This window comes from Achromobacter sp. 10T422 (assembly GCF_056394065.1).
The window spans coordinates 1-57671 of the sequence record NZ_JBFTHD010000015.1 but is presented as its reverse complement, the minus strand read 5'-3'; the positions used below and the strand labels follow the sequence as shown (position 1 = coordinate 57671).

The 57671-nt window shown below is 65.5% G+C and carries 34 protein-coding genes (1 of these 34 running past the window's edge); 17 read left to right on the top strand and 17 right to left on the bottom strand.

Going from position 1 to position 57671, the window contains the following annotated elements; genetic code table 11:
• A protein-coding gene (locus AC1DB0_RS29190) for an ABC transporter ATP-binding protein (RefSeq protein WP_082387053.1) crosses the window boundary here: on the top strand, positions 1-843 show its 3' portion. It extends 819 nt beyond the left edge of the window; the window shows 843 of its 1662 coding nt (coding positions 820-1662); the start codon falls outside the window, past its left edge; its stop codon occupies positions 841-843.
• Here AC1DB0_RS29190 and AC1DB0_RS29185 read toward each other — a convergent pair.
• Complete coding sequence (locus AC1DB0_RS29185; protein ID WP_054423349.1) at positions 840-1607, bottom strand: AraC family transcriptional regulator; 768 nt, start codon at positions 1605-1607, stop codon at positions 840-842. The genes AC1DB0_RS29190 and AC1DB0_RS29185 overlap by 4 nt on opposite strands.
• A gap of 224 nt (positions 1608-1831) precedes the next feature.
• On the opposite strand from AC1DB0_RS29185, the gene AC1DB0_RS29180 reads away from it, so the two are divergent.
• Together AC1DB0_RS29180 and AC1DB0_RS29175 are read left to right on the top strand one after the other, a co-directional pair.
• Positions 1832-2800: a Bug family tripartite tricarboxylate transporter substrate binding protein gene (locus tag AC1DB0_RS29180; protein WP_476758071.1), complete on the top strand. Its 969-nt coding sequence runs from the start codon at positions 1832-1834 to the stop codon at positions 2798-2800.
• On the top strand, positions 2793-3671 hold the full coding sequence (locus AC1DB0_RS29175; protein ID WP_476758072.1) for a PhzF family phenazine biosynthesis protein: 879 nt from the start codon (positions 2793-2795) through the stop codon (positions 3669-3671). The genes AC1DB0_RS29180 and AC1DB0_RS29175 overlap by 8 nt, the downstream gene beginning before the upstream one ends.
• A 67-nt stretch (positions 3672-3738) precedes the next feature.
• On the opposite strand, the gene AC1DB0_RS29170 is transcribed toward AC1DB0_RS29175, so the two are convergent.
• The 3 genes from AC1DB0_RS29170 to AC1DB0_RS29160 form a co-directional block, all read right to left on the bottom strand.
• Entirely contained in the window at positions 3739-5043 is a 1305-nt protein-coding gene (locus AC1DB0_RS29170) for a pyridoxal phosphate-dependent aminotransferase (RefSeq protein ID WP_054423050.1), read from the bottom strand.
• 309 nt (positions 5044-5352) lie between these two features.
• Positions 5353-8172, bottom strand: coding sequence for a hybrid sensor histidine kinase/response regulator (locus AC1DB0_RS29165; RefSeq protein ID WP_476758073.1), 2820 nt, complete (start codon positions 8170-8172; stop codon positions 5353-5355).
• Complete coding sequence (locus AC1DB0_RS29160) at positions 8165-8998, bottom strand: response regulator transcription factor (protein ID WP_054423052.1); 834 nt, start codon at positions 8996-8998, stop codon at positions 8165-8167. The genes AC1DB0_RS29165 and AC1DB0_RS29160 overlap by 8 nt, the downstream gene beginning before the upstream one ends.
• Positions 8999-9376: 378 nt before the next feature.
• Here AC1DB0_RS29160 and AC1DB0_RS29155 point away from each other — a divergent pair, with 378 nt between their 5' ends.
• From AC1DB0_RS29155 to AC1DB0_RS29145, 3 genes are read left to right on the top strand one after another with little or no spacing between them, the layout of a single operon-like run.
• Positions 9377-11110: a ShlB/FhaC/HecB family hemolysin secretion/activation protein gene (locus AC1DB0_RS29155; RefSeq protein WP_476758074.1), complete on the top strand. Its 1734-nt coding sequence runs from the start codon at positions 9377-9379 to the stop codon at positions 11108-11110.
• A gap of 24 nt (positions 11111-11134) precedes the next feature.
• Positions 11135-27949 carry a filamentous hemagglutinin N-terminal domain-containing protein gene (locus AC1DB0_RS29150; RefSeq protein ID WP_476758075.1) on the top strand — a complete coding sequence of 5605 codons (16815 nt, stop codon included), beginning with the start codon at positions 11135-11137 and terminating at the stop codon, positions 27947-27949.
• Between the two features lie 9 nt (positions 27950-27958).
• Positions 27959-28714 (top strand): SapC family protein, encoded by a 756-nt coding sequence (locus AC1DB0_RS29145; RefSeq protein WP_054423057.1) that lies wholly within the window; start codon positions 27959-27961, stop codon positions 28712-28714.
• Positions 28715-28855: 141 nt separating this feature from the next.
• Here the strand turns inward: AC1DB0_RS29145 and AC1DB0_RS29140 are convergent, their stop codons facing one another.
• From AC1DB0_RS29140 to AC1DB0_RS29110, 7 genes are all read right to left on the bottom strand, one after another.
• Positions 28856-31255 carry a TonB-dependent siderophore receptor gene (locus tag AC1DB0_RS29140; protein ID WP_476758076.1) on the bottom strand — a complete coding sequence of 800 codons (2400 nt, stop codon included), beginning with the start codon at positions 31253-31255 and terminating at the stop codon, positions 28856-28858.
• A 151-nt stretch (positions 31256-31406) separates the two neighbouring features.
• Positions 31407-32354 carry a FecR domain-containing protein gene (locus AC1DB0_RS29135; protein ID WP_447578656.1) on the bottom strand — a complete coding sequence of 316 codons (948 nt, stop codon included), beginning with the start codon at positions 32352-32354 and terminating at the stop codon, positions 31407-31409.
• The gene (locus AC1DB0_RS29130; RefSeq protein ID WP_476758077.1) at positions 32351-32860 is read right to left on the bottom strand and encodes a sigma-70 family RNA polymerase sigma factor; all 510 of its coding nucleotides are present in this window, start codon (positions 32858-32860) and stop codon (positions 32351-32353) included. Before AC1DB0_RS29130 ends, AC1DB0_RS29135 begins: the two co-directional genes overlap by 4 nt.
• A 122-nt stretch (positions 32861-32982) precedes the next feature.
• Positions 32983-34170, bottom strand: coding sequence for a PepSY-associated TM helix domain-containing protein (locus tag AC1DB0_RS29125; RefSeq protein WP_476758078.1), 1188 nt, complete (start codon positions 34168-34170; stop codon positions 32983-32985).
• A 342-nt stretch (positions 34171-34512) separates the two neighbouring features.
• Positions 34513-35142, bottom strand: a complete 630-nt coding sequence (prfH, locus tag AC1DB0_RS29120; RefSeq protein WP_476758079.1) for a peptide chain release factor H — start codon at positions 35140-35142, stop codon at positions 34513-34515.
• The gene (locus AC1DB0_RS29115; RefSeq protein WP_054423066.1) at positions 35142-36278 is read right to left on the bottom strand and encodes an RNA ligase RtcB family protein; all 1137 of its coding nucleotides are present in this window, start codon (positions 36276-36278) and stop codon (positions 35142-35144) included. Before AC1DB0_RS29115 ends, prfH begins: the two co-directional genes overlap by 1 nt.
• Positions 36279-36506: 228 nt before the next feature.
• Positions 36507-36977 (bottom strand): hypothetical protein, encoded by a 471-nt coding sequence (locus tag AC1DB0_RS29110; protein WP_476758080.1) that lies wholly within the window; start codon positions 36975-36977, stop codon positions 36507-36509.
• Positions 36978-37139: 162 nt separating this feature from the next.
• Here AC1DB0_RS29110 and AC1DB0_RS29105 point away from each other — a divergent pair, with 162 nt between their 5' ends.
• Together AC1DB0_RS29105 and AC1DB0_RS29100 are read left to right on the top strand one after the other, a co-directional pair.
• The gene (locus tag AC1DB0_RS29105; RefSeq protein ID WP_476758081.1) at positions 37140-37691 is read left to right on the top strand and encodes a cytochrome b; all 552 of its coding nucleotides are present in this window, start codon (positions 37140-37142) and stop codon (positions 37689-37691) included.
• A gap of 37 nt (positions 37692-37728) precedes the next feature.
• Entirely contained in the window at positions 37729-38439 is a 711-nt protein-coding gene (locus AC1DB0_RS29100; protein ID WP_476758082.1) for an arylsulfatase, read from the top strand.
• A gap of 55 nt (positions 38440-38494) precedes the next feature.
• Here the strand turns inward: AC1DB0_RS29100 and AC1DB0_RS29095 are convergent, their stop codons facing one another.
• From AC1DB0_RS29095 to AC1DB0_RS29075, 5 genes are all read right to left on the bottom strand, one after another.
• A complete protein-coding gene (locus tag AC1DB0_RS29095) occupies positions 38495-39475 on the bottom strand; it encodes an NAD(P)H-quinone oxidoreductase (RefSeq protein ID WP_476758083.1) in 981 nt (326 codons plus the stop codon).
• 62 nt (positions 39476-39537) lie between these two features.
• Positions 39538-40845, bottom strand: coding sequence for an Nramp family divalent metal transporter (locus AC1DB0_RS29090; RefSeq protein WP_476758084.1), 1308 nt, complete (start codon positions 40843-40845; stop codon positions 39538-39540).
• 171 nt (positions 40846-41016) lie between these two features.
• The gene (locus AC1DB0_RS29085) at positions 41017-41568 is read right to left on the bottom strand and encodes a hypothetical protein (RefSeq protein ID WP_054423075.1); all 552 of its coding nucleotides are present in this window, start codon (positions 41566-41568) and stop codon (positions 41017-41019) included.
• A 197-nt stretch (positions 41569-41765) separates the two neighbouring features.
• On the bottom strand, positions 41766-44345 hold the full coding sequence (locus AC1DB0_RS29080; RefSeq protein WP_476758809.1) for a DUF6493 family protein: 2580 nt from the start codon (positions 44343-44345) through the stop codon (positions 41766-41768).
• On the bottom strand, positions 44342-45733 hold the full coding sequence (locus tag AC1DB0_RS29075; protein WP_476758086.1) for an SWIM zinc finger family protein: 1392 nt from the start codon (positions 45731-45733) through the stop codon (positions 44342-44344). The genes AC1DB0_RS29080 and AC1DB0_RS29075 overlap by 4 nt, the downstream gene beginning before the upstream one ends.
• A gap of 271 nt (positions 45734-46004) precedes the next feature.
• Between AC1DB0_RS29075 and AC1DB0_RS29070 the strand changes: the two genes are divergently transcribed.
• From AC1DB0_RS29070 to AC1DB0_RS29045, 6 genes are all read left to right on the top strand, one after another.
• Positions 46005-46514, top strand: a complete 510-nt coding sequence (locus AC1DB0_RS29070) for a sigma-70 family RNA polymerase sigma factor (RefSeq protein WP_054423081.1) — start codon at positions 46005-46007, stop codon at positions 46512-46514.
• On the top strand, positions 46511-47446 hold the full coding sequence (locus tag AC1DB0_RS29065; protein WP_476758087.1) for a FecR domain-containing protein: 936 nt from the start codon (positions 46511-46513) through the stop codon (positions 47444-47446). The genes AC1DB0_RS29070 and AC1DB0_RS29065 overlap by 4 nt, the downstream gene beginning before the upstream one ends.
• Before the next feature lie 103 nt (positions 47447-47549).
• Positions 47550-49943 carry a TonB-dependent siderophore receptor gene (locus tag AC1DB0_RS29060; protein WP_476758088.1) on the top strand — a complete coding sequence of 798 codons (2394 nt, stop codon included), beginning with the start codon at positions 47550-47552 and terminating at the stop codon, positions 49941-49943.
• A 227-nt stretch (positions 49944-50170) separates the two neighbouring features.
• On the top strand, positions 50171-50458 hold the full coding sequence (groES, locus tag AC1DB0_RS29055) for a co-chaperone GroES (RefSeq protein WP_054423089.1): 288 nt from the start codon (positions 50171-50173) through the stop codon (positions 50456-50458).
• 37 nt (positions 50459-50495) lie between these two features.
• Positions 50496-52136 (top strand): chaperonin GroEL, encoded by a 1641-nt coding sequence (gene groL, locus AC1DB0_RS29050; protein WP_054423092.1) that lies wholly within the window; start codon positions 50496-50498, stop codon positions 52134-52136.
• 393 nt (positions 52137-52529) lie between these two features.
• Positions 52530-53579 (top strand): YihY/virulence factor BrkB family protein, encoded by a 1050-nt coding sequence (locus tag AC1DB0_RS29045; protein WP_476758089.1) that lies wholly within the window; start codon positions 52530-52532, stop codon positions 53577-53579.
• A gap of 7 nt (positions 53580-53586) precedes the next feature.
• Here the strand turns inward: AC1DB0_RS29045 and AC1DB0_RS29040 are convergent, their stop codons facing one another.
• Entirely contained in the window at positions 53587-54063 is a 477-nt protein-coding gene (locus AC1DB0_RS29040; RefSeq protein ID WP_476758090.1) for a MarR family winged helix-turn-helix transcriptional regulator, read from the bottom strand.
• A gap of 165 nt (positions 54064-54228) precedes the next feature.
• Here AC1DB0_RS29040 and AC1DB0_RS29035 point away from each other — a divergent pair, with 165 nt between their 5' ends.
• The 3 genes from AC1DB0_RS29035 to AC1DB0_RS29025 all read left to right on the top strand — a co-directional run bounded on the left by AC1DB0_RS29035 (position 54229) and on the right by AC1DB0_RS29025 (position 57274).
• Positions 54229-55686, top strand: a complete 1458-nt coding sequence (locus AC1DB0_RS29035; protein WP_175170289.1) for a 2-hydroxymuconic semialdehyde dehydrogenase — start codon at positions 54229-54231, stop codon at positions 55684-55686.
• Between the two features lie 23 nt (positions 55687-55709).
• Positions 55710-56216 carry a RidA family protein gene (locus AC1DB0_RS29030; protein ID WP_476758091.1) on the top strand — a complete coding sequence of 169 codons (507 nt, stop codon included), beginning with the start codon at positions 55710-55712 and terminating at the stop codon, positions 56214-56216.
• 101 nt (positions 56217-56317) lie between these two features.
• Entirely contained in the window at positions 56318-57274 is a 957-nt protein-coding gene (locus AC1DB0_RS29025; protein ID WP_476758092.1) for a LysR substrate-binding domain-containing protein, read from the top strand.
• Positions 57275-57671: the final 397 nt, after the last annotated feature.

The window sequence follows — 57671 nt, the reverse complement described above, 5'->3', positions numbered from 1 at the left end:
CGGGGAGATTTCCGCGCCCAGGCATTGCCCGCCTCCGACCCGCCCGTGCTGGAAGTGCGCGACCTGACGCTGCGCTTCGAAACCAAATCGATGTTCAAGTCGAAGCGCCGCCGCGTCGATGCGCTGGGCGGCGTGTCGCTGCAACTGGCGCGCGGCGAAACGTTGGGCATTGTGGGCGAATCGGGTTCCGGCAAGACCACGCTGGGCCGGTGCCTGGCCCGCTTCGCCACGCCGACCTCGGGTGAGATTTTCATTGACGGCAACGCCGTGGGAAAACTGGGCGCGCGCGAGGCGCGCAGCTATCGCAAGCGCGTGCAGATGGTGTTCCAGGACCCGTTCCGTTCTTTCAACCCGCGCCGCAAGGTGGGCCGCACGCTGGCCGAAGGCCCGCTGAATTTTGGCGCGGACCCCAGGCAGGTCCATGCCCGCATGCTCGACATGCTGGCGCTGGTCAGCATGGATGCGAGTGCGCTGGATCGCTTTCCCCACGAGTTCTCGGGCGGGCAACGGCAGCGCTTGTCGATCGCGCGGGCGCTCATGATGGAACCGGAAATTCTGATTGCCGACGAAGCGGTCTCGGCCCTGGATGTGTCGGTGCAGGCGCAGATTCTGGACTTGCTTGAATCGATTCGCGAACGGCTGGGCGTGAGCATCCTGTTCATCACGCACGACCTGCGTGTGGCGGCGCGGCTATGCCATCGCATTGCGGTGATGCAGCGGGGCAAGGTGGTAGAGATTGGGGCTGCGCGTGATGTGTTCCTGCGGCCGTCGTGCGACTACACGCGCGAGCTCGTCGCATCCATTCCGGGCCACGCGTCACCCCAGCCCGCCACGGCGGTTTAGGTTTCCACCGCGCGCAGCAGCCTGCCCAAGTGTCCGCTACTGGAAAATCCCAATTCGGCGCTGACTCTCGCAACCGGTTCGCCCATTGCGATCCGTTGCCGCGCGGCCTGCGCCAGCACCTTGCGGCGCAAGGCGATGGGGGATTGGCCATAGGCGTCCAGGCAGGCCCGCTGCAAGGTGCGAGTGGTGGCGCCAAGCGCGTTGGCGGATTCGGCGATGGCCGGCAAGGGTTGGCCCTCTTCCAGCCGGGCGCGCAGCAGCTCCATCCATTGCCGCGCCAAGGGCAACGGCGCCTGCAACGCGCGGGTTTGGGCTTGTTGGCGGTGGCTGGCGTCAAGCTGGGCGATCAAGGCTTCGACCAGCATGGGCAGCGCCGACGCCGACAACGCGGGTTTCCACAGCGCATCCAGCATGGCCTGCGCCGCGCCGTCCAGCTGCAGGACGCCCCCCGCCTGACAAGCGCGCAACAGTTCCGGAGCCAGATAAAGTTCGCCGTGCTGCTGCGCGACGCTCTCGGCGCGCGTGCTGTGTTCGACGTGAGACGGCAGCAGCAGCGCCTGGCCACGAACCAGACGGCACCGGCGGCGCGCCCCTTCTTCATCTTGCCAAGCGCTATCCAGCGCGCCTGCGCGCGGCCACAGCAGCATGGCGCAGTCGTGCTCGTGCCAGTGAAAGGCGTAGCGCGGCTGGCGGCTGGCCGCCAGGGCGAAGCCAGTCTGGGCGATCAGATCCTGTTTGGAAGAAAGCGGGACGGAACGCGTCATGAGGGGCGTGCGGGGCGTGATGTTCGCCAGCGGGATTCCCGGCGGCGGCAAGAAATAGGCGTTTGGCCAGTATCCGCGCACGGCGGCTTTGACGCAAGCCCGCCGCCCGCGCCGCGTTCGGGCTGTCGCATGCGGGATCAGCCGCTGTCGCGTGGTGGTTCGCCGCCGGGCCGGCGGCTCCCTACGATCGGGTCATTCAATCCATTACATACAAGGGGAATTTCATGAATCGCGCACTGCCGTCCGCATTGCTATCCGCCGCCCTGCTGCTCTTGCCTGCCGCCCACGCGGGGGCCGAATCCGCGTGGCCTGACAAACCGATCACCCTTATCGTGCCCTTCCCCGCGGGCGGCGGAACGGATCTGGTGGTGCGGACGTTGCAACCGGCGCTGACGCGTCAACTGCAGCAGACCGTGATCATCCAGAACGCGGGCGGCGCGGGAGGCACGGTGGGTTCGGGCCAGGCCGCCCGCGCCAAGCCCGACGGCTACACCGCGCTGGCCGTCACAACCAGCACCACGGCGCTAAGCGCCAACCTGTACAAGAACCTGCCGTACCGCCCGGAGAAGGACTTCGACTACATCGGCTTCATCGGCACGTCGCCCTATGTGCTGGCGGCGCAGCCGGCGCTGAAGGCCAGCACGCTGCCCGCGCTGATCGATGCGCTGAAGGCACGCCGCAGCGGCACGTATGCATCGGTGGGCGCGGGCACCGTGTCGCATCTGCTGGGCGAGATGTTCAAGAAAGACAAGCAGCTGGACCTGACGCATGTGCCGTATCGCGGCGCGGCGCCCGCCTATACGGATTTGATCGGCGGCCAGGTCGACATCATGTTCGACAACCCCGTGGGCCTGGCGCCCTTCGTGCAGAGCGGCAAGCTGATTGCCGTGGCCACCACCCAGGCCACCCCCATCCTGCCGAACGTGCCGACCTTCGCCGCCCAGGGCATGCCGACGTATACGCAGTCGCTCTGGTATGGCCTGGCCTTTCCCAAAGGCACGCCGCCCGCCATCGTGGAAAAAATGAATCTTGCGCTGAACACCGTGCTGCGCGATCCGGCCATCGCCGCAGACCTGGCGGCTAAGGGCGTGGATGTGCGCCCCGACACGGCCGAGGCCTTGAGCCGCACCGTCTCTCACGACCTCGCCTTCTGGGGCGAGCTCATCACCACTACCGGAGTCCAGTTTGACTGACCTTCACCCCCCTCGCCCCCCTGCCCCACCGCCTGCCGGCGAGGCGGCCTTGCTACGCGTGTTCGTTGACCCCGCCCAGGCGGCGCAAGGCGGCAACCCCGTGCCGCTGGTGCTTGACGCGGAAGGCATGGCGGCCAGCGACATGCAGGCGCTGGCGGCGCATCACGGCCATGAGTCATCGTTTGTGGTGCCGGCCGAGCGCGAAGGCCATTTGTGCCGGCTGCGCTTTTTCGTGCCGGGCCATGAAATGGAAATGTGCGGCCACGCCACCGTGGGCACGCTGTGGGCGCTGCGCCAATGGGGCTATTGGACGACGCCGTCTGCGCGCGTGCAGACGCTGAGCGGCAGCGTGGACATTGAATGGGATAGCGCCCGCGACCGCGCCTGGGTCTCGCAGCCCGCCGTCACCACGTCCGAACTGACGGCAGAGCAATACCGCGCGATTGCGGCGGTGCTGCGTATTGATCCCGATCTGCCGGGCCTGCACATGATCAACGCCAGCACCAGCCGCGTGAAGACGCTGATCCGGTTGCCCAGCGTGGCGGCGCTGAACGCCTTGGCGCCTGACTTCAGCGCGGTGCGTGAGGTATGCGAAACCATCGAATCGACCGGCCTGTATCCCTACGCGCTGAGCGACGACGGCGCCAGCGCGCGGCAATTTCCCAAGGCATCCGGCTACCCCGAAGACGCCGCCACCGGCATCGCGGCAGCAGCTTTGTGGGGCTACTTGAACAAGACCGGCAGCGTGCCAGCGAGTGAGGTCTACACAGTGCGCCAGGGCGTGGCGATGGGGTCGCCCTCTGCCATCCAGCTGCGTGCGCGCGGCGACGCGCAGGGCTGTTGGCTAAGCGGCGTCACGCAGTGGATGTGAGGTAAACAAGAAGGGCGTCGAAGGGTAACTGCTACCCCGCGACGCCCTTGCGTTGACGCAGTTTCCACTACGCCGTTTTCTTCGCCCGCTCAAGCTGCAAATCATCCGCGCTCTCGGCCGCCTCGGCCTCCACGGACGCCAGCGACTTGTTGGCGTGCTTGGCGCGGTAATCGGCCAGGAACTTGGCGATGCGGGCAACCGCCTCGCGCAAGTCCGTCTCGTGCGGCAGGAACACAATGCGGAAGTGATCCGGGCGCGACCAGTTAAAGCCCGTGCCTTGCACCAGCATCACCCGCGTCACTTCCAGCAGTTGCAGGAAGAATTGGCGGTCGTCCTCAATGGGATAGATCTCGGGGTCCAGCCGCGGGAACATGTACAGCGCGGCTTGCGGCTTGACGCAGGTCACCCCTGGAATGGCGGTGATCAGCTCGTAAGCCAGGTCGCGCTGACGGCGCAGACGGCCGCCTTCGCACACCAGGTCATTGATGCTTTGGTAGCCGCCCAGCGCGGTCTGGATGGCCCACTGCCCCGGCACGTTGGCGCACAGACGCATGTTGGCCAGCATGTCCAGGCCTTCGATGTAGTCGCGGGCGGCGCGCTTGTCGCCCGAAACCACCAGCCAGCCGGCGCGGTAGCCGCAAGCGCGATAGCTCTTGGACAGCGAGTTGAAGGTCAGCGTCAGCACGTCGGTGGACAGGCTAGCCATCGCGGTGTGCGTGGCGTCGTCGTACAGGACCTTGTCGTAGACCTCGTCCGCCAGAATCACCAGCCCGTGCTCGCGCGCGATGGCGATGATTTCTTGCAGCACGTGATCGGGGTAGATCACGCCGGTCGGGTTGTTCGGGTTGATGACCACGATGCCCTTGGTGCGCGGCGTGATCTTGGCGCGGATGTCGTTCAGATCCGGAATCCAGCCGTTGGCCTCGTCGCACAGATAGTGCACGGGCGTGCCGCCCGACAGGCTCGTCACCGCCGTCCACAGCGGGTAGTCGGGCGCGGGCAGCAGCAGCTCATCGCCATCGTCCAGCAGCGCGTTGGTGGCCATCGCGATCAGGTCGGACGCGCCGTTGCCCAAATAGATATCTTCCAGCGTCACGCCTTCCACGCCTTGCGCCTGCGTGTAGTGCATGACCGCCTTGCGCGCGGCGAAGATGCCCTTGCTGTCCGAATAACCCGCCGAGTTCGGCAAGTTGCGGATCATGTCCTGCTGGACTTCCTCGGGGGCATCGAAACCAAACACAGCCAGATTGCCGATGTTCAGCTTGATGAGCTTTTGGCCTTCGTCCTCCATTTGCTTGGCCCGATCCATGATGGGGCCGCGAATGTCGTACAGGACGTGAGCCAGCTTGCTCGATTTGCTAATGGTCTTCATGAACGGAGTTCCGTGGAATGCGCGCGTATCCAGGTCGGGCGCATTGATCAATCAGGTGCTTGGTCGCCGGATGGATGCAAATAATACGCCCTCTGGCGGGCGCTTTGCTGCGGCGCACCCTGAACTCCGTCCCCGAAACCCGTTCTGTCGCCTTTTACCTGCCCTCGGGCACCTGCACCGGCAAGCCCCAGACCAGGTCTTCCGAGCCCTGCTTGCCCAGCGTCGTGGACTTTTGTGCAGACAGACCGCAATTTATCTGTGCAGTCTGACTACGCGGGTAAATTGCAGTCTGAATGACGTCACCCTGGACTATTCCTGACCCGATGCCTCGCCCATCGTCTCGCACAGCTTGCGAATCGCGCCGATGTCGCCCTGTTTCGCCATGCGCCGCAGTTGTTCGCTGAAGTCCGTAAACGCCGGGTCGCGCGTCTGGAGCGCGCGCGCCCAGTCGATCAGGTCCGAAATAGCGCCGCTGTCCAGAAGCAATTGCACCTGCGCCAGCTCCGCGCCTGACAAATGCGGCGCTTGCAGCGAAACCGGCTCGGCGTCGTTGCCTGATGGTTTGATCGCCAGATGCAACAGCTTGGCCAACACATGGCGCAGCTCGACCAGGCTGATGGGCTTGAGCAAGCTGGCGTCGTAGTCTTCCCCGCCCAGGCCCAGCGTGTTGTGCGGCGTTGCCGACACCGCGACAACCGGCAGGTCCGGCCAGCGCGCGCGCGCGGCGGCAAGCACCGCCGAACCGTCGACGCCTTCCATGCGGTGGTCCGTCAGAATCAAGTCGGGCCGGCGGGCGTCGTCAGCCTGGATGCGCGCGACCATACCCTGGCCATCGGCCTCGCTATGCACCTGAAAACCCATGCTGGCCAGTTCTTCGACCAGGAACTCACGGATCTCTGGCGTATCTTCAGCCAGCCAAAGATGCATGCCCGCTCCATCCAGCGTCGGCAAGACATGCGGCGCGGCGGCAATGTAGTGGTGCGAGATGCCGGACTCATCCATCTTCCTGACCGGTATCGTCACGCAGACAAACGTACCCAGCCCCACGTGGCTCTCGACGCGGATATGGCCCTGCATGCGCAGCACCCATTGCTGAACGATGGGCAGCCCCAGCCCGACACCCGGCTGGTTATCCGCAGACGCCAGCCGCTGGAAGGGTTCGAAAATGCGCTGCTGGTCTTGCGGCGCTACGCCGCAGCCGGTGTCACGCACCGACAGCGCAAGCCGCCCCGAGGCCTCGCCCGCGGCGGGCGCGGTGTAGTCGGCCGTCAAGGTCAGGACGCCGCCGCGCGTGAACTTGGCGGCGTTGTCGATCAGGTTGGACAGCACCTGCCGCACGCGCTTGCCATCCATTTCCAACACGGCCGGCACCGACTCCGACACCCGCAGCACGAACTGGTTGTTTTGCCGGGCGGCGATCGGGGCGGATTCCTTGGCCACGGCATCCAGCAACGCGTGCACATATTCGGGCGACAAGCGCAGCGCCTGGCCGCCCGCGCCGGCCGCGTAGTCGATCAGATCATTGACCATGCCCAGCATGTGGTCGGCGCTGCGGCGAATGATCGCGCCGCGCGGCGCGTCATCGCGGCCGCCTGCCTGGATCAGGTCTGCGAAACCGATGATCGACGTCAGCGGCGTGCGCAGGTCATGGCTGATGCGCGCCAGGAAGTCCTGGCGCACGCGGCCGGCTTCATCGGCCTGGATAAGCGCCGCCTGCAACGCCTTCGTGCGCTCGGTAACGGCCTGGTCCAGCCGCTGGTGTTCGCGTTCGCGCGCCTCGGTCAGTTCGCGCTGCACCGCCAACTTTTCCTGGCGATGCTGGCGCGTGCGCCCATGCACCAGCACGGCCAGCATCAGCGAGACCGACAACAGATCCCAAGCCACCTCAGGCCCGCCTTCCCAGCGCCCGGGCAGCAGTCCATGGATGAAGGCCAGCCGCAGGAACAGGCAGGCGCAATACACCGCGAAGGACAGCAGGAAGATCCGCGCATTGGCATGCCCGCGCCGCCAGCCGTCGGCCATGGAAACAGGCCAGACCAAGCCCCACAGAAAAACCAGCCCGACCAACGCCTGCGCACTGACGCGGTAATTGCCCACGGCCGCCCACACGGTGCCTGCAAGGCCCATGACGATCAGCGTGCCATACACCCAGCGCCAGAGCCGCACCCGATGCAAGTCGGCAAACAGCATCACCGAGAAGCCGAACACGGTAGCGGCGAGCGTGCCCAGCACGCTGGGCGCGCGCAGCACCGCCTCGCCTCCGCCCGTGAGCACGTAGCGGTACAGCAAGCCTTGGAAAGAAATGCTGTAGAGAATTTCGGTGATGATGGCGGCGGCCAGCAACAGGAACACCAGATCACGCTGAGCCATGCCCAGCACCCCGGTGTAGATGGCCACCATCAGCAGCGCGCCGATCAACAGCGCCAGGATCAGCGTGCCGCGCTGCGCCGCCCCCACGAACGCCCCCGGCGTCCACAAGGTGGGCTCCATGCTGATGGCCGAGCGGCTTTGCACCCGCACCAGCACCGTCATCCGCTCACCCGGGGTCAGCAGCAACGACGCCACGGACACGGAGGACGGCACTTCACGCAAGGCGAGCGGCTCGCGGTTGCCGGCCAGCAAGACTTTGTACGGTTGCCGCTGACCGTCGGGATACAGATAGAACCGCACATCTTCCAGCCGGGGCACGCCGAACGACAGCCAGCGCTCCAGGAAGCCTTCGGTGGGATTCTGCACGTCCAGCTTCAGCCAGAACACCGATGCGGAAAAGCCTTGGTTCAGCCAGGCGGGGGTCACGGGTTGCCAGGGGCCGTCAAGCATCTGGCTGGCGTCCTGCTTACCGGTCTTGTCCTCGATACCCAGCAATTCATGGTTGAGGTGCAGCCTGCCGGTCACGGCGCTCAGGTCCACGGCGGGTTGGGCGGGTTGCACAGGTTGCGCGGATTGCGCGGATTGCGCGGATTGCGTGGGTTGCACGGCTTCGGCCGCCTGCGCGCGCGCGGGCAGCAGCAGGCATGACAGGGCCAACAGCAATAACGGCAACGACCACAGCAACCGCAACGGCAACCGCAACGGCAACAGCAACGAAAGCGGCAGCCAGCCCGGCAAGCCCAGGCGACGATCAGGCATGAGGATCAAATTCCTGGCGCAAGGCGGTCGGCGGCATGCCGAAGCGCTCGCGGAAAGCGGTGGAAAAATTGCCGCGGTTGCCATAGCCCACCGCTTGTGAAATGGCCTGAATATCCAGGCCCGTCTCGCACAGCAGCCGGCGCGCCTCGCGCATGCGCTCTTCCCGCAGGAACTCGAAGACGGTGGTGCCCGCGCAGCGCCGGAACGCCTGGTTCAGCCGCCGCGCGTTGGTGTTCAGCGCCTGGGCCAGCGCCATCAGTTCGGGCGTGTGGTCCAAGCGTTCGCGCAGCAGCTTGCGCGCGGCGCGAAACAGAACGCCGTCCAGCGTGGCCCCTGCCGCGGCGGCGGAGGTGCCGTCTTCGGCGCTTGTCTCGGGCGCGGCCTGAGCCGGCGAAGACGCAGGCGTCGACGCCACCCGCAGATGAATCAGCAGGCGCAGGCGCACTTCCTCGAAATCGAACGGCTTGGCCACGTAATCGACCGCGCCCGCCGACAGCCCGGCCACCCGTTCGCTGGGCAAGGCTGCCGCGGTCAGGAAGATGATGGGAATGGCGCGCGTGGCCTGGTCGGCCTTCAGCAGACGGCAGGCGGCCAAGCCGTCGCAGACCGGCATGGTCACGTCCATCAGGATGATGTCCGGCTGCACCAGCTGCGCCTTGCGATAGCCGTCGTTGCCATCCTCGGCCACATAGACCCGGCAGTCCTGACTGGTCAGGAAATCCACCAGCAGCATGCGGTCTTCGGGGCGGTCCTCGACGACCAGCACGCGTAAACCGGCGAGCTGGCCCGGAGCCATCGGAAAGAAGGCGTCGTTCATGCCGCGCATTCTTTCATGCCGGCCGACGCTCGCGTGGGCAATAGGAGACAAAACCGAGGCCGCGGTTCGAATAATTTTCCTTGCGGCAAACCTACCTGGCATTCCAGCAAACCTCAGTAATGGAATATTTGCGTACTTACGATAATGTTTGTTACAGCGCGAAACTGGTTAGGTAACCACTTTTTCCGCCCGGCTGTCGCGTTGCCGCCACAGCCTGCCGGAACCTGCAATTCCTTGAATTTCCCTCTACCTGCCCAGTGACGGCGTCATGAGCGAAGGCCTATATCCGCGCTTGGCGGTTGCAAAAATGTTGTGTACCCAAGCGTGACTTATATGTCAAATAGCATCTATCTATTCCAAATGTAACAAGCCGCCGTCCGAGCACCCATGCGCCGCCTATCCCGATTCTGCCGTCCTGCCGCCCTCTGCCTGTCCCCCATTTCCCTGCAAGTTGGCCTTGCCGCCGCAGCCCTGGCGTTTGCCGCCGGACCGGTCGCGGCGCAAAACGTGCGCCCGCAATTGCCGTCGGCCGCCGAGCCGGGCCGCACGCTGCCGCAACCGGCCATGCCGGAAAGCATGACCACCGCGCCGCAGGTGACCGTGCAGCAGGGCAGCGCGTCCGAGGCCCCCGCGGGCGCCGACAAGCTGAGCTTCACGCTGACTGACATGCGCGTGGACGGCGTTACCCACTATTCCCCCGAGAAAGTGCGCGCGCTGTATCAAGGGCTGCTGGGCAAGACGATCACCGTCGCTGACGCCTTCAAGATGGCCAATGACATCGAACTGCTCTATCGCAACGACGGCTATGTGACCACGCGCGTCATCGTGCCGGAGCAGACCGTCGATGGCGGCGTCTTCCGCATCGTGGTGGTTGAAGGCTACGTCTCGGATGTGAAGTACGAAGGCGATATCGGCCCCGCGCAAGCGGCGGTGGAAAAGCTGGTGCAGCGCCTGCGCGGCGTGCGCCCCATCAATGTGGCCGAGGTTGAACGCCAACTGCTGCTGGCCAATGACCTGAACGGCCTGGTCGTGCGCGCATCGCTTGAGGCCTCGCCCAAGGAAGTGGGCGGCTCGGTGCTGGTGGTGCAAAGCGAACGCAAGCCGGTCGACGCGCGCCTGGGCTTTGACAACCGCGGCTCGCCCTACCTGGGCTGGAGCGAAATGACCGGCCAGATCACGCTGAATTCGTTCGGCGAACGCGCCGACACGTTCACGCTGAGCGGCCGCCTGGGCTTTCCGGCGTATCGCAGCCAGGCCGTCGCCGGCAACTACGACATGCTGGTCTCTGACAGCGGCATGACCTTTGGTCTGGCCGCCAGCTACGCCAAGAGCGAGCCGGGCCGCGACCTGGCCCCGCTGAACGTCGCCAGCGACGTGCAGGCCTACACCGCCACCCTCACCTACCCGCTGATCCGTTCGCGCCTGGAAAACCTGCGCGCCTTCGGCATGTTCGACGTGCGCAATGTCTCCACCGACATCACCGACACGCCCTTCACGCGCGACCGCCTGCGCGTGCTGCGCGGCGGCTTGAGCTATGACCGCACCGACAGCTGGAACGGCATCACCGCCATCCGCGGCACGGTGCACCAGGGCTTGAACGCGATGGGCGCCACGCAAGAAGGCGCTGAGCTGGCCTCGCGCGCCAAGGGCCGCTCGGATTTCCTGAAGTTCACCGCCGAACTGACGCGTCTGCAACAGCTCACCGAACGCCTGTCGCTGGTCGCCACCTTCGCAGGGCAATACAGCGCCAGCCCGCTGCTGGCCAGCGAAGAATTCGCGCTGGGCGGCCCCAACTTCGGCCGCGGTTACGACGACGGCGAAATGTCTGCCGACTCCGGCGTGGCCGGTTCGCTGGAACTGCGCTACGCGGTGTCCACCGACCAATTCCTGCCGCACGGCGCGCACGTGTATTCGTTCATCGACGGCGGCCGCATCTGGTCGCGCAGCGAAAGCGCGCCCCTGACGCACGCCAACGTGTCCTCGTTTGGCGCGGGCATGCGCGCCAACCTGAGCAAGAACCTGTACGCCACGCTTGAAGTGGCCAAGCCCACCAGCTCGGATGTCCTGACCCAGGGCAACAAAGATCCCCGCGTGTTCTTCAGCATCTCGGCGCAGTACTAAGCAGCGAACGACAAGAGACCGACCATGAATCGCAATTCCCGCAGCCTCGCCCAATCCGCTCGCCGTTCGCGCCTGAAGAAAGAAACCGCCCTGCCCGCGCTCAGCACGCTGGCCATGGTGATCGGTTCGCTCGCCACAGGCGGCGCGCACGCCAATCCCACCGGCGGCAACGTGGTGGGTGGCGCCGCCAGCATCATCGACCGCGGCAACGGCACACTGGACATCAACCAGTCGACCGGCAAGGCCATCATCAACTGGAAAGACTTCAGCATCGGCGCCAACGAGACGGTCAACTTCCGCCAGCCCGGCGGCAAGAGCGTCACGCTGAACCGCGTGGTGGGCAATGACCCCTCGGCGATCTTCGGCAAGTTGAACGCCAACGGCACGGTGATGCTGGTCAACCCGAACGGGGTGGTGTTCGGCAAGGGTGCGCGCATCGACGTGGGCGGCCTGGTCGCCACCACGGCGAACATCAGCGACAAGGATTTCCTGGCGGGCAATTACAAGTTCAACCAGGCGTCGTCCAAAGCGAATGCCATGATCGTGAACGAAGGCACGATCAGCATCAAGGACAGCGGCCTGGCCGCACTGGTTGCGCCGTCGGTGCGCAACTCGGGCGTGATCGAAGCCAAGCTGGGCCGCGTGGCCCTGGCGGGCGCGAAGACCGTTACGGTCGACTTCCAAGGCGACGGGCTACTCAGCTTTGATGCCACCTCGACGGTTGGCGAACTGCCCAAGGACGCCAGCGGCAAGCCGGTGTCGGCCCTGGTCACCAACACTGGCGTCATCCGCGCAGACGGCGGCACGGTGCTGATGACGGCGCGCGCCGTCAAGGGCGTGATCGACAACGTCGTCAACACTGACGGCATCATCAGCGCCAAATCGGTCGGTACGCAAAACGGCAAGATCGTGCTGTCTGGCGGTGACGCCGGCACGGTCAAGATCGCTGGCACGGTGGACGCCACGGGCGCTGGCGCAGGCCAGCAAGGCGGCAAGGTCGTTGTCACCGGCGAACACGTCGATGTGACGCGCAGCGCCGCCATCGACGTCTCCGGCGCCGCAGGCGGCGGCGAGATTGCACTGGGCAGCCTGGGTGTTGCGCCGGATGATGGCTCGGCCGCATTCAGCGGCAAGTCGTCCACCGTCAAGGTGGCCGCGGGCGCCACCCTCAAGGCCGACGCCATCGTCAAGGGCAACGGCGGCAACGTCACGATGTGGTCCAACGAGGCCACGGCGTTCGCAGGCAGCCTGTCGGCGCGTGGCGGTGAACAAGGCGGTGACGGCGGCTTTGCCGAAGTCTCCAGCAAGAAGAACATCGGCCTGACCGGTTCGGTGGACATGCGCGCGCCCAAGGGCAAGACGGGCCTGCTGCTGATCGACCCGACCGACCTGCGCATCGTTGATTCCAACGCCGGCTCGGGCGCGCTGGACGGCAATGCCGGCGACGGCACCGTCAACGGCGGCGACGCCAACGCGGCCAACAACACCGTGTCGCGCGGCCTGTTGGAAAGCCTGGCCGGCACCACGAACATCAAGCTGGAAGCCACCGGCCAGATCACGATTGCGGACATGGCCGCGATCAACCTGCAAACCACCTCGGGCAACAGCTTCACGCTGCGCTCGACGCAGACGGGCGGCATCCGCTTCGAGAATTCGAATACTGAAATCAGCACCCAGGGCGGCGCGATCACGCTGGAAGCCCTGGGTGTGGGAAGCACGCTGGACAACATCGGCAAGCTGACGAGCCGTGGCGGCGCGATCACGTTGAACGCCACCGGCGACATCAACCTGGCCAACGTCATTGACGCCGGCAGCGGCGCAGCGCTGGTGCGCACCAGCGCGGGCACCATCCGCAACACGGGCGGCGCCAACCAGGTGGTGGCGGGCAACACCGTCACGCTGGACGCCAGCGGCGGCAGCATCGGCGAGATCGGCAACGCCATCAACACCCAGACCGCAAAGCTGGCGCTGGCCACCGGCGGCAACCTGGCTGTGGCCAACCGCTCGGCACTGAACACGCTGGACATCACCAGCCGCCACGCGCAACCGGGCGTCAACAATTCGTACGAACTGTCGTCCGCCGGATTGACGTTCTCGCTGACGGACAACGGCAGCTATCAGCTGAACACCGTCAGCCAGGCCGGTCTGAACTTCTCGTTCACCGGCGACCGCACGATCAACGTGGGCACCATCGCGCTGGGCGCGAGCGCCCTGTCGCTGACGTCAACGGCCGGTGACATCCTGGCCCGCAACAGCCTCAACAGCATCGGCGCCAGCACCATCGCGCTGAAGGCCGCAGGCAGCACCGGCGGCAATGGCGCCATCGGCTCCTCTGCGCTGGCGCTGAACACGCACACGACCTCGCTCACGGCCGCCAGTGGGTCGGGCGGCGTGTATGTGAACAACTCGGGCAGCATGACGCTGCGCTCCATCGACACCACGGGCGCGCTGTCCGTCTGGGCCGGCGGTCATTTGAAGGTGGGCGCCATCAAGGCCGGCAGCACCACGCTGACGTCGAATGTAGGCAGCATCTTTGACGATGGCGACGACGCCACCTCGATCAACACCAACACGCTGACTCTGTCGGCGCAGAACAGCATCATCGGCGCTGCGAACCGCAGCCTGAAGACCAACGCCAGCAGCGTGTCCGCCACCAGCGGCACGGGCGTGTATCTGGACAGCACCAGCAGCAATCTGACCATCACGCAGGCACAGGCGAACAACGCCGCCATCGTGATCACTGGCGCGGGCAGTGTGTCGGCCAACAACGTCAGCTCGTCTGGCGGCGCCGTCAACCTGACCGGCAACAGCATCTTCGCCGGCCAGGTCAATGCGGGCTCGGGCAACGTCACGCTTACCGCGCGTGCGGGCAGCATCACGGGGTCGTCGGCATCGCTGATCACCGGCAACGTCGTCACCCTGCTGGCCCCGGCGGCCAGCAGCGCCTACACGGTGGGCACCACCGGCACCTTCCTGCGCACGGCGGCGGGTGAACTGCACGCCACGGGCGGCGGCATCTACATCAACCAAGCGCAAGGCTCGGTGCTGCTGGATGACCTGAAAGCCTTCAACGGCATTTCCGTTATCGGCATCGCGGACCTGACCGCCAACAAGCTGGATGCCGGCACCGGCACCCTCTGGCTCACTGCTCAGGGCGGCGACATCCTGCGCGCCAATGCCAACAGCGAACTGGCGGGCAACAGCATCAACCTGCAAGCCCGGCGCCATATTGGCACGAGCAGCGACCGAATCAAGACCGCGACGACCAGCCTGACGCTGGGCAGTGGCGGCGACATCTACGTCGACAACCCCGGCAAGACGCTGACGTCTCTGTCGATCAGCAACACGCACATGGACCCGGCCCGGCGCAACACGCTGCTGGTGTCCGCCCCTTACCTCGCCTTCGACGTCAATGACGACGTGGGCAACGCGTACGAACTGAAACAGGTCTACAGCTCGCTGCTGAACCAGTTCATCTTCAACGGCGATCAGACCCTGAAGCTGGGCAACATCCGCGCCAGCAGCGGGATCTCTCTGACGTCCACGCAAGGCAGCATTCTGGACGATGGCAACGCCGATACGCGGGTCACGGCCAGCGCAGTCACCCTGTCCGCCAATCAAGACATCGGCACGAGCGGCAACTTTGTCTCGGTCAACGCCCCGTACCTGTCGCTGGACACGCGCGGCAATCTCTACGCGACCAGCATCGCCGACCTGTCTTCGTTGACGGTGACCGCTCGCCACAAGGGCGAAGACGACCACTATGTGCTGGACGTGCGCGCGCCGTCGCTGCTGTTCAACATCACGGACGACGTCACCGGCCACACCATTCACGAGGTGCGCGACAGCAACTCGGTGAACTTCAGCTTCATCAGCGACCGCGACGTCACCGTCGGCAGCATCGATACGGGTTACAGCGGTTCCATCACGCTGAACACGACGGGTGCGATCAGCGACGACGGCAACAAGAACACCCAGTTGCTGGCCAACTCGGTGAACCTGATCGCTGGCGGCGCCATCGGCGCCACCGGCACGGGCTATCTGGACATCCTGACCAGCAACCTGTCTGGCTCGGCCGGCAATGGCGGCTTCTATGCCCAATTGCTCAAGCCCACCGGCTCCGGCAACACCACCGGCATCATCACGCTGAACAACATCACGGCGACCGACGCGGTGCAGATCGATGCGCGCCAGGGCGACCTGGTGGTCTCCGGCACGGTTCGCAGCTGGAACGACGACGTTACGCTGAACGCGGCCAACGGCTCCATCCTGGCCAATGGCTCGGGCAACGCGTACGCCGGCGGCGGCGACATCGCGCTGACGGCAGCCGGCTCCATCGGCGGCACGTACGCGGGCGCCTTGCGCTATGTGGGCGTAGGCGGCGTGGGTCTGGTCAACGTCCAGGCCAATGCGGGCGGCGACATCTACCTGAACGGCACTACCAGCGACGTCAAGCTGGTCACGCTGACGGCGGGCGGCCAGCTCGGCTACACCCAGTCATTCGGCACCACGACGGTGGGCAGCGTGCAAGCCACTGGCCCCGCGACGCTGGCCAACACCTCGGGTTCCCTCCTTGACGACGGCGACGCCGCCACGAAGATCCAGGCCAGCAGCATTGCGTTGTCGGCGGGCGGCCAACTGGGCGCAGCAGGCGCTGCACTGACCTTGCAGGCCCCGGACGTCAGCCTGACCAGCGGCGGCAACATCACCGTTGACAACCTGACGGGTCTGACGCGCCTGGCCGTTACGCGCAATGGTTCGGCCTACGGCTCCTATGCGATCACCGCGCCCAACCTGACGGCCTTCACGCTGACGGATGACGCCAGCGGCATCCACCTGAAGGACATCGCCAGCTCGACCAATCTGGACTTCGGCTTTTCCGCCAACAGCAAGAACATCCTGGTCGGCAACATCGATGCTGGCGCGGGCGGCAAGGTCAGCCTGGTTTCGTCCAACAACATCGCCAACGACGATCTGGCCAACCCCGGCGCCATCCGCGCCGGGACGGTCGCGCTGACGGCGGGGGCTGGCGGCTCGATCGGCTCGTCGGCCACCGGCGGCACGCTGGGGTTGAACGGCACGTCGGCGTTGAGCTTGACCGCGGGCAACAGCTTCTATGTCGCCAGCGACACCGTGCTGCGCAGCCTGGCCATCAACAGCCTGCGCTCGGCGGGCGCCACCAGCACCATCGCCATTGGCGGCGGTGCCGGCCAGACCATCAAGATCAGCGATGACGGCACCACGCAGTACCTGGAACAGATCACCGGCGGGCTGACGGACTTCAGCTTCACCGGCCGCAAGAACATCCAGGTGGGCGCCATCACCGCCACCAACGCGGTCAACCTGACCACGGCGGGCGGCGGCGTCTATTCCAGCATCACCAGCGATGCTGGCGCTGGCCGCATCACGGCCGGCACGGTCAAACTGTCGGCAACCGGCAGCGACAGCTACACCGCGCGCGACGCCAATACGGGCGCCATCGGCAGCACCGGCCGCGCCCTGCGCACCACGGCCAACAATCTGGTGATCGCCAACAATGGCGACATCACCCTGAACAACGGCGGGCAGGCGCTTAGCAGCATCGACCTGAACCTGACGCGCCGCGACGCCTACAACGACACGATTGCCGATACCAACGCCTATTCCTTTGCCGGGCTGGGCGGCCAATCGCTGTCGCTCAGCGGCGGCACCGTCCTGTTTATCACGGCAGACATGAACGGCGTCGCGTTGGCCATCAGCGCCGATTCCACCATCGCGACCAATACGATCAATACGGGCGCCACGGGTTCGGTGTCGCTGACCTCGCGCTACGCGAACAGTTTGCTCAACCCCACGATCTCGCGCAATTCCGGCCAGATCACCGGCAACAGCGTCAGCCTGAATGCACTGGGCACCAACGGCAGCGTGTCGGGGTCCACCAACACCAACAACCTGTCCATCGCCTCGGCGGGCAACGTCAGCGTCTCCAACACCAAGCAGTTGTCGTCGCTGTCGCTGACGGCGAACCACAGCAACACCACCGGCGCGCAGACCAACTCGTACGCGATCTCGGCCACAGGCCTGAACTTCTCGCTCGGCGATTCGAACGGCGTCAATGGCATGACGCTCAACAACATCACGTCCAACGGCCTGGCGCTGTCCTTGTCGTCGGACCGCACGCTGACCGTCAACACCGTCAACACCGGCGCGGGCGGCTCGGTTACGCTGGCCAGCAACGGCAACATCTACGGCAACAGCTCCAGCGCCAGCAGCCCCAACATCACCACGGGCGATCTGACGTTGAATGCGGGCTCGGTCTCGGGCACGTACAACACGGTCCAACCGCTGTATGTCAGCGTCGACACGCTGTCTTCGAATGTGCGCGGCAGCCTGTGGGTGTCGAACAACAAGAACCTGACGTTGCTGAACAACAGCGCCGCCAGCTCCGCGCAGGTGAACGTCACCAACGGGTCAATCATGCAAGGCGCCGGCGGCCGCTTCGTCGCCCCCGCGCTGACGCTGACCGCCACGCAATCCATCGGCGCCGCCGGCAACGCGGTGCAAACCGATACGCGCCAGCTGATCACACAGACCGGCCGCGATCTGTACCTGAACAACGCGTCGAACCTGTTCAGCCTGAACGTCACCGCCAACCACGCGAACCAGGCTGTGGACAACGTGGTCCAGGTCGCTGCCCAGGGCCTGACGTTCAACGTCACCGATACCGGCGGCTACAACCTGTTCGACGTGCGCGACACCACCGGCCTGAACTTCTCGTTCTCTGGTGACCGCACGCTGAACATCGGCAACATCGACACGGGCCCGGCCCACACCGTCAGCCTGGCCGCCAACGGCGCCGGCAGCAACATCGTGAACCTGTCGCCGACGTCCCACGTCACGGGCGATTCGGTGTCGCTGTTCGCCACCGGCCAGATCGGCGCCAGCCCGGCCGACAAGATCCAAACGACGACCAGCGAGCTCTACCTGACGAGCGGCAGCCACGTCTATGTGAACAACGACCGCGACCTGGCCAGCCTGTCGCTCTACGCGACCGGCGTAGCGCCGTCGACTTACGACATCACGTCGGACCAACTGGTGTTCAATGTTGAACACAACGGCCGCCTGCAAGTCAACGAAGTCCGTGACGACACCGGCCTGAACCTGTCGCTGGCCAGCAGCGTGGGCCAGGACATCGGCATCATCGACACGCAAACCACCGGCACCGTCCGCCTGTCCAGCAACAGCAGCATTCTGGGCAACGCCGACGACAGCCAGCGCATCACCGCGGGCCAGGTATCGATCGTCGCCCAAGGCACGGGCGGCATTGGCGCCGTGGGCCGCGAAATCAATCTGTCCGCGCCGATTGTCAGCATCCAGAATACCGGCGACGTCTACATCGATTCCGACACGCACATCGATTCGCTGTCGCTGTACGCGATGGGCAACGCCGCGCGCACCTACAGCATCAACTCGCCGATGCGCGACGGCAACGGCAACATCGGCTTTACCGCCACCGACGGCGGCAGCGGCAGCGCGGCTGGCCTGGTGCTGGGCAACATCACGGACGCGGGCGGCTTGAATCTGTCCGTCACCAGCGACCGCACCATCACCGTCGGCACCATCAACGTCGGCTACGACAACGTATCGTTGACCTCGCGCAACGGCTCGTTGCTGGGCGATGGCGATGCCAACACCAAGATCGACGCCGCATCGCTGACGCTGAACGCCAACAACGCGATCGGCGCCGCGGGCGCTGGCAACGCCATCGACACCCGTGTCAGCACGCTGACGGGCCGCGCCGGCAATGGCGGCGCGTACATCACGGTGGAAGGCAACACCAGCCTGCCCAGCCTGACGTCAACCGGCGCAAGCTCGGTCAGCAACACCGTTGGCGACATCGAGCTTGGCACCGTCAACACCAACGGCAACGCGTTCTCGGTCAACAACACCGGCGGCTCCATCCTGAGCGGCACGATCAGCAACGCCACCACCGTCGACCTGACGGCCAACGGCTCGATTGGCAACAAGAGCGCCATCCGCACCACCAACATCAGTGGCGCTACGACGACTGTGACGTTGAGCGCGCGCAAGACGGCCACGGCGGACGGCAGCATTGCGCTGACCGAAACCTACGGCTTGCGCGTGGCATCGGCCACGGCCGACGGCAACATCACCCTGACGGCAGACACCGCCGGCAGCGGCCGCGATCTGCTGGTGGGCACCATCAGCACCACCGATGGCGCGGTGGCGTTGAAGACCGGCCAAGGCAACATCATCGGTGTGGACAACAACAACCGCATCACCGGCAAGAGCGTCACACTGACGGCCGACTATGGCTCGGCACGCAGCATCGGCACGATCACGACCCGTCTCCACCTGGACACGCCGTCGCTGACGCTGAACACCCCGGGCGCCATCTACGTTGATAACCTGGCCGACCTGACCGACCTGACGATCAACCGGAACAACGCCACGGGCAATCAGAATGGCAGCAATGGGGTCCTGGCCATCAACGCTCAGAACCTGACGTTCAGCGGCGACGACAACGGCACCAACACCGCGCTGACCGTCGTTCGTGACACCACTGGCCTGAACTTCACGTACAAGGCGATCGGTTCGATCACCCTGCACGATATCGACGTAACGTCCAACGGTTCGGTCAACCTGTCGACCAATCCGTACTACTACACCGGCGGCTCCATCCAGGGCATGAACGGCTCGTCGAAGATCACGGCGGGCGACCTGACGCTGTCCACCGCGTCGGGCAACACCACCAACTCTATCGGCTCCGCGGGCAACGCCCTGAACACCCAGGTCAACAACATCTCGGCCACGGCCTCGGGTGGCATCTGGCTGAAGCAGACCGGCTCGATCAACCTGGGCAACCTGCGCGCGGGTGAAGACCTGTCGGTGACGACTACCACGGGCGACATCCTGGTGGGCGCGGTCAGCTACGGCACCGACAAAACGCTGACCCTGAACGCCCAGAACGGCAGCATCCTGGACGGCGGCGGCGCCATCTCGGGTTCTGGCACGGGCGCCATCACGCTGACCGCGAAGAATGGCATCGGCACGAACGATGCCGCGATCAAGATCGCGGCGCCGTACAACCCCGTGTCCGCCACCGTCACCGGCGCGGGTTCCTTGTTCCTGAACAGCACCACCAACCTGCTGGGCGGCTTGACAACGTCTGTCGCGAACGGCGCAACGCGTGTCACGTCGGCGGGCAACCTGGTGCTGACCAGCATGACGTCAGGCACCGATGCAGCTGGCAACGGCATCTCGGTGAACACCACCTCGGGCAACATCACCGTCAAGAACGTGCAGGCTGGCAGCACGCAAGGCCAGATCACGCTGAACGCTGAAAACGGCTCCATCCTGGCGGATGCGGCCGGCGCGACCATCAAGGCGTACGGCGTAACGCTGAACGCCCGCAACGGCATCGGCGCCAACAGCACACTGGGCCGCATCAACGCAACCGGCCAGCGCGTGGAAGCCACCACCAACGGCGCGATGTACCTGGCGGCGGACAACAACTCCGTCTACTCGTACCTGTCGGGCAACACCATCGACATCGCCGCGGCTGGCAACCTGCAAATCGCCAACGCCATCGCCGCCAACGGCAACGGCACGATCAAGATCGTCGGCAACGGCACGAACAGCCAGCTGGTTGCGGGCAATATCGACGCGGGCGTGGGTTCGGTCAACATCGACTACAGCAAGACCGGCAGCACCATCGTTGATGACCGCGAGCAATCCACGCGCATCATCGGCAATTCGGTCACGCTGAAGGCTGGCGCGGGCATCGGCGGCGCCGAAGGCTCGCCTGACAAGCTGCAGACGACCGCCGCCATCATCACGGCGGAAGTCACCGGCAACGGCTCGATCTTCCTGGACGACAACCGCGCGGCCGGCACGACGCTGAATTCCATCATTACGCAGAACGGCGCCATCGGCATCACCACGGCTGGCCCCACGCTGGTCACCAGCGCCATCACCAAGACCAACTCGACGGCGAACGACATCTCGATCGCCACGTCCAATGGCGACTTGTGGATCAACACGATCGACGCCATGAACTCGGGCGACGTCACGCTGAAAGCGGCTGGCTCGATCCTGGGCGCACTGCAGGGCAACCTGGTCTTCGGCAACAGCCTGACGGCGGCGGCCGGCGGCAGCATCGGCACGGCCGCCAACCTGGCCAACGGCACGGGCGGCCTTGCGTTGCGCACCAACGTTGCGTCGCTGGGCGATCTGACGACGGGCGCCGATGGCGCGGTCATCGTCCTGAACAACGTGGGCACGCGCGCCCTGACGCTCAACGGCGACGTCACCCAGACGGGCGACAACAGCTCGGTCTACATCCGCTCGTCGGGCGACCTGAACGCCAGTTCCGGCCTGTCCAACACCGCCGACAACGTGCTGCTGTCTTCGGCTGGCACGCTGACGGTTGCCGGCGCGGGCGTGCAAGCCAATGACACCGTCACCCTGGTGGGTACGCGTGACGTGGTCGCCGCAAGCGTCACGCCGCGCGACATCACCATCAAGGGTCATACGCTGAACTTCACGAGCGGCGCCGCAGGTGGCAACACCTTGTTGAAGACGGAAGTCGCCAACGCCACCATCAGCCTCACGGGCATCTCCGCTCCGGCCAGCCTGATCCTGAACAACACCGGCGCGTTGAACGCGGATCTGAACACGGCCAACGGCAACATCACGGCCACCGCCACCGGCACGCTGAACGCGTCGGCCACGGCCAACGGCAACAACCGCATCATCGACCTGAGCTCGCAACATGGCGATGTGACGTTTGGCGTCATCAATGCCGGCGCGGCGAACGGCGCGGTCATTCTGGCCGCCGCCGAAGGTTCCCTGGTGGGTTCGGGCGGCGACATCACCACCAACAGCCTGGACCTGACCAGCAAGAACGGCATCGGCGATGAAAACACCTCGTTCACCACGTCGGCGCGCTACCTCAAGGCCAACGTGCTGGGCGCGGGCGATATCGTGGTGGACGCCACCGGCGCGTTGACGCTGGGCCGCATCGCGACGGCAGACGGCGATATCCAGATCGGCGCGGTCGGCGACCTGATCAGCTCGGTGCAGGTGTCGGCCGGCAACGGCGGCGACGTCACGCTGGGTTCGTCCACCGGCAACGTCGGCTTCAACCACGCCATCGCCAACACTGACGTCAACAACCTCACGGTGACCGGTGCGCAGATCGGCATGGCTGCTGCCGACACCGCTGGCGCGCAGACCTATCACGGCAACGTCACGCTGTCCGGCGACCTGACCGGCACGGCCATCGACATCAACGGCAACGCCACGCTGAACGGCGCCAAGCGCACCCTGACCGCCAACGGCGCCAATGGCGACATCAGCATCACGGGCTCGCTAAACGGCGGCAATCAACAGGCGGTGATCACCGCCAGCGACGGCGACGTCACGCTGGGCGGCGACGCCCAGAACCTGGCCAGCCTGACCATCACCGGCGACCACATCGCCCTGCGCAACGTCTACAGCACGGGCGCGCAGCAGTACAACGGCGACACGACGCTGCGCGGCAACTACATCACGACCAACGGCGCCTTCGGCGTGGATGGCGCGGCCATTCTGGCCAGCGGCGTCAGCGTGGTGACGGGCAGCGGCGCGGTGACGTTCACGGGTGACGTGTCGGGCGCCAACACGCTGACCGTCAACACCACCGGCGCCTCCACCTACGATGGCGCGATCAACATCGCCACGCTGGGGCAGGCGGGCACGGGCGCCGTCGCCCTCAACGGCGGCGACGTCACCACCACCGGTTCGCAGTACTACGAAGGCCGCGTGGTGTTGGGCGACGACACCGCGCTTACCGGCAGCCTGGTCACCTTGCGCCAGGGCGCAGACGGCGCGCATGCGCTGGAGATCAGCGGCGACGCGTCGCTGGCGGGCGCCATCGGCGCCAACACCAAGCTGGCCAGCCTGACCGTGAACGGCCCGGCCACGCTGAACGCAAGCAGCATCGCCACCACGGGCAACCAGCACTACCAGGGCGCCGTGACACTGGGCAGCGACCAGTCGCTGTCCACCACCACCGGCAACGTCACGTTCGACGACACGTTGAACGGCCCGCGCAACCTCCTCATCGCCTCGACGGCGGGCGGCGACGTCAGCTTTGACGCCGTGGGCGGCGCAGGTCAACGCCTGGGCAACGTGACGGTCAACACCGCGGGCGACACCGCCTTCCACGGCGCCGTATATGCCGCCTCGGTGCAAACCGATGCGCCAGGCACCGTCGCCATCAACGGCGGCCGCGTCGACACGACGGGCGTGCAGTCCTTTGGCGAGCTGGTCACGCTGGGTGCGTACACCGTTCTGAAGGGCGGCGCGATCACGCTGGCTCAAGGCGTGAAGTCGACCGACGAAACGCAAGGCCTGGCCATCGACGGCGACGCCGTGATCAACGGCGCGGTCGGCGCGGGCGCCAACGCCCGTCTGGCTTCGCTGACCATCACCGGCACGGCGGACCTGAACGGCGGCGTCATCAACACCGTGGGCGCGCAGTCCTTCCAAGGCGACGTCACGCTGTCCAACGATCTGGTGGTCAATACCCAGGGCGCGGCGGGCAGCAACGTCAGCTTCGGCGGCAAGGTCGCCAGCACCCCTGGCGACGCCAACGGCCTGACGATCAACGCGGGCCTGGGCAACGTGACCCTGGCGGACCAGGTCGGCGACAACGCCGGCGCCCGTCTGGGCGCGCTGACCATCAACAGCAATGGCGCCACCACGTTGGACGGCGCGGTGTATGCAGGCTCGGTCACGACCAACGCCGGCGGCACGCTGGCGCTGAACGGCGGTCTGGTCGACACGACCGGCACGCAGTCCTACGGCGAACGGGCTGTGCTGGGCGCGAACACGGTGCTCAAGGGCAGCACCGTCACGCTGGCGCAAGGCGCGGATTCGGTTGACGAAACCCAAGCCCTGACCATCACCGGCAACGCCGTGATCAACGGCGCGTTGGGCGACAACGCGCGCCTGGCGTCCTTGACCATCTCCGGCACGGCTGACCTGAACGGCGGCAGCATCGACACCGTTGGCGCACAGTCCTACCAAGGCAACGTCACGCTGTCCGATGATCTGGACATTCACACCGCCAACAGCAACGTCACGTTCCACGGCACCATCGCCAGCGCAGCGGGCGAAGCCAACCACCTGACGATCGGCGCAGGCAACGGCAACGTCAACGTTGTGGGCGCGGTGGGCAACGCCACCACTGCCCGCCTGGGCGATGTGGCCATCAACAGCAACGGCGCAACCACGCTGGGCGGCGCGATGTACGCCGCATCCGTCACCACCGATGCGGGCGGCACGCTCGCCATCAACGGCGGTTTGGTCGACACCACCGGCACGCAGTCCTACGGCGAACTGGCCGTGCTGGGCGCGAACACGGTGCTCAAGGGCAGCAACGTTACGCTGGCGCAAGGCGCGGATTCGGTTGATGAAACCCAAGGCCTGACCATCGACGGCAACGCCGTGATCAACGGCGCGGTGGGCGACAACGCCCGCCTGGCCGCGCTGACCATCACCGGCGCGTCGGAACTGGGCGGCGGCACGATCAACACCGTGGGCGCGCAGTCCTACCAAGGCAACGTCACCCTGTCCGACGAGCTGGTGGTCAACACCAACGGCGCGGCCGGCAGCAACGTCAGCTTCGGCGGCGCCATCGCCAGCACGGACGGCGACGCCAACGGCCTGACGATCAACGCAGGTCTGGGCAACGTCACCCTGTCGGGCAAGGCCGGCGACGACGCTGGCGCCCGCCTGGGTGCACTGGCCATCAACAGCAGCGGCGCCACCCAGCTGGACGGCGAGGTCTATGCCGCTTCGGTCAACACCGACGCAGGCGGCACGCTTGCCATCAACGGCGGTTTGGTCGACACGACCGGCACGCAGTTCTACGGCGAACTGGCCGTGCTGGGCGCGGATACGGTGCTCAAGGGCAGCAACGTGACGCTGGCGCAAGGCGCGGATTCGGTTGACGAAACCCAAGGCCTGACCATCGACGGCAACGCCGTGGTCAATGGCGCACTGGGTAACGGCACCGACGCCCGCCTGGCCTCGCTGACCATCACCGGCGACGCAGAACTGGGCGGCGGCACGATCAACACGGTTGGCGCGCAGTCGTATCAAGGCAACGTCACGCTGACCGACGATCTGGACAGCCGCAGCGCCAATGGCGACGTCACCTTCGGCGGCACGCTGGTGAGCTCGGCGCAGGACGGCCACGGCCTGTCGCTGGCGACTGGCGCGGGCAACGTCACCTTCTCGGGCGCAGTGGGCGACGACGCCGACGGCCGCCTGGGTGACATCACCGTCGCCAGCAACGGCGCGACGACGTTGGACGGCGCGGTGTACGCGGCCTCCATCACCACCGATGCCGGCGGCACGCTCGCCATCAACGGCGGCTTGGTCGACACGACCGGCACGCAGTCCTACGGCGAACTGGCCGTGCTGGGCGCGGATACCGTGTTGAAGGGCAGCACCGTCAGCCTGTTGGGCGGCGGCGACGGCGCACACGGCTTGACGATTGACGGCGACGCCGTGTTGAAGGGCGCGTTCGGTGCGCAAGACGCACTGGCCAGCCTGACGGTGAACGGCACGTCCAGCCTGGATGGCAGCATCGGCACCACGGGCGAGCAGTCGTACAACGGCCCCGTCACGCTGGACGGCGATGTCACGCTGACCACGCAAGGCGGCAACATCGCGTTCAACGACACGGTCGCCAGCAGCCAAGGCGATGGCCATGGCCTGTCGCTGTCCACGGGCGCAGGCGACGTCACCTTCACGGGCACCGTCGGCGACGCCACGGGCGGCCGTCTGGGCGACATCACCATCGCCAGCAACGGCGCGACGACGCTGGACGGCGCGGTGTACGCGGCATCGATCACGTCGGATGCCGGCGGCACGCTCGCCATCAACGGCGGCTTGGTCGACACGACCGGCACGCAGTCCTACGGCGAACTGGCCGTGTTGGGCGGCGACACGGTATTGAAGGGCAGCACCGTCAGCCTGTTGGGCGGCGGTGACGGCGCACACGACCTGACGATCGACGGCGACGCCGTGCTGAAGGGCCCGTTCGGCGCGCAAGACGCGCTGGCCAGCCTGACGGTCAACGGCAAGTCCACGCTGGGTGAAGGCAGCATCGCCACCACGGGCGACCAGTCGTACAAGGGCGCGGTCACGCTGGGCGGCAACGTCTTGGTGGCCAGCCGCGACGGCGATATCGGCTTCAACGACTCAGTTGACGGCACGCACGATCTGGCGGTCTCGGCAGGCAAGGGTGACGTCACCTTCGCCGGCCCGGTGGGCCAGGATTCACGTCTGGGCGATGTGACGATCAACGCCGCGGGCGATACCGTGCTGGACGGCCCGGTCCGCACCGCCTCGCTGCAAACCAGCGGCAACGGCGACCTGCTGATCAACGGCGGTTCGGTCAACACCACGGGCTCGCAGCAATACGGCCAGCACGTGATCCTGTCTGGCGCGGACACCACGCTGACCGGCACCAACGTGCAACTGAAGGCCGGCGTGGACGGCACCGAGCCGGGCCAACAAGGCCTGATCATTGCCGGCAACGCCGACATTCAGGGCGACGTCGGCGGCACCACGCCGCTGCGCGGCCTGGCCGTCCAAGGCACGACCACAATGGGTCCGGGCAAGGTCGTCACCACGGGTGACCAGGTCTACACCGGCGCGGTCACGCTGACGGGCGACCGCGAACTGACCAGCAGCACGGGCTCCGTCGTGCTGGGCAGCAAGTTGGACGGCGGCAATGGCAATAACCTGGCCATCAACGCCGGCAAGAACGTGCAGGTGGCGGGCGACGCCACCGGCCTGGGTTCGCTGACCTTGCGCGCCGTCGACACCATTGTGTTCAACGGTGACGTCAGCGCCTACCGCGTGCAGCAGCTGGAGGCCAAGTCCGCCAGCTACAACGGCGCGGTGCGTGCCACGGGACCGGACGGCATCGACATCTCGGGCGGCACCGTGTCGTTCGGCAAGGACGTCACCGCCGACACCGGCGCGATCCGTGTCACCAATACCGACCCGGCCGGCACGACGACGTTTGCCGCCGGCTCCACGGTCAAGGCCGCCACGGGCTTCACCCAGACCGGCGGCGCCGGCCTGACGCTGCCCGCGCAACTGCTGGTGACCCAAGGCCCCATCAACCTGGGCGCCCCGGCCACGCTGCAAGGCGCGAATGCCACCATCAGCACCAACGGCAACATCACCGCCGTCGGCCTGTCTGGTCCGCAAACGACGTTGACGCTGGCCGCCGGCCCGCTGGGCGCGCTGCGCATCGGCTTGAACGACGGCAACCTGAGCCACAAGCTGGACGTGGCCGGGCTGATCGTTCCCACCGCCGGTTCGGCCGACGTGTGGGGCACGGTCGGTGGCAAGACGGGCGCCCTGGCGGCTGCTTCCATCAAGAGCTCGCTGGTGGGTTCGCCGTATTACCTGAACGGCGTCACGTGGGGGCCGACGGGCACCATCGACCGCCTGGCCGCCATCACCGCGCCGCAGCCGATCATCCCGACCACGCCTACCGCCGATTCTTTGTTCCGTGGTACGGTCCCGCCTGATGGTTTCGGCCCTGATGCGCTGAATGCATACGCCGATCCGCAGGTGCTGAAGGTGGCCGCTGCGAGCTTTAACTGGCTGCTGCCTTCCGGCGACAACGCCATGCTGAACGTACCGGCCGGCAACACGTCGGTACTGCAAGCCCCGGGCAGCAACCCGCAACAACCTGTCGCCGAAGGCAATCCGTCTTCCGACGACGAGCGTCGCGACAACGACGCGCAATCCCGCACTCTTTGATTCGACACCATGACTACGCAGACTTCGCTTCCCCTGTTCTACGAACAACCCCGTCCTCTGGCTGCCGGCGTGCACGCCAACCTGTCGCTGGCCGGCAACACGGGCTTTGCCTATGCCGCCAACACCAACGCCGTGCCGCTGGTGGCCACCGAGCTGCCCACGGCTTGCCGTCACTTCCCCATCGTCTTCACCGACGGTGAGCAACCCACGCCCGTCGCGGTGCTGGGCGTGCGCGGCCAGGAAAACCTGTTCGTCGACGCCGACGGCCAATGGCGCGCCGGCACCTACATCCCGGCCTACGTGCGCCGCTACCCGTTCATCTTCATGGAGAACGAAGACCGCAGCCAGTTCACGCTGTGCGTGGACGAGAAGGCCGCGTCCGTGGTGGAAGGCCGCGACAACCCGTTCTTCGACGACGCCGGCGAGCCCACCGACCTGGCCCGCAGCGCCCTGGAATTCTGCCGCGACTACCAGAACCAGCACGCCTACACGATGGAGTTCGCGCAAGCCCTGGCCGCTGCCGACCTGCTGATCGAGAACCGTGCCGACATCACCCTGCCCGACGGCCAGCGCCTGGCCATGTCCGGCTTCAAGGTGATCGACGAAGCCAAGTTCAACAAGCTGTCGGATGAAGAGTTCCTGCGCTGGCGCGCCAACGGCTGGCTGCCGCTGGTCTATTGCCACCTGCTGTCGATCAACACGTGGCCTGCCCTGATCAACCAGGTGCAGCCGGTGGCAGTGGCTGAGGAATCCGCCGAGGCGTGATTTCCTGGCAGCACGGCAAGGCCGGTCACCGCACCGGCTTGCCCCCGCCCACTCGGAACGTTTTTTTCGAGGCCTTTAGGCGCCGACGCAATCGGCGCCTTTTTTTATTGCCGAACGCGTGACGCGTGATACGAGCCGCCGTTAAAAATCCACCGTGGCCGACAGCAGGACCGTGCGTGGCGCACCGATCGTCAGGCCGTTGGAGGACGCGGAGGCCCAGTAGGCTTTGTTGAAGACGTTCTCGACGGTGGCGCGCAAGGTGACCGGGGTGTTGCCCGCGCGAAACGCATAGCGTGCGCCCACGTCAACGCGAGTCCAGCTGGGGATCTCCTGACGGTTCGCGGCGTCCAGGTATTGCGACGTCGTGCGCAGGGCGCGCGCCGACATGGTCAGGCCGGCTAGAAATGGCGTGTCCCATTCCACGCCAAGGTTCATGCTGTAGCGCGGCGAGCCGGGCGCGACGTTGCCCTCGGTGAGCGCAATGCCGGTTTTCGTCAACCGGCCATTCAGAAACATCACGCCCGCCAGCACGCGCACGTTGTTGACGGGTTCTCCGAACACGTTGAACTCCAGCCCGCGATTGCGCTGCATGCCGTTGACCGAATAGATACCTGTGGCCGGGTCCGTGAGCCCGCTGGGGCGGCGGATCTGGAAGGCGCTGAACGTTGCGCCCACGTCGCCGTATTCGACCTTCACGCCGGCCTCGATCTGTTCGGACTTGATCGGCGCAAACACCTCATTGGCGTTCACCGCGGTAAGGGGCGCGGTCGGCCCTTCGCTCAGGCCTTCGATGTAGTTGGCGTAGACCGATACATGCTGCGACGGCTTGCCCAGCAAGGCGATCGCGGGCGTGACTTTGCGTTTGTCGTACCGGCTGGTTCGATTGCCGTCCTCATCGTATTGATCGGTGACCACGCGCTGCGAGCGCGCGCCCACCGTCAGTTGCAGCCGCTCGTCCCACACCGACAGCGTGTCGGCCAGCGCAAAGCTGGTCAGGCGCGATTCGCCGGACTTCGGAATGTCGGTGCTCAATCCCGCCACGGACGGCGCGGTCGTTGCAAGCGGGGCATAGATGTTGGATCGAACCGTGGCGAAGTCATAGCTGAGATTGCCGAACGTCTTGTCGAATTGCGTGGCGCTCAGCGACACCGCGTGCGACACGGCCCCGGTGGCAAAGCGCGTTCGTGCGCCGATTTCGCCGGTGCGGACCTCTTCATCGCGCAGGAAATAGCTGGGGCTGCCCGAGAAGTTTCCGGCGGCATCGCGCGCCGTGACATTCAGGCGCAGAAACTTGTAATCGCCCTGGCGTGCGCCGAATGCGCCATAAACCATGGTCTGGTCCGTGACATCATGCTCGGCGCGCAAGGCGATGTAGCTGTCGCGTGAATTGGCATACGTCCAGTCGGGTGCGTATCCACGATCGACCCGCCCCGCGTCCGGCACCGGTACGCCCGCCGCCACGCCCACGCGTTCCTGCGGCGCGTCGACCTTGCGGTCTTGATGGCCGATATCGGCAGACCAGCGCGTGCGCTCGCCGCGATAGTCCATGCCCAATGTCATCAGGCCACGCGTCATATGCTGCGACCCAACGCCCGTGTCGCCGCCCTTGTAGGCGCCGTTGATGCGGATGCCGAGTTCGCCCTTGTCTCCAAAACGTTGACCCAGGTCGACATGGCCGCCCGCCACGTCATGCGTGCCATAGCTGGCCGTGACCTGCCGCGTCGGGGTGTCTTCCGCCCGCTTGGGCACCACGTTGATGGCGCCGCCCACGCCGCCCGACGGCGCCATGCCGTTAAGCAGGGCGTTGGGGCCTTTCAGCACTTCGACGCGCTCCAGGCTTTCCACCGCCAGCGCATAGGTTGGCAACACGCTGTACAAGCCGTTCAACGCAATGTCGCTATTCAAGACCGGAAAGCCCCGAATGGAGAACTGGTCGAAGCGGCTGGTCCTGGGGTTGGTGTTCTGCACCGACGCGTCGTTGGACACGACATCGGCCACGCTTTGCGCCTGCTGCTGCTGCATCAGCGCGCTGGTGTAGGCGCTGACCGAAAAGGGCGTATCCATGATGCCTTTTTCGCCCAGCATGCCTAGGCTTGCGCCGCTTGCGACTTGGCCGCCCGCGAACGCCGGCATCAGCGCGCCCGAGTACGCGGCGGTGACGGTCACGGCTTCCATTTGCGCGACGGGCGCGGATGCAGCGGACAAGGTGTAGGCATTGGCGCCCGCGCGAACCGCGGTCAGCCCGGTTCCGGACAGCAACGCGGCAAAGCCTGCGTCCACCGTGTAGCTGCCGCTCAAGCCCGGCGATTGCATGCCTTCCACCAAGGCGCCCGCAAACGACAAACGCACGCCGGACTGGGTGGCGAACTGGGCAAGCACCGACCCCAGCGAGCCGGCCGGCAGGCGATAGTCGCGCGTTGCAGATGAGGTGGCGGCGGGTTGCTGCTGCCCCTGCGCCTGCGCTGCACCGGCAACGGGCAACAGAACGGAAAGACAAAGCACCGCGGTCGCACGGACGACGGAATGACTGGACTGGGACATGAGGACGGCGCCGCGAGAGTAGATGTTCAAAGAAACGGTTTCGGATCGGAACTCAGCCTGATCCCGATGCGGTTTCAAGGCCTATATCCTGTACACCGTTCGACGCCGGAAAACATGCCACCCTGCGTGGCAAGCCACCCGCGCCGGTCCGCTAGGCGTTGCGCCCCTGAATTTCCACCCAATACCGTGTGCGAAATGCGATGCGCACCGGCAAGGTCCGCGCCAGCAGCGCCAGACTGGCGTCGGTGTCTTGCAGCGAAAACGAACCGACGACGCGCAGGTCTGCGATGTCGCTGGCGCACCGCATGATGCCTGGCCGGTACCGCGCCATGGCCTGCGTCCAGTCGGCCAGCCGCAAGTCGTCCGCGGTCAGTACCCCCCGCTTCCACGCGGGTTCGGCCTCGGGCAATGCCGCGTCGGGCGCCACTGTGGCGGCGTCAAAGCGCACCTGCCGGCCGGCGCGCACGACCTGGCTGCCCGCGCCATCCCTGGGCCGCACCATCACCGCGCCGTCATAGACCTTGACCTGAGCGCTGTCTGCTTGAAGGCTGACCGTGAACTGCGTGCCAATGGCCTGCACCATGCCCACGGGCGTCTGAACCAGAAAGGGGCGCGCGCGCGGCGCGGCGTCCGGGGCCGTTGACACGAAGATGCGGCCGGCCCGCAGCCACAGCAATCGCTCGGTATCCGAATAACGCACATCCACTCGCGTGGCGGTATCGAGCGTCAGCGCCGTCCCGTCCGCCAGCGTGGTCTGGCGGATCTGGCCGGTGCCACTTTCCAGGTCCGCTTGTTGTGTGCGCCACGCCAGATAGGCGATGGGCGCCACGGCCGTCAGGCACAGCAGCCGCGCAGCCAGGCGCCGGCGATCTGGCTTGGCCAGCCCTTGCAGCGCCTGAGCACGCATGGCCGGCGGCACTTGGCCGAAGGTTCCCATCACGCGCTCGGCACGCGCCCACGCCTGCGCGTGCGCGGGGCTGCAAGCGATCCAACGGGACAACGCCCGCAAGCAGGCTTCATCATTGGGCGCATCGTGCAATCGGGCCATCCAACCGGCCGCTTCAGCCAGCAGCGCGTCGGGGACGTGCGCGGACGTCATGCGTCTATCGCCGTCAGGCAAGCCAGATACGCTTGTTGCATGTGGCGGTTGACGGTGCGCACCGACAAACCAGTTTCAGCGGCGATCTCGGCATACGTCAGCCCATCAAGCTGCGCCAGCAGGAAGACATTGCGCACCCGCCCCGGCATGGCGTCCAACATCCGGTCGATGCAATACAGCGCCTCGAGGATCAGCGCGCGCGTCTCTGGCGACGGCGCGGTTTCGGGGGGCAGCGTCGCAACCGAATCGGCATAGGCCTGCTCGACATTGCGGTGCCGCCATAAATCGACGACCAGGCCTTTGGCGACGTGGGTGAGAAAAGCGCGGGGCTCCGGCATTTCCAGGGAGCGATTGCTGGAATACACGCGCAGAAACGTGTCATGGGCCAGGTCCGCAGCATCCCATGCGTTGCCCAGACGTTTACGGAGCCAGCCGTATAGCCATTTGTGATGATCAGCGTAGAGACCGCTCAGGGCCAGGGGACGAGGCGCGCAGGTTTGGGACATGGGACCAGGAACTGCCAGCAGAAGATCTTAGTGATAATGAGTTCTGTTAATAATACTGGAATCCACTGCTGGAATCCCGCCCGTCTCTTGCATCATCTTCAGCCTGGCGTCCGCCCGAATCATCAGAACAGACTGACCCAGCCCATCGCCTCGCACACAAATAACCCCTGCGACAAGAGCAACAGCGCCAACCACAGCCATCGCCACGGCCGCATCCCGGACCACGCCTCGCGCGCAGGCGTGGCGGGTTCACCGCCATGCCCGGCCTTTGCCCTGGCCGTTGCGCTGCCGCCCGCAATGCGCAGTCCATATAGATAAGCGCCTGTCAGGCACAGCGCCGTCAACGCCGCGCCGAACAGGAACCAGATGACGCGCACCGGCCAAGGGCCAAACGAACCGAAATGAATGGGATCGGCCAGTTCCGAAATGCGCTGGTGCACGCTCAGGTCGGCTGCGCTGCGGCGCGCGGACTCGCCCTGTTCCAGCGGCAGGCGGATGGCATTGGCGCGATCCCGGACCAGCCAGGCTGGTGTCTGCCCTTCCACCTGCCCTGCCCGCCCGCCAGCCTCCAGCCGCAAGACTCTGATTTCAAGTTCCGGCCATTGCTGGCGAATTCGGGCAATAGCCGAATCCAGCGATTGCGCGTTGAATGGCGACGCGGCGCGCGGCGCGTCTTTGGTGGTGATCGCCGGCAGCGGTGGGGCATGGCCGCCCAACGATTCGATCAAATACCACAACCCCGACACGGCAATGACCCCGGCGAACCACAGGCTCCATACGGCCAGCAGCCGATGCACATCGCCCCACATCAGCCGGCGTTTTCCGCGCCGTGGCCACGCCAGAAAGCCGCGCCACCAGCGTTTGTAGATGACCAGGCCGGTCACGACCAGCACGGTCAATGGAATCGACAGCGCCGACACCAACGGCACGCCATAACGCGTGGGCAAAAACAGGTGCCGGTGCGTATTGCGCAGCCAACGCTGGATGCTGAACCACGACGTGTCGCCGGTGACAACAGCCCGATAGGGATCGATCCAGACGAAGCGCTGCTTGCCCTGCGGCGTGCGCATCAGGGCCTGCGCAGCAAAGCGGGAGGCATGGGGCGCGGTGATTGATAACAGCGTCCAGCCCGGGTACGCCGCCTGAGCGGCCTCGGCCATGTCGCCCCAACTGGCGTGGCGCGATGCAGGCTCGACCCGCATCGCCGGCTGCACCAGCCAGTCGAGCTCGGTGGCGATGACCGCCAAGGTGCCCGTCATGCAGATGAAGGCCATCAACAGGCTGAGCTTCAACCCCGCCCAACTATGCACGGAAAACCACCATTTCCGCTTGGAGGCGCTGGCCGATGCAACGGCGGAGCGTGGGCTAGTGGAGGCTGAAGCGGCTTTCATTCTTGCACCCGATGACTGGCCGCCTGCGAATGTGCAGGGGCCTTATCAGGTACACCGGACGAGACGAAAAAAGATGCCAGGGCGTGACGCGTTCACGGGCGTCGCGGACGGTGCGGGCCGCTTCGGCCACTCCAATGCCGCTACGCCACAGCCCGCTTCACATGCCGCTTCACATGCCCGCTTCACATGCCCGCCTCACATGCCCGCCTCACATACCCGCCTCACATATCCGCTTCACATACCCGCTTCACACGTTCTTTTTCACCTTCCCTTTACGAGCTCGAACCCTTCCCCCTTGAACACGCGCCCCGGGCTGCCGCGTTCGACCTCGTGATGGAATTGCCGGCGTTGCGCGCGCTGGGCCGCCCGCATATCCTGCTCACGGTTGGCCAGCCGATGCGCAATCAGCAGCACGGCAATGCGCTTGTTGGCATGCTGGCTGCGCTCTGTCTGGACCTTCACCGAAATGCCGGTCGCGACATGGGTCGCGCGCACCGCCGATTCGGTTTTGTTGACGTGCTGGCCGCCCGGGCCTGACGCCCGCGTCGCTTCAAACCGGATGTCACCTGACACGTTCGTGGCGGGCGCCTCGCAACGCGAAGCGCCGATGAACCAGTTTTTGCGCAAATGCCCAGGCCGGTAGGGGCTTGGGCAGATCCACTGGATCGACCCTTCCCACGCGGCCGCGAGCGCGTCAGCGCCGTCGCCGTCGCCGTCCAGGCTTAACAACACGGAACGCAGCGTGCCTGGCCGGCTTCCGGCTTCGCTTTCCAGCACATCGGCGCACACGCTGCGCGTCCGCGCTTCGCGCAATAAAAAGCCCAGGGCCTTGGCCACCGCCAGGCAGCACTCGTCAGGACCGTGCGCGGCGGATAACTGTAATAGCACCATCAGCAGCAGCCTCCGCGCGTCTTGTAGGTCAACACCGGACGCAGCTTTGCCAGCACCTTCACCAAGCCCGCCTCGGCAAGACTGGCGACGATGCTGTCCACTGGCTTGTACGCCTCGGGCGCTTCTTCATAGATCAGCGCCTTGTCTTGGCAAACAACATGATTGCCCAGCTTGGTCCTGGTGAGTTGCGCCGGCGTGTAGCGCTTGACCAACCGGTCTTTGCACTCGCTGCGCATCCACTTGCGCCCTGCCCCATGCGCCAACGAAAACAAGCTGGCCTCGCTGGGGTAAGGCTGAACCAGATAACTGAAATCCCCACGCGAACCCGGGATGACGACCATGCCCGCATCCGCCGGCGTGGCGCCCTTGCGGTGCAGCCAGCCCTGCTCACCCTGGACCCGCGCGGGCGTAACCAGATTGTGATCCACATCCAGCAGCGCTTCGCCGGTTGCGCCCAAGCGGCTCAGGATGCGGCGCGCAATCAATTGCCGGTTGGCGCGCGCAAACTGCAACGCGCCGTCGTGCTGCGCCAGATAGTCCTGGCAGTCGCCGCTATCGTCCGCCAGACCGTGATGGCCATGACGCTGAACGTGTTCCTCAAGAATGGCCCGGCCCAGTCCGCGTGAACCGCTGTGCACCAGCAGCACCAGCTGCTTGGCGTTAAACGGCGTCGCGGCAAGCGCGTGCGGGTCATAAATTTCGTCGATGCGTTGCAGCTCGGCAAAATGATTGCCGCCGCCGATCGTGCCCAAGGCCTGGCCAAAGCCCACGCCCGCCGGTGCCAGCTGCGACACCAGCGTCTGCCACGATGCGTCCAGCGGACCATCGATATTGCCCAGCCGCTTCTCAAGCTTGTCGACCGCCACCTTGCCAGCGGCAAGGTTGGTGGACCACAGCGCCATGCCGCAGCCGATATCCCCGCCAATCAACGCGGGATACAGGCGCCCCACAGAGAAAAACGAGGCGCCTACCGGATACCCCCGGCCGGGATGCAAATCAGGCAAGCCCGCCACGCGGCGCATGCCGGCAAGCTTGGAAGTGGTGTGTAGTTGTTGGATCGCGTTGCCTTCGATCCACGTGTCGTCCGAGGCGATGAGTGTCACGCTCTCGGACAATTGTTGAATGCAATTGCCCATGGAAATTCCAGATCAGGTCATGAAAGGGCTTGCTTGCATCGCAGGCGTCCACGCGCCGCCGTGCCCGGTGTACAGGCGTGGCGCGGCGGGCAGACGCGCACGCAACGTGCATCCATGCAGGATGCGTGCGCGCGGGCGATGCTTGCGGAAAGACCCTGTGTGACAGGTCCGGGCCGAGATACTGCGAATGCGTTCTGTAGGGTTTACAGAAGGAAGAATTCGGTCTGACTAGGCGCGGCCTGCAAGGCGGGAAGTTTGTTTTTGCATGATGATTTCCTCCTGTGCAGTACGGTTGTTATTTGGGCGGGCCGAAGCGGATACCGTTGGGGTTTGCGTGGGACGCAATGATCGGCTGCGGCTGCGAATGGGTTTGATCCAGGGCAATGATTTTTTGCTGCGCATGGCGCATATTGCCGAGTGCGAGCACTTTATCATCGGTTCTTGTGAGCGGTATCGATGGGAATTAAAAAATCCATCGACGAACAACAGGGTGTCGGAAATTCGCGACACCCGCACATCCCCGATGAGGTCTTGGCTGGCTGACTTGCCGCGCGTCTTGTCCTGCGTCTTGTCATACGTCTTGTCCTGCTTCTTGCCGTGCGTCTTGCCGCGCGTCTTGCCATGCGCCTTGTCCTGCATCTCGCCGTGCGCCTTGCTTGGCAGGGATTGACGTTTGCCCCGCCGCGGCTCGTTCATCATGGGTTCAGAGTTGGGGGCATATGCTTCACCCCCGTGAGCCACCTGATCGCGGTGCATGCACAGAGATCAGGTGGCTCACAGGGCGCATTCGCGCAGTATTCTGAGAACCGGCCCGGCATCGATGCCAACCATCGGCCGCGGGCGATAAAGAAAGGAAAAGCCATGTCCATCAAGAATTCCGACAAGCAGTATGCAGGCCTGGTCATTGCCATGCACTGGCTCATGCTCGTGGTGCTGGCGTTGGTCTACGCCTGTATGGAATTGCGCGGGCTGGCCACGAAGGGCAGCGATTTGTACAACAACATGAAGGCGCTGCATTTCTCGCTTGGGCTATGCGTGATCGGGCTTGTCGTCCTGCGGCTCGCAATCCGAATGGCCGCAGGCAATGCGCCCGCTGTCCGCCCGCCGATGCCACGATGGCAAGACATTCTTGCGCGGCTGATGCACTACGCACTGTATGCATTCATGATCGCCACCCCGATTCTGGGCTGGCTGACGCTCAGCGCAGCCGGCAAGCCGATTCCGCTGTTTGGCCTGAACGTGCCCGCCTTGGTTGGCGCCGACAAAGCCCTGGCGGACCAGGTGAAGGAACTGCACGAAACGTTGGCGACGGTCGGCTATTTCCTGGTCGGCTTGCATGCCGCCGCAGCGCTGCTGCACCACTATATGCTTCGCGACAACACGCTGGTTCGCATGCTGCCCGGACGGCGCTGACACGTCGCAAGGGGTAGTACGGATACCAGCATCACCAATGGTCTTGCTGCCGAACGGGGCCAATAGAACAATCCCTCTCGACTATTTATTTGAGAGGATTGTTCAAATGCGAATCTCGTTCTTGCACACGATGGCAAGCAGCGTAGCGGTCTTCGGACACGAAGCTGAGCAAGCCGGCTGCCCCCCAGAACGTATGCGCCATACCGTGCGCGAAGATCTTCGGCAGGCCATGGCGCACCCGCCAGGCGCAGGCGGCGATGCACACACCCTGATCCACCAGACGCTGCAGGGCTTGGCGGCCGAGGCCGATGCAATCATCGTGACGTGTGCGACGCTGGGCCCCGCGATCGACACCCTGGAATCATCCACGGTTCCCATCATCCGGGCCGACGCGGCCCTGGCCGAAGCGGCTTCGCGCGCAGGAAACAACATCGCCGTACTCTGTGCGGTCGAATCCACCGTGGCGCCGAATCAGGCGCTCTTCGGGCGCTACGCGGCCACGACCGGTGCTCGCGTGACCGTCAAACTGATTCCTGGCGCGTGGGCGCTCTATCAGGAAGGCAATTATGCTGAGTGCATGGCGGCATGCGCTCAAGCCGCACGTCACGCGCATGCTCAGGGCTTTGATGTCGTGGCCTATGCGCACCCCTGGATGGCAGGCGCCAGTGCATTGGTGGGAGAGGAATGCCGGCCGATACACGGCGCACAGGCGGCGCTGCGCGCGGTCGGCATCCACTCGTCGTTCTGAAGCGGATGCTCAACCCGCCCCGCCTCCCCTTGCGACGGCCACGCGGCAGGCGGGTTCAATTCGTCAGAATGAGTTTGCCGAAGCTCTGGTTGGTTTCCATGCGGCGATGCGCGTCTGCGGCTTGCGCCATCGGGAACGTGCTGTCGATGACCGGCGTAAGACGCCCAGCGCCCAAGTCATCCAGCCAGCGGTCGCGAAAGCGAGCCACCATGGCGTGCTTCACCGATTGCGGACGTGACTTCATCACCGTCCCCATGATCTGCAGATGACGGTATAGAACGGTCTGCAGATCAATCTCCGCGCCTGCTCCGCCTGCCAGCAGCCCGACCTGGACCAAGCGTCCGCCAAAATTCATCGATCGGATATTGCGGGCGAAATTCGGCCCGCCAACGAAATCCACAATCACATCCACACCGGTGCCCGCCGTCTCACGCGTGACCACATCATGAAAGTCCTCTGACCGGTAGTCGATCACCACGTCCGCGCCCAATGCGCGTAGCCGGGCAGCCTTCTCTGCGGTCGTCGATGCCAATACCTTGGCGCCCACCGCGTGCGCCAGTTGCACGGCGGCTGACCCCACACCGCCCGCCGCAGCGTGAATCAGAACGGCTTCGCCGGGCTGAAGCCGCCCAAGATGCATCAGCGCCTCGTGCGCGGTCACAAAGACTTCTGGCACGGCGGCGGCGTGCACGTAGTCCAACCCCGCGGGAATCGGCATCGCCATGCGATAGTCAACGCGGGCATAGTCGGCGTACGCGCCGCCGCCGGTGATGGCCATCACGCGGTCGCCGGCCTGATAGCCCCGCACCTCGGCGCCTGCCGCGACCACTTCGCCTGCGGCTTCCAGCCCCATCAGATGGGAATCACCAAAGTCCGGGCGGCCGTAATGGCCCGTGCGCAGCAGCAGATCCGCACGGTTCACGCCAGCCGCGTGAACCTTCACCAACAGATCATGCGGCCGCAGCACGGGATCGGGCGCATCCACGCAATGCAGCACATCAGCGGAACCGAAACTATCAAAATCAATGGCTTTCATGGCCATCTCCATCAGGTTGTAGAGCGCCCCGGCGACCATCGCCAAGGCGGTATGAATAGCGGCTAGTGTCCGAACACAATACGCGCCGCATCCGCGACGCTGCCAGGCAAACCCACAATATCGAACACAGTGATCGCCAACGCCGAGCACCAGCCCAGCACCAGCAAGCTCCACGGCGTGGGCCAGTTGCCCATCAGGCGGCGCGTGGTCACGAAATGCAGCAAGGGAAACATCGCGAACGGCAATTGCAGCGCCAATACGACTTGGCTCAGAATCAGCAGGTCGTTGACACTGCTGTCTCCGCGCAAACCGATAATGATGACCGCAGGCACGATGGCCAGCGAACGTGTAATGAGCCGGCGCTTCCACGGGGTTAGCCGCCAGTGCGTGAAACCTTCCATCACGACCTGGCCGGCCAGGGTGCCCGTGATCGTGCTCGACTGCCCCGACGCCAGCAGCGCCACCGCAAAGATCAGGCTCGCCACCGCTGTGCCCAGCGCGGGCGTGAACGTCAGGTAAGCAAGCTGGAGCCAGTCGGTGTCATCCCCCAGAACGAAGCGTTGGCCGTTCACGAGAATGTCGCTGCGGCCATGAAAGACCTTGGCCGCCAAGAGCAGGATCGCGGCGTTGACCAGGCACGCCATCGTCAGCGATGCCACCGTCGACACGGCGTTCAACCGCAACGCCACTTTCGTGGACGCCTTGCCGCCGGCCGGGTCCGCTTCAGAACGCTGCACCAACGCCGAGTGTAAATACAGGTTGTGGGGCATCACCGTGGCGCCGATGATCGCGACCGCGATGCTCGCCATGCCCGCGCCGGCCAGCGAAGGGTGCACGAGCGCCGCGCCCATCTCATGCAAATTCAGGCTGGTGCCGGGAAGCACGAAAAGTTCGATAAAAAACGCACCTGCGATGGTGAGCACCAACACGACCACCACGCGTTCAATGGCGCGCATTCCGCTTTTCTGCAGAATGAGCAAGAGGAGCACGTCGGCGGCGGTGAACATCACCGCCATCAGGATCGGCGTGCCGAACAAGAGATTGATCGCGACGGCGGAGCCGAGCACCTCGGCCAGGTCACACGCGCCAATCGCGATCTCGCAGAATATCCACAGCGGCATGCAGCACCATTTGGGATACCAGTCGCGACACGCCTGGGCCAGGTTCTTGCCGGTGACGATACCCAGACGCGCTGCCAGCAACTGCAGCACAATTGCCATCGCGCCGGCCAACGCCACCACCCACAGCAGCGCGTACCGGTACTGCGCGCCCGCCTGCAGGTCGGTCCCCCAGTTGCCCGGGTCCATATAGCCCACGCTCACCAGCAGCGCCGGGCCAAGAAACCTGCGTGATCGCTTGAGCGTGGCCACACCGCGCCCCACAAGATCCCGGCCACGCACGCCGGCCATGGCGGCCGCGCTGCCGCCTGGCGCCACATTCAGCTGTTCCTGTCCGGGCACAGCAGTCTCCTGTTCATGCAGACAGCATCGGGCGGGCGCGGCGGCGCTACGCCCGCCACGCGTCCTGCCCCATCAGGTTGCTCAAGCTGCGCTCGCCGCCAACGCGCGACGTTCGATGCTGGCGGCAAACAGCGGCGTCTCGCGGCTGTTATGGTCGCCGCCGTCTCGCTGACGCGCGTCGGCGGCGTCCTGGAACGGCGTGCCATGCAGTTCGATGAAGTTCAGAAATTCCTGCGTCGGGTGCGCCACCACGCTATTGGTGTATTCGCAGGTGTTGTCGTCAATCTTCTTCACGCTCAGCGTCCAGATCACTTGCACCCGCGTGCGGCCATTGGGGGTGAACGCGTCCGAGGTAGAGACCATCTTGCACAGCGTAGGCGTTGCCACTTCGGCGACGTAATGTTGAACCATCAGGGTCTTGCCAATCATCTCGACATTGATCGACATACGCTTGCCATCATCGGTAGTCGTGGCGCCTGCCGAGATATGGTCAGGCGCGCAGCAGCGCTGATACTCGGCCTCGGGCAGGTTGAACAGCCAGTCGGCGATGTCGACCTTTTCGATCGGAGCATTGATGACCGCGCTGTAAGCGGAAGAAGACAGCTGCTTTTCAGTGATGATGATGTCGGACATGATCAGATTTCCTGGTAGGCGATTAGGCCGCTGCTCAAGTGGCGGCTGATGAACTCATCAACACGCTCGCACCTGCTGCTGACGTCGTTGAATGAGGCCTCACTATCGGCCTGATTCAAGCCTTCAACCAGTTATCTCTTGGTATGCGGAACCGACCGGAAAGGTCATACCAAAGCGTAGTTTTCAGTCGCGAGTGGCTATGCCTCGTGCGTCTGCTGCGCGGCGGCAGCGGCGGTTTCGGCCAAAGGCGTCACACGCGGCACGACGGCTTCCAGGCTGCGCAAGTTCACCGCAAGCACAGACGCGCCCTTGCGGCGCGCCGCCAGCGTGGCGGGCAAAGCCACTGGCATACCGTAGTCATTGGACAGGCGCACGGCAAGTTCGATGAGCTTGCCGGCCTGGGCCAGTGGCTTGCCCTCGACATCGAACATCTGCGGCAGCAGCGCCGCCAACGTCTGAAGCACTCGGCAGCCGGCGAGCGCGCTGATGGACGCGGCGTCGGCCAGTGTTTGCGCCAGACGTCCGGCCAACGCGAAGCCCTGCGCCAGATGCGCCGCGATCTGTGCGGCGAACGGCGCGGGATCGAGCAAGCCGGAATCGGCCAGCCGCGCAATCGCCTCTGCCGCCTGGGCGCGATGCTCGGACATCTTCGCCGAAGCGGCCAGCGCCAAGGCCGAGTACACAGGCCCACCCGGTACCAACCGGGACGCGCCCAACGCCGTCAGCAATGGCCCCAGGCCACGCACGTTGATCACCTGCACCGCCGCGCACAACATCGGATGAAAATGCGCGGCCAGCGTGTCGGGGTTGGACCGCAGCAGCCAGGCCGCCCATTGCACGACCTGATCGTAGCCATCTTGCTCCCGCGCCTCTTGGGCGCGGAAAGTGAATTCGGCGGGCACAGCGGTGACATCCAGGGCCGGCGAGGCAGAGGCGTCGGCCTCTCTGGCGGCGCCCGTCGCGATCCAGAACGGCTTGGGTCCCTCTCCCAACACGTCAAGGTCGCGCGAGAACGTGCCCTCGCCCGGCGCGGCAAGCACTCGCTCCCACACGAAACGCTGCCCCGAGACTGCCGCCGGCGGACTGAACGGCTTGCCCTGCGCCCGGCTCGACCGCAGGTCGTGAAAGGCGCCGGCCAGCAAGGCCAGCGGCGAATGGGTCGGCACGTATTGGTAGCCCCAGCGGGAAGTCCCCGTCTCCGTGATTTCCCAGTTGCCAGTCTCCACGTCGTATTCGCTAGTGGTGAACGCGTGGTCCTGCAGTGCCACGCCAACGGGGTCCGGCTTGCCCGCGCTGACTGCCACGAAGCGGGCATAGCCCTTGAAGCTGACGTCATCCCTGCCCCGCAGCGCGGCGGCCAGAAGGCGCCGCGGCGAGGCATGGCGTTCATCCCACACCGACTCGATGATCTCGGCGCCGCGGCGTTGCAGCGCCTCGGGCATTGGCATTTGCGGACGGCCAGCCAAATAGTCGAAGATGCGCGGCAACACAGCGCCGTGCCCGGCGCCCTCTAACTGCGCCCCGATCAACGCGTGCAATTCCTCGTCGTCGCCAATGGCGGGCGCTTGATCGGGAAGATCTGGCAGCGGCTCGCGGCGCGGCGCCGGCATCGTGATCACCCGGGTTCCGGCGTCATCCTTCGTGCGCGCGTCGCCATTCGCATCGGCCGGCTGCGTCTCGCGGGACGGAACCACCAGCTTGCGCGCCAGCGCAGCGAGGTCCAACGGCATGCCTTCCAGCGCCCCGCCGACAATCTCCGAGATGCGATCCCGCTGCTCGGCATCGGTCTTCAGCGCGGCAAGCAGCCCGAGCTGGGCCTTGACCAGTTTTTTCTCCGAACGGGTCAGCACGGCGGACCCGGCCTCGATCATGGCGTCTGCGTCCAACTGCCCCACAGCACGCTTGAGCATGTCCTGGGCCAGGCCGACCGCCGTGCTGGGCGCCGTGCCGAGCACCGAGAAATACGTGTGCGGACTGGCCGCGACTTCTTGCGCGGACGGATCGGCCAAACGGTGCATGCGCAGGTACCAGGCGATGGTCTTCGCCGAAAAATCTCGCAGCAGGGCCGCAAGCGACTCCGTGAGCAGGCGTTGCCGGAACGCCGGGCTGTCCTGGCAAAGCGCCAGAACAGCGGCGTCCCATGCGGGTCCGGTACGCTCGATGAGGAGGTAATCGGCACCCATGCCCTCGACGCGGAACAAGGCCCAGAACTCGCGCTCGATCCAATCAGGGTGCGCCTGCAGATGTGCGGCCATGAGCTTGCCATGGTCCTCGTCCAGTTGCCCGTCCCCGCCGATGGCGGTGACCTGTTGCACGAAACTCCGGAGATAGGCCACGGACAGGGGCGCGTCGCCGTCCAGCTGCACCAGCGCGTGGCATACCGGCCATACCAGATGCTCGCCCCACCAGTACTGCTCTGCCAACAGCTCGATGAATGCGGCGCGCCACGGTGCGTCCCGACCGCTGCCCGCGGCGATGACGGCTGGCGCCATCGCGCCATGGAGTGCGCCATATTCACGCTTGCGCTGCATATCCGCCGGCGCCAGTGTGTCCGCCACGAGCTTGGGCTTGCCCAGCGCGGCCAACACGAAGCACGCCCTGGGCGTCGGCCCCTCCGCGCTGAACAGGCGCGATGGCGGCAAGGCCTTGGCCAGCGCGGCGCGGTCTTCCTCGCTCGCGCCTGCCAGCGCGCGGGCAAAGGCGGCGATGTCTGTCGCGCTGCCGCTAGCGGCCTCGCGTAGCGCCGCGCKGCGTTCGGTCAGGCTCATCAGGGTCATGCGTCGGCTCCAGGCGCGTTGAGAGGATCGAGAAACATGCGCACGGCCAGCGTGTGCTTGCAAGGCCCGCGCGTGCCTTGATATTTGGCGCTCCAGGGGCAGGTACAGCGGTCTTGCGCCGGCTCGGCACCCAGCGCCACCCGGTAGTGCTGCTGCCCCGACTGCACCGTGTACTGCCCCTCGCCCTCGGGCCGCACTCCGCCGCCCGCCAACAGCTTGCGCGCATCGGCCAGCCGCGGATGCAACGTATCGAGCAGCCCCGCCTTCACCGGCAGCGGACGATGGAAGTACGCGCCCGCCGCCAGATCGAAACCCACCTGGCCGGACGACGCCAGCACGCCCAGCGCGGACGCGATCTGCGCTTCCGGCAACATGGCCCGCGCGGCCAGATGGGCAATATCGATGCGGGGTTCGAAGGCCAGGAGCGTTGAGACGAATGCCGCGTCCTCGTTGGCATCCCCGCCCGCGATCAGATGCAGCACCGAGCCCTCCCCCGAGAAGCCGCGCGCCTTCTCCGGGCTCAGCCCCAGCGTGACCCGTGCCCCGGGCAGCTCCAGCACCCAGGCGCTGGCCTGCGGCTGCCCGCCCGCCGTCACATCCGCCCCGTAGGCGCGCAACGCCGTGGCGTAGCGCAGCAGCGGCTCCAGCGCGCGCAGCCGCTCCGGTCCTGCAACGCAAACCGCGCCGGTCGTCGCCTGCGTCGCCAGCCGCAGTGAACGGGCGGCCTGGGTCGCCCACATCACCGTCTTGGTCGCCGACGAACGCGGCAGTGCCTGCACGAACTGGCGCAACGCCACGCCCGTCAATTCGTGACGCGGCATCATGCCCGCAGACAGCATCTGCGTCTCGGCAAACCCCTTGAGCCAGCGCGTGGGCAGAGGGACTTTCTCTTCGACGATCTCGCCCTCTGCCGTCGCAACCCGCAACGCATCACCGCCCACTTTCAGGTGCAAGGGTTCCGACGCGCGCAACCCCGCCAGCGCCTGGCGCAGCGGTGGATTCACGTCCACGTTCGTGACGCCCGCCGCCGAGTGCGTGACGTCCAGCGCCGCCGCGTCCACATCCAGGCGCGCATACACGCCGCAGCACACGCTAAAGGACTCGAAGCGCAAGCCCTCGGGCGTGGACGTCACGACCGGGTCCGCCGCCCGCAGCACCGCGGCCAGCGTATTCGGCGGCACATAGAAACGCGTGCGCGCCACCCGCGCCAGCATCAGCAGCGCTTGCGCCACCACGGCGGGCTGCGCCACAAAACCGGAAAAGAAGAAGGGATGCGCCACCGCGCCCGACGGCGTAAGACCGCCGCTGGTAGCCAGCCTCAGGTCGGCCTGGCCCTGCCGCTGGGCGAATTCGGAGGGGGCAAGATAGGCATAGGCCAGCTCCGTCATGCTGCGTATCTTCTAGCTATAGGCGGGACGCCGCGCTGACCCTGTGCCATCGCGGTAAGGGGCCGCCGAGCGCGATCTGGCTGAGGCGAACGCCTGCTGCCGGGCGTCTGTGTCGATGAGACTTTTCGCTGCGTATTCATTGGGTGACATGATAACGGGCGTCCCCATTTTCCCGGGTTGGGATTGTGCAGCCTGCCTATGTTGCACAGACGCCGCACCAAAATCGCATTGATAGTCTTTCTCATTCTTATTGGGTAGACTTGCGGGCATCTTGTCCACGCCCGACCCGCTCACCCTCCCCGCGATCGAAACCCTGTACCGCCGCCATCACGGCTGGCTGCGGGGGTGGCTGTGCTGCAAAGTCGGCGACGCCAGCGATGCGGCCGACCTGGCACAGGACACCTTCGTGCGCCTGATGACCGGCCGCCAGGGCACGGTGCTGCGCGAGGAGCCGCGCGCCCTCATCACCCATATCGCCAAGGGGCTGCTGGTGGACCACTGGCGGCGCCGCGCCGTGCGGGAGGCCTACCTGGAAGCAGTAGCCCACCTGCCGGAGCCGCAGGCGCCGTCGCCCGAGACCAGCCTCATCATCATCCAGACCCTGATCGAGATCGACGCCATGCTGAGCCGGCTCCCTACCGTCACGCGCGATATCTTCCTGCTGGCTCAGCTCGAGGGCCTGACGCTAGCCGAGATCGTCGCGCGCACCGGCAAGCCGCTTATCACCGTGCGCCGCCATCTGCACAAGGCGCTGACGGCCTGCATGGCGGTCGCGGCATGAGCGCCGCCGATGGCGCGATGGACCGCGCCCTGCTGGACGCGGCGGCCGACTGGGTCATCCGCCTGCGCTACGACACCCCCGATGCGGATACTCGCGAAGCTTTCGCGCGCTGGCTGGCCCAGAGCGACGCCCATGCCCAGGCCTGGGCGCGCGCCGAACGGGTGCTGGGCCATTTCGATCGCGTTCCCGCCAGCATCGGGCGCGACGTCCTGCGTTCGCGCGGACGCCGTTCGGTCGTGCGCGCCCTGATCACGGGCGGGCTGCTCTTACCGGCCGGCTGGATAACCTGGCGCCAAGCACCGGTCTGGATGGCCGACCTGCGCACGGCCACGGGCGAACAGCGCGATTGGATCTTGGACGACGGCACGCGCGTTGTGCTCAATACCGGCAGCGCCGTGGACGTGCGCTTCACCGCCACAGAGCGCCGGCTCGTCCTCTTGGCCGGTGAACTGCTGCTGACCACCGGCAAGGACGCGGCCCGGCCACTTCTCGTTCAGACGCCGCACGGCGAAGTCCAGGCCCTGGGCACGCGGTTCAGCGTGCGCCTGAACGAGCGCACCTGCAAGGCAGCCGTGTTCGAGCATGCCGTCGAAATCCGCCCGCGTCACGGCCAGCCGCTGCGGCTGAACGCCGGCCAATCCGCCCGCTTTACCGAGGCGGGCATCGACATGCCCCTGCCCGCCAACGCCGACGACACTGCATGGGAGCAAGGCATGCTGGTGGTGCGCGACGAGCGTCTGGCCGACGTGGTGGCCGAGCTCGGCCGCTACCGTCCCGGGGTGCTGCGTTGCGACGCCGAAGTCGCCGGCCTGCGCTTGTCGGGCGCATTGTCGGTCAGCGACACAGACGCGGCCCTGCGCGTGCTGGCCGCCCGCCTGCCAGTCAAGGTGCTGCGCCGCAGCGCCTATTGGGTGACGGTCGCCTCCCGGTGAAAAAAAGTTTGTCGGACATGAGCACTTTTTCCTTCTCGTGCGGCTAGGGAAATGACACCGCTTCGGCGGGCGAATTTCCCCAGATGACAGAAAGGACGAAAGAGTGACTGCACGCAATCACGCCGGGTTGGGCCCGCGCAAGCTTTGGATGTTGTCGGCGCTGTGCGGCGCCCTGGTGGCCGGCGCCGTGGCCCTGCCGGTCACTGCGCAGGCCCGCCCGGTAGCAATCGCCGCCGGCCCCTTGAGCGCGGTGCTCGCCAGTTACTCGGCCGCCGCCGGTGTGCAACTGGTCTTCGACCAGGCCCAGCTTGCCGGCCGCCAAAGCCCCGGCCTGACCGGCAACTACGGTGTGCAGGAAGGCTTCGATCGTCTTCTGGCCGGCAGTGGTTTTCGGGTGGTGCCCGATGGCGCCGGGGGCTATGCCCTGCACCGCGAGTCCCACATTAGCGAACTCGCTCCCGTGACCGTCACCGGCATGGCGGAACGCGCCACCAGCGAAGGAACCGGCTCCTACACCTCCGAAGCCGTCACGATCGGCAAGGGTCTGCAGCGTCTGAAAGACATCCCGCAATCGGTGTCCGTAATCACGCGGCAGCAGCTTGACGACCAGAACCTCAACAGCCTGGGCGACGCCATGCGCAATGTCACCGGCGTGACTGTCGAGACGCTCAGCTCCGGCGGCGGCATGTCCGGCTTCATCTCGCGCGGCTACTCGTTGGACAAGCTCCAGGTCGACGGCCTGTCCACCCCGGCCGGCGCTGGCAACCTCTCGCCGGGCTTCGACCTGGCCATCTACGACCGCATCGAAGTCCTGCGCGGCCCCGCTGGCATCTACCAGGGCACCGGCGAACCCGGCGGCTCGATCAACCTGGTGCGCAAGCGGCCCTTGCAAGATTTCGCCTTCAGCGCCCAAGCCAGCGTCGGGTCCTGGGACTACTACCGCGCCGTCGCCGACCTGAGCACCCCCTTAGACAGCGAAGGCAAGGTGCGCGGCCGCTTCATCGCCGCCTATGAAGACCGCGGTTCCTTCGTCGACCGCGTCGAGTCGCAGCGCCCGACCCTCTACGGCATCGTCGAAGCCGACCTGACGTCCCGCACCACGGTGGCGGCAGGCATCACCCACCAGCGCTTGCGCGCCACCCCCGCCTTCGGCCTGCCGGCCTACGCCGACGGCGGCCTGCTTGACGTGCGGCGTTCCACCAATCTGAGCGCCGACTGGAACCGCATCGAAGAAGAAACCACCGAACTCTTCGCCGACCTCGAGCATCGCCTGGATGGCGGCGGCCGCGTGAAGGCCGGCGTCTTTCATCGCGACACCGACACCCCCGTGCGCGACTTCACCTGGCCCAACCGCGCCGTCGACCCCGCCACGGGCAACACCAACCTGATCGCCTGGTCCTACCGCAACCACTGGAAAACGACCGGCGCCGACCTCAACCTGAACCAGCCCTTCCAGGCCTTCGGGCGCGAACACTCGCTGCTCGTCGGCGCCGACTACAGCTACACCCACAAGGAGTTCACCTATGGGGGTGGCGCGATCTTCCCGACCAACATCTATCAGCCCATCACCAACATGCCCAAGCCGGACATGGAGCAGGTCAACGGCAGCGACGGGCGCGTCAGCGAATTCGGCCTTTACACGCGCGCCAATCTGCAACTGGCCGACCCGCTCAAGCTCGTCGTCGGCGCGCGCCTGGCCTGGTGGAAAAACGACGCACGCAGCGACAACGTGTACTTCGGCGACTTCAGCCAGAATGTCGACCGCATCGACGCCCGCACCTCGCCCTACGCCGGCCTCATCCTCGATCTGACCCCCCAATGGTCGGCCTACGTCAGCTATACCGACATCTTCCAGCCCCAGACGGCCACCAACGCCCAAGGCTCCACCCTCCAGCCGCGCACCGGCCGCCAAGTCGAAACTGGTCTTAAAGGCGAATTGCTCGACGGCCGCCTGAACACGCACGCCGCCCTGTTCCAGATCGTCGACCGCAACCGCGCCATGACCGACCCGGACAACCCGCTCTTCTCCATCGCCGCGGGCAAAGTGCGCAGCCAGGGCTTCGAAACCGAAGTCAGCGGGTCCCCGCTGCCCGGCTGGGAAATCATCGCCGGCTACGCCTACACCAATACCAAGTACCTTGAGGCCCCCGCAGCCACCAAGGGCATGGCATACAGTCAGATCACCCCGCGCCATGCCATCAACCTCTGGACCCGCTACCACTTCAGCCAACCCGAGTTGCAAGGCTTCTCGGTCGGCGCGGGCGTGCGCTACAACAGCGGCTTCTACCAGCAAACCGGCAACGTCCGCTGGGACCAGGGCAGCTACACCACGCTCTCAGCCCAGGTCGGCTACCGCTACAACAAGCACTTCGACGGCACCCTCACCGTCGACAACGTCTTCGACCGCGTCTATTACGAAAAGCTCGGCGGCGGCTCGCGCCAGAATTACTATGGCCAGCCGCGCAGCGTCATGCTGACGATGCGGTACCAGTACTGAAAAAAAAACAAGCTTGGAATGAACTGCGGCATCAGCCGAGCTGACTTTGGGGTGGTGCGTCCCCGATACGCCGTTATCGCCCGACCCACCTAAAAATGTAACAGCGCAGCCTCCCCCCCTTGAACCCCGGAACATCATCCCTATAATTAGCACTCGACACCGGTGAGTGCTAACAGCCCTCCCGGGGCTAACTGATCATTCACTTTTTAAGCAAACAGGAGTTCCTCATGGCCTTGCGTCCCCTGGGCGATCGCGTGATCGTCAAACGCCTCGAAAACGAGCGCAAGACTGCCTCGGGTATCGTCATCCCCGACAGCGCCGCAGAAAAGCCTGATCAAGGCGAAGTCGTGGCCGTCGGCCCCGGCAAGAAGACCGAAGAAGGCAAGATTCTGCCGGTCGACCTGAAGGCTGGCGACAAGGTTCTGTTCGGCAAGTACGCCGGCCAGTCCGTGAAGGTTGATGGCGAAGAACTGCTCGTCATCCGCGAGGACGAAATCCTCGCCGTGGTTCTGTAAACCCCGCCTCAAACGAATTTTCGAAGGAAGCTAAGAAATGGCTGCCAAGCAAGTATTGTTCGGTGACGACGCCCGCGTGCGCATCGTCCGCGGCGTGAATGTTCTCGCCAACGCTGTTAAGACCACCCTGGGCCCCAAGGGTCGCAACGTCGTGCTGGAGCGCTCGTTCGGCGCCCCGACCGTGACCAAGGACGGCGTGTCCGTCGCCAAGGAAATCGAACTGAAGGACAAGTTCGAGAACATCGGCGCACAACTGGTCAAGGACGTTGCTTCCAAGACCTCCGACAACGCCGGTGACGGCACCACGACCGCCACCGTGCTGGCTCAAGCCATCGTCATGGAAGGCCTGAAGTACGTTGCCGCCGGTTTCAACCCGATCGACCTGAAGCGCGGTATCGACAAGGCTGTCGCCGCCGCCGTCGCCGAACTGAAGAAGCAATCCAAGCCGGTCACGACCAGCAAGGAAATCGCTCAAGTCGGCTCGATCTCGGCCAACAGCGATGCCTCCATCGGCCAGATCATCGCTGACGCGATGGACAAGGTTGGCAAGGAAGGCGTCATCACCGTCGAAGACGGCAAGTCGCTGGAAAACGAGCTGGACGTCGTCGAAGGTATGCAATTCGACCGCGGCTACCTGTCGCCCTACTTCATCAACAGCCCGGAAAAGCAAGTTGCCGTGCTGGAAGATCCGTTTGTCCTGATTTTCGACAAGAAGATCAGCAACATCCGTGACCTGCTGCCCGTGCTGGAGCAAGTTGCCAAGTCGAGCCGTCCGCTGCTGATCATCGCAGAAGACGTCGAAGGCGAAGCGCTGGCCACCCTGGTTGTGAACAACATCCGTGGCATCCTGAAGACCACCGCAGTCAAGGCTCCGGGCTTCGGCGACCGCCGCAAGGCCATGCTGGAAGACATCGCCATCCTGACGGGCGGCACCGTGATCTCCGAAGAAACCGGCATGTCGCTGGAAAAGGCCGGCCTGGCTGAACTGGGCCAAGCCAAGCGCATCGAAGTGGGCAAGGAAAACACGACGATCATCGACGGCGCTGGCGACAGCAAGTCGATCGAAGCTCGCGTCAAGCAAGTTCGCATCCAGATCGAAGAAGCCACGTCCGACTACGACCGTGAAAAGCTGCAAGAACGCGTGGCCAAGCTGGCCGGCGGCGTTGCCGTGATTCGCGTTGGCGCTGCCACCGAAGTCGAAATGAAGGAAAAGAAGGCTCGCGTCGAAGACGCCCTGCACGCTACCCGCGCTGCAGTGGAAGAAGGCGTTGTGGCTGGTGGCGGTGTTGCACTGCTGCGCGCCAAGCAAGCCATCGCTGACCTGAAGGGCGACACGCCTGACCAGAACGCCGGTATCAAGCTGATCCTGCGTGCTGTGGAAGAGCCGCTGCGCACCATCGTCACGAACGCCGGCGAAGAAGCCAGCGTCGTGGTCAGCAACGTGCTGCAAGGCAAGGGCAACTACGGCTACAACGCTGCAACCGGCGAGTACACCGACCTGGTTGAGCAAGGCGTTCTGGACCCCACCAAGGTGACCCGCACCGCCCTGCAAAACGCTGCCTCCGTCGCCAGCCTGCTGCTGACGGCTGAAGCCGCCGTGGTCGAACTGGCCGAAGACAAGCCCGCTGCCCCGGCCATGCCGGGTGGTATGGGCGGCATGGGCGGCATGGACTTCTAAGTCCCGCTTCCCTTGCAAGGCCTCCCCGGCGCTACGCCGGGGAATGCAGTATCCCGAAAGACCCCCGGACCTTCGCCCCGGGGGTTTTTCTTTTTGTGGCGGCGCTTGTTGATTAGGCAGGCCTTGTTGATGAGGCAGGCCTTGTTGATTAGGCAGGGCTTATTGATTAAGCAGGCCTTGTTGATTGGGCAGGCCTTGTTGATTAGGCAGGCCTTGTTGATTGGGCAGGCCTTGTTGATTGGGCAAGGCCTTATTGATTGGGCAGGCCGTATTGATGAGGCTGACCTTGTTGCTTCAGTGACTTGCGAACACGTTTGCGCACAAACTGGCGGTTTCGCCCGCGCGCATGCGTCCCTACAATGAAGGCTTCCCAGCCCCAAGCCGCCCTGCCTTATGCGACTTCCCCACAGCCTGCGCGCCTTGCGTCCGTCTCAGATCGGCGGACTGTTGATGGACTCCGCCAACCAGTGGTCCAGCCACCGCGCGTCCAGCAAAGGCGCGGCGCTGGCGTTGTATATGGTGTTTTCGCTGGCGCCCATGCTGATCCTGGTGATCGCCGTGGCCGGCGCGTTCTTTGGCGAAGAGGCCGTGCGGTCGGAACTGTTCACGCAATTGCGCGACCTGACGGGCGAACGCGGCGCGGAAGTCATCCAGACGGTGTTGGCTAGCGCGCATGAATCTGGCGGCGGCTGGATTGCCGCGCTGATTTCCATTTTTGTGCTGATCTTCAGCGCCACCACGGCCTTTGCCGAACTCAAGGCCAGCCTGGATGATTTGTGGGATGTGCCCGCCAACCAGAAAGGCGGCATTCAGGGCATGGTGCGCAGCCGCATGCTGTCGTTTGGATTGGTGCTGGTGCTGGCGCTGTTCCTGCTGGTGTCGCTGACCGTCAACGCTGCACTGGGCGCGGCCAGCAAATACTATGGCGACTTGTGGATGGCCTCCACCTTCGCGACGGTGGCGGACTGGCTGTCGACCTTGTTTTCCTTTTCCATTGTGGTCGCGCTTTTCGCCGTGATCTTCAAGCTATTGCCCAGCGCCAGGATCTCTTGGCCCGACGTGATTCCGGGCGCCATCGTGACGGCCGCGCTGTTCCTGGTGGGCAAGTGGGGGATCGGCCTTTATCTCAGCCGGGGTGCCGCCGTGTCGGCCTATGGCGCGGCGGGATCGCTGATTGCGCTGCTGCTGTGGATCTACTATTCCGCGCAGATCTTCTTCTTTGGCGCGGTGTTTACACGGCAATTCGCGGTGCGATTCGGCAAGGCGGGTAAACCGCCCGCAGCCCAGACGAACCCGGAACCGCCGTCGCCTACTTCAGCCCCAACGCAGTCACCTGCGTCGGCGCCTGCGTCGGCTCCTACGTCGGCTCCTACGTCGGCGCCAGCGTCAGCCCCCGCGTCAGCCCCTTCTTCCCTCCCCTCGAATCGTCCTCCCGGCGCGTAACCCCCGCTCAGCCCGCGTCCTGCGATTCCAGGCCGGCCATCAGCCGCAGACATTTCAAAAACACCGGCCGCAGTTCTTCAGGAATCGGCGCCAGCACCTGCGCCTCGACTTCGGCATCCTGCGGCAGAATGCGCGCCAGCAACGCCACGCCCTCATCTGTGATTTCCAGCGCATACGCCCGCCCGTCTTCGGCGGATCGCGTGCGGCGCACATAGCCCTTGGCCGTCATCCGCGCCATCATCTCGGCAAACGAATTGCGGTCCAGCGCGATCAACTCGGCGATGCGGTTCTGCGTGGCGCCGGGGTTCTGATACACGGTGATCAGCAGGGCTTTCTGGCGCGGCGTCAGGTCTTCGTCCGGAAACGCCTGCACGAACAGCGCTTCGGCACGGAAGTGCGCACGGCGCAGCAGGTGCGAGGCCACATGGGTCAGATCGAAGGACTTCAACGCACGGGGCGAGGCGGGTCGGACAGTAGAGCTCATGGGGCTTCCAGAGTAAGACGCTTGGCGATTGTAGGCGCTGCCCCGCTCGCAAATGCGCATTGACTTGAGCGGTCGCGCTGCCTATTATCCGAACAATTAGTACGTATACGTATTTATTTTTACTTGATTCCCGTCAGACCCGAACACCATTCAAGGGGCCCGATCGTGACGATCCGCCAACTGCGCAATTACATCGACGGCCGCTTTGAAGACGGCGCGTCCACCTTCGACAAACACAGCCCTGTTGACGGCCAACGCATCGCCCAGGTGCACGAAGCCAGCCGCGATCAAGTCAACCGCGCCGTCGCCGCCGCACATCGCGCGCTGCCGGCCTGGGCGGGCCTGTCAGTGGCGGCCCGCACCGATCACCTGCTGGCGCTGGCCGACGGCATCACACGCCGCTTCGACGACTTTCTGCAAGCCGAGATCGGCGACACCGGCAAGCCCGTCAGCTGGGCCAGCAAGATCGACATTCCACGCGGCGCCGCCAACTTCCGCGCCTTCGCGGAACTGGCCCGCACGCTGGACATGGAAAGCTACATGACCGACACGCCCGACGGCCGGCAGGCGCTGAACTACGCCTATCGCAAGCCGCTGGGCGTGGTCGGCGTGATCTCGCCCTGGAACCTGCCCCTGCTGCTCTTGACGTGGAAAGTCGCGCCCGCGCTGGCGTTCGGCAACACCGTGATCATGAAGCCGTCGGAAGTCACGCCCAGCACGGCCACGCTGCTGGCGGAAGTGGCGAACGACACCGGGCTGCCGGCTGGCGTGCTGAACCTGGCGCACGGGTTTGGGCCGGACTCGGCGGGGGAATTCATCACCTCGCACCCAGACATCGACGGCATCACGTTCACTGGCGAATCCGCCACGGGCGCCACCATCATGAGGGCCGTCGCGTCCGGTGTGAAGCCGGTGTCGTTTGAGCTGGGCGGCAAAAACGCCGCGCTGGTCTTCGCCGACGCGGACTTCGATGCGGCGGTGGACGGCGTCACGCGCTCGGTCTTCGCCAACTGCGGGCAAGTGTGTCTGTGCACCGAGCGCGTTTACGTTGAACGCCCTATCTACGACCGCTTCGTCGCCGCGCTGGCCGCGCGCGCCCGTGACATGCGCATCGGCTGGCCCATGGACCCGGATACGGAAATGGGCCCGCTGGTGTCGCGCGAGCATCGCGAGAAAGTGCTGTCGTACTTCGCCTTGGCGCGCGAAGAAGGCGCAACCGTTGTCGCGGGCGGCGGCGTACCGGTGTTTGGCGACGCGCGCGACGCGGGCGCCTACGTCCAGCCCACCATCTGGACCGGCCTGAAAGAAGACGCGCGCTGCATCAAGGAAGAAGTGTTCGGCCCGGTCTGCCACATCGCCCCGTTCGACACCGAAGACGAAGCCATCCGCCTGGCCAACGACACACGCTACGGCCTGGCCGCCGCCGTCTGGACGCAGAACCTCACGCGCGGACACCGCGTGGCCCAAGCCATGAAAGTCGGACTCGCCTGGGTGAACTGCTGGTTCCTGCGCGATCTGCGCACCCCATTTGGCGGCAGCGGACTATCAGGCATCGGACGCGAAGGCGGCCGCCACTCGCTGCATTTCTATACCGAGCCCACCAACGTCTGCATCAAGCTCTGACCCCGCACGCAAAGGAACGCACGATGACCCAGCCCAATACCACCGCCGACGGCAACAACGCCAATACCGACGTCGTCGCCAATACCACCGCCACCGCCACCCCCAACACCAGCACCAGCGCCACCGTCGTCGCCGGCAAAGCCACGCCCCGCGGCAAATACCCGCACATCAAACGCGCCGGTGATTTTCTCTTCGTATCAGGCACCAGCTCACGCCTGCCCGACAACCGCATCGCGGGCGCTGAAGTCGACGCCATGGGCACCACCACGCTCGACATCCGCGTGCAAACCCGCGCCGTCATCGAGAACATCCAAGACATCCTCGCCACCGCCGGCGCCACGCTGGCCGACGTCGTCGAGATCAGTACTTTCCTGGTCAACATGAACGACTTCGGTGGATACAATCACGTCTACGGCGAGTTCTTCGACGCCGATGGCCCGGCGCGCACCACCGTCGCGGTGCATCAGTTGCCGCACCCGCAATTGCTGATTGAGATCAAGGCGGTCGCCTACAAACCGCTGGCGCGTTAGCCACAAGACGACGCGGCGCATGCATGATGGGCGACGGCATTTCGTGTTCACACCAAGCACAGGACGATGGCTCGCGGCACGCCGCCCGGGCGACCGCAGGCATGTCGAACTTCCGCATCACGCCCAACGCGCTCAGCCACAAGCTGAAACTGCACCAGTTGCAGATCTTCGAACGCGTGCTGGCGCGCCGCTCGTTATCGCGCGCGGCCAGTGAACTGCACCTGACCCAACCCACCGTCACCAAAGCCATCCACGACCTGGAAGCGTTCTTCGGATCAACGCTCTTCGAACGCTCGAACCGCGGCGTCACCCCCACCGAACTCGCGCTGGTGCTGGGCCGCCGCGTACACGCCATGCTGGCCGAAGTGCGCTACATGGCCGACGACATCGACGCCGTCCTGGGCGGCGCCAGCGGCCACGTCGTCGTCGGCACCCTGATCGCCGCGTCCGCCAAACTGCTGCCCGAAGCCATCGCCCGCCTGATGACCGACCACCCCGGCATTCAGGTCACGGTCCGCGAAGGCCCCTCGGCCCAACTCCTGCCCGCGCTCGCCACAGGCGACGTCGACATCGTCGTCGGCCGCCTGCCCGGCGCCGACATGGCATCCATTTCCGGCGTCGCCGTCGACCATCACAAGCTCTACCGCGAATCGCTCTGCCTGGTCGTCGGCGCCCAACACCCCTTGGCCACCGCGCCAAACATCTCACTGGCCGACCTGATCGACCACATCTGGATCTTGCCCGCCCCCACCTCCCCGCTACGCGCATCGGTGGAACGCACCTTCTTCGACGCCGGCCTGCGCCTGCCCACCCGCCACGTCGAGTCGCTATCCCTGCTGACCAACATCGGCATCCTGATGCACAGCAACGCGCTGGCACTCATTCCGTATGACGCAGCGGCGCAGTTTCTGTCGATGGGACTATTAGCTCGCCTGCCCACCGAGGTATTCGGAGATTTCGGCGACGTAGGCTATTCCATACGAGCCGACAGGCCGATGACGCCCGCCTGCCAAAGGCTGGTGGAATATCTAAAAACCATCACGGCACAACGCGCGTAAGGCAATGCCGATGATGGGTTGCGCGCGATCACCATCAGCGCACCGATGACGTACCGCGCGCGCGTCACCCATCCTACGAAAGCAACGAGATCAACGCAGCGCCCCCGCACAACAACATCCCGACGCAAGACACTGCCGACGCCCCACAAGGCCGCCCGCGCGGCCGGCCTGGGGCAAGCCCCGCAAGATCATCCCCCACACCCCACTGGCGGCAAGAACCCTAAGCACACGACTCTGCCCCGCGACCGTGAAATTGCCGCTGGCGGAGCACTGTGCGTTGGGGGCCTGGGGTGCGCGGGGAGTCGATGCGCCCGAGGGAATCCGTAGGGAGCCGAAGGCGTACGAGGATGACGCAGGGGCAGTCCGGAGCGAAGGCTCCKGACCGCAATCGTTGACC

What these genes read in the sequence shown, in the direction of transcription:
- AC1DB0_RS29185 (WP_054423349.1), bottom strand. Translation starts at nt 1,607, where the DNA reads ATGACGCGTTCCGTCCCGCTTTCTTCCAAACAGGATCTGATCGCCCAG.
- AC1DB0_RS29180 (WP_476758071.1), top strand. Translation starts at nt 1,832, where the DNA reads ATGAATCGCGCACTGCCGTCCGCATTGCTATCCGCCGCCCTGCTGCTC.
- AC1DB0_RS29170 (WP_054423050.1), bottom strand. Translation starts at nt 5,043, where the DNA reads ATGAAGACCATTAGCAAATCGAGCAAGCTGGCTCACGTCCTGTACGAC.
- AC1DB0_RS29165 (WP_476758073.1), bottom strand. Translation starts at nt 8,172, where the DNA reads ATGCCTGATCGTCGCCTGGGCTTGCCGGGCTGGCTGCCGCTTTCGTTG.
- AC1DB0_RS29160 (WP_054423052.1), bottom strand. Translation starts at nt 8,998, where the DNA reads ATGCGCGGCATGAACGACGCCTTCTTTCCGATGGCTCCGGGCCAGCTC.
- AC1DB0_RS29155 (WP_476758074.1), top strand. Translation starts at nt 9,377, where the DNA reads ATGCGCCGCCTATCCCGATTCTGCCGTCCTGCCGCCCTCTGCCTGTCC.
- AC1DB0_RS29150 (WP_476758075.1), top strand. Translation starts at nt 11,135, where the DNA reads ATGAATCGCAATTCCCGCAGCCTCGCCCAATCCGCTCGCCGTTCGCGC.
- AC1DB0_RS29145 (WP_054423057.1), top strand. Translation starts at nt 27,959, where the DNA reads ATGACTACGCAGACTTCGCTTCCCCTGTTCTACGAACAACCCCGTCCT.
- AC1DB0_RS29140 (WP_476758076.1), bottom strand. Translation starts at nt 31,255, where the DNA reads ATGTCCCAGTCCAGTCATTCCGTCGTCCGTGCGACCGCGGTGCTTTGT.
- AC1DB0_RS29135 (WP_447578656.1), bottom strand. Translation starts at nt 32,354, where the DNA reads ATGACGTCCGCGCACGTCCCCGACGCGCTGCTGGCTGAAGCGGCCGGT.
- AC1DB0_RS29130 (WP_476758077.1), bottom strand. Translation starts at nt 32,860, where the DNA reads ATGTCCCAAACCTGCGCGCCTCGTCCCCTGGCCCTGAGCGGTCTCTAC.
- prfH (WP_476758079.1), bottom strand. Translation starts at nt 35,142, where the DNA reads ATGGTGCTATTACAGTTATCCGCCGCGCACGGTCCTGACGAGTGCTGC.
- AC1DB0_RS29115 (WP_054423066.1), bottom strand. Translation starts at nt 36,278, where the DNA reads ATGGGCAATTGCATTCAACAATTGTCCGAGAGCGTGACACTCATCGCC.
- AC1DB0_RS29110 (WP_476758080.1), bottom strand. Translation starts at nt 36,977, where the DNA reads ATGATGAACGAGCCGCGGCGGGGCAAACGTCAATCCCTGCCAAGCAAG.
- AC1DB0_RS29105 (WP_476758081.1), top strand. Translation starts at nt 37,140, where the DNA reads ATGTCCATCAAGAATTCCGACAAGCAGTATGCAGGCCTGGTCATTGCC.
- AC1DB0_RS29100 (WP_476758082.1), top strand. Translation starts at nt 37,729, where the DNA reads ATGGTCTTGCTGCCGAACGGGGCCAATAGAACAATCCCTCTCGACTAT.
- AC1DB0_RS29095 (WP_476758083.1), bottom strand. Translation starts at nt 39,475, where the DNA reads ATGAAAGCCATTGATTTTGATAGTTTCGGTTCCGCTGATGTGCTGCAT.
- AC1DB0_RS29085 (WP_054423075.1), bottom strand. Translation starts at nt 41,568, where the DNA reads ATGTCCGACATCATCATCACTGAAAAGCAGCTGTCTTCTTCCGCTTAC.
- AC1DB0_RS29075 (WP_476758086.1), bottom strand. Translation starts at nt 45,733, where the DNA reads ATGACGGAGCTGGCCTATGCCTATCTTGCCCCCTCCGAATTCGCCCAG.
- AC1DB0_RS29065 (WP_476758087.1), top strand. Translation starts at nt 46,511, where the DNA reads ATGAGCGCCGCCGATGGCGCGATGGACCGCGCCCTGCTGGACGCGGCG.
- groES (WP_054423089.1), top strand. Translation starts at nt 50,171, where the DNA reads ATGGCCTTGCGTCCCCTGGGCGATCGCGTGATCGTCAAACGCCTCGAA.
- groL (WP_054423092.1), top strand. Translation starts at nt 50,496, where the DNA reads ATGGCTGCCAAGCAAGTATTGTTCGGTGACGACGCCCGCGTGCGCATC.
- AC1DB0_RS29045 (WP_476758089.1), top strand. Translation starts at nt 52,530, where the DNA reads ATGCGACTTCCCCACAGCCTGCGCGCCTTGCGTCCGTCTCAGATCGGC.
- AC1DB0_RS29040 (WP_476758090.1), bottom strand. Translation starts at nt 54,063, where the DNA reads ATGAGCTCTACTGTCCGACCCGCCTCGCCCCGTGCGTTGAAGTCCTTC.
- AC1DB0_RS29030 (WP_476758091.1), top strand. Translation starts at nt 55,710, where the DNA reads ATGACCCAGCCCAATACCACCGCCGACGGCAACAACGCCAATACCGAC.
- AC1DB0_RS29025 (WP_476758092.1), top strand. Translation starts at nt 56,318, where the DNA reads ATGTCGAACTTCCGCATCACGCCCAACGCGCTCAGCCACAAGCTGAAA.